This window comes from Aquimarina agarilytica ZC1 (assembly GCF_000255455.1).
GTDB lineage: Bacteria > Bacteroidota > Bacteroidia > Flavobacteriales > Flavobacteriaceae > Aquimarina > Aquimarina agarilytica.
The window spans coordinates 1-43732 of the sequence record NZ_JH621278.1; the positions used below are offsets into that span (position 1 = coordinate 1).

Genomic DNA, 43732 nt, shown 5'->3' on the forward strand with positions numbered 1-43732 from the left:
TACCTCTATGAGTGGCACTGTTTGACCGAAATCACTGGCATGGTCACTCCGAAATAGCCACTTACCTTTTAAAAACAAAATTTCATTTGGAATTAATAAAATAGATGTAAAAAACCATATTCACATAAAAGAAAATGAAAATAATTTAAATGTCCCAGATGGACTAAAGTTGTACAAACTTTCTTTTAAATATGTAGATGTTTTAAAATGGGTTACTTCTGGCAATATAACAAACACCTTATATAGTAAGATAAAATATTTGATCCGTACAGTATAGCATTATACCTTAACTCGCTTTCCTATATACTTATCAATTCCGTTAACACAAAAACTAGATTTTTGAATAGAAACTAAATTTTGTATATCTTCATTTTTTTGCAACCTACTTTTCGATTTTACATTATGCCATATATGAAACACTATACCACTATATCGAATACGTTTGCCTAAACAACCACTATTTAACAAGCGAATAGCTAATTCAGAATCTTCTTTTCCCCAACCTTCAAAATCTTCATTATAACCATTAACTTTTATAAAGTTTTCTCTAAAAAATGACATATTACAACCTCGTAATTTTTTTGAAAGTTGATCACTACCTCTGTAAAATAGGGCAAAATAAGGTATTCTCAAAGCCCTTGTCCTTTTCCTTATCCCCCTAGAAAAAAAATTAAAATTAGTTTTTTCAAGCAAAAATAATTTTTTTAAATATTCTTTTTGGATGTTAACTCTACTCCCAAACAAAAAATGATTTTCTAAAGCTAATTTTTTATGATCTTTAATAAAATCTTTGTGCAAAATACAATCTCCATCTACCTCAATAATATATTGTGCATTAGTCTGGGCTATCGCTTTATTTAAAATCGCTGATTTTCTAAACCCTTTATCTTCTTGCCAAATATGCTTTATAACAAGGTTGGATTTTTCTTTAAACTCATCAATTAAAAATTGAGTTTCCTCAGTAGAACCATCATCCGCTATTAAAATTTCATCCGGAAATTCACTTTGATTTAAAACACTATTTAAAACTAAATTTAATGCTTCAGGCCAGTTGAATGTAGAAATAAGCAACGCTGTTTTCATTATGTATTTAAAATTTGCTGTTCCTGTTTTAATGAATGTTTTAAATGACCACCCTTAATCACAATAAAAAACAACTTAAAGTTTTTAGGACTAAAAATTGATTTAAAAAATAATTTTACTGAGATAATAAACTGTAAAACCTTATACTTTAGATATGAATAATTTTTTCTGTATATGTACAGTCTAGAAATTAGAAACTCTTGTTTAATTCTGAAATTAACTTTTGTACTACCTCCATGCAAATGCAAAAAAGAACTATTAGGAATTAAATAAGACTCATATCCTCTATTATTCAATCTATAACAAATATCCATTTCCTCAAAATAAAGGAATAAATTAGTATCAAAGCCTCCCACTTCATTAAATCTATTTTTCTCAAAAAACATAAAACACCCCTGTATAAAATCTGCTTTTGTTTCCTTTTTGTATGGAAAATGATTTCTTCTTACCCTATCCTTTTCTAAAAATAACTCATAAAAAGAACGACCAAATAATTCTTTTCTTATTCCATGAAAATAATCAATCCCTGATGTTGGTTTTTTTTCAATATTATATTGCTGAGGAGTTGTAACTCCAATATTTTCATTACTCTGCATGAATTCAATTAAGGATGTAAAGCAATCCTCAGTAAAAACAATATCATTATTTATAAATGCCAAATAATTTCCTTGAGCAAATTGATTACCTAACATATTCCCCCCTCCAAAACCAAGATTTATATTACTTCTGTGTAATTTAACAGGAAAATTCAACTTTTTTATTATGGCTTTTAACTCATAATAAGAGCTTTTATTAGATCCATTATCTATTATTACAACTTCATATGTGTATTTTTCAGGAAAGAAGTTATTTAATGACACTAAAAAATCATAAGTTAACTTACTGTTATTGTAGTTTATAGTAATAATTGAAACATCCATATATAATCTTAATCTATATCTTCAAAATTATTAAATCATTCGATAAGCTGACTATTCGAAGATAGTATTTTATAAAATTAAAATCATCAAGCATTTTTCTTATATTGCAACGGGTAAATAATCATAAATATGATTTATAATTATACAATTGAAGAGAATAAAACATTACATAGCTTGTTGTCTACGCCTTTTACTTGGCGTAAAGCCGAAAAATTTTAAAAACACACCTATATTCATTAACAATTTTAATCGTTTGAGTACGACTAAAAAGTTAATTGAAAGCTTAGAAAAAAGAGGGTACACTAATATTCATATTCTTGACAATGATTCAACCTATGCTCCACTTTTAGAATTTTATAAGACAGCCCCATATAAAATACATTTTCTAAAAAAAAATTATGGATATAAAGCTTTTTGGAAAAGTGGTCTTTGGCTAAAATTTGTTCGTAGTAATTATGTATACACAGATTCCGATATTGTCCTAAATGAAAATTGCCCTGATGATTTCTTGGAGTATTTTTACAAACTATTAAAAAAATATCCCAAAGCCCATAAAGTAGGCTTTTCTTTACAAATTGATGACTTACCAGATACTTTTAAGCATAAAGATAAAGTAATTGATTGGGAAAGTAAATTTTTTGAAAAGGAACAAGAACCAAACGTATTTATTGCTCCAATAGACACAACTTTTGCACTATATAGACCTTTTTCAAAAAAAGGACCAAGGGATTATAGCATTCTAGTGCTAAGAACCGGAAAACCTTATCAAGCAAAACATTTACCATGGTACATTAATAGTAATTCTTTAGATGAAGAAGAACAATATTATGTAAACTCTTTAAAAACAAAAACTCATTGGAGCGGATTAAAATAATTAAAAATCTGACTATCAATTTATTTAACTGTAACACATTATTTCGTACATCAAAATCATAATTAGCTTATCATATTAATAAGTATTCAATCTAATATTTATAGTTTAAAACCAAGTTTCACTAAAATGACTACTTCAGAAACTCTATTATAATATTTTTTATTTCAAAAAAAACAGGAGCTTCTCGTGTACAACAAAACTTTTTTTTAGCGTTTAATTAGTTAATCATTTTAAAAATGAAGAACTCAATTTTACACAAATAACAAATATTATAAAAAGTTTAAATCACATCAATAAACACTAACAAAATAGTATTTATATTTGCTGTCATTAACTAAAGTATTTTATGATCAATATAACTTTACCAGACGGATCGGTAAGAAATTACGAAAGTGGAATTTCCGCTATGGATGTAGCCAAAGATATTAGTGAAGGTTTTGCTAGAAATGTGCTTTCGGCAAACTTTAATGGAACCACTATTGAAACGAGCACCCAGTTAACCACCGATGGTAATCTTACACTTTACACTTGGAATGACGATGAGGGAAAAACAGCATTCAGGCATTCATCAGCTCACGTATTAGCTCAAGCCTTAGAGCAGTTATATCCTGGTGTTAAATTAAGTATTGGACCTGCAATTGATAATGGATTTTATTATGATGTTGATTTGGGTGACAAATCAATCTCTGATAAAGATTTTGCTAGCATTGAAAAACGCATGCTCGAAATTGCCCGTGGAAAGCACACATTTGAATTGACTTCGGTCTCAAAAGATGAAGCTTTAAAAAAATATAAAGAACAAGGAAATGAGTACAAAGTAGAGTTAATTGAAAACCTAGAAGATGGCACAATTACTTTTGTACAACATGATACATTTACAGATTTATGCCGTGGTGGACATCTACCGCATACAGGTTATATAAAAGCTGTAAAATTAATGAGCATTGCTGGTGCATATTGGCGTGGTGATGAAAATAACAAGCAATTAACTCGTGTTTACGGTACTTCTTTCCCTAAACAAAAAGATTTAAAAGCTCATTTAGAATTACTAGAAGAAGCCAAACGAAGAGATCACAGAAAACTAGGAAAAGAATTAGAATTATTTACCTTTTCACAACGCGTAGGTCAAGGTTTGCCATTATGGTTACCAAAGGGTGCCGCTTTACGCGAAAGATTAGAGAACTTTTTGAAAAAGGCTCAGAAAAAAGCTGGATATGAAATGGTGGTTACTCCTCATATCGGTCAAAAAGAATTATACGAAACTAGTGGACACTATGCTAAATATGGCGAAGATAGTTTCCAACCTATTACTACACCTGCTGATGGTGAAGAGTTCCTATTAAAACCCATGAATTGCCCACACCACTGTGAAATTTACAAAAGTGGTCCATGGTCCTACCGTGATTTACCAAAACGTTTTGCCGAATTTGGAACTGTATATCGGTACGAGCAAAGTGGTGAACTTCATGGTTTGACAAGAGTACGTGGTTTTACACAAGATGATGCACATATTTTTTGTACACCTGATCAATTAGATGATGAATTCAAAAAAGTTATTGATCTTGTATTATATGTATTTGGATCATTAGGTTTTGAGAACTTTACTGCTCAAGTTTCGGTAAGAGATCTAGAAAAACCTGAAAAATATATAGGTAGTGTTGAGAATTGGGAAAAAGCTGAAAATGCTATTATAAATGCAGCAAAAGAAAAAGGCTTAGATTATGTTGTTGAAACTGGAGAAGCCGCTTTTTACGGTCCTAAACTTGACTTTATGGTAAAAGACGCTTTAGGACGTAGTTGGCAACTTGGAACCATCCAGGTAGATTACAACCTACCTGAGCGTTTTGAATTAACCTATAAAGGTTCCGACAACGAATTGCACCAGCCTGTAATGATTCATAGAGCTCCTTTCGGAAGTATGGAACGTTTTATTGCTATACTACTTGAACATACAGGCGGAAATTTCCCACTTTGGCTTATGCCAGAACAAGCTATTATATTGTCTTTGAGTGAGAAATATGAAAAATATGCTGAAAAAGTTTTAAATGTACTAGAAAATCACGAAATTCGCGCACTTGTAGACAACAGAAACGAAACTATTGGGAAGAAAATCCGTGAAGCAGAAATGAATAAATATCCATTTATGCTTATCATTGGAGAGAATGAAGAAAAAGAAGGAACCGTTTCAGTACGTCAACATGGAAGTAAAGATGATCTTGGAAGCATGAGTATTGAAGCTTTTGCTCAAGTCATAAAAAAAGAAATAGAAAAAACATTAACCGTTTTTAACGGATAAAAGTAATATTAATTAAAAACATTTTTAGCCATAGCAATTCGAAGAAAAAGATCTAAAAGACCTGTTAGGGAGATAAAGGAAGATCCACATAAGATCAACCGATATATTAGAGCAGAGGAAGTTCGCCTTGTTGGTGATAACGTAGAAATTGGTGTATATGATACACGTAAGGCTTTACGTTTAGCCGAAGAACAAGAGCTTGACCTTGTTGAAATTTCACCTAACGCTGTGCCTCCTGTTTGTAAAATAATGGACTATAAAAAGTTCTTGTACGAACAGAAGAAAAGAGACAAAGCCTTAAAATCAAAAGCAACTAAAGTTGTTGTTAAGGAAATTAGATTTGGACCCAATACGGATGAGCATGACTACGCATTTAAAAAGAAGCATGCTGAAAAATTCCTCCAAGAAGGTGCAAAACTAAAAGCTTATGTATTTTTTAAAGGACGTTCGATCATTTATAAAGATCAAGGACAAATCCTTTTATTAAAGTTAGCACAAGAGCTAGAAGAATTAGGTAAAGTTGAACAAATGCCTAAACTGGAAGGTAAACGTATGATTATGTTTATAGCTCCAAAAAAATCAAAATAATTCTTTTATTAATAAAGAATTTTAAAAATATACTTCGAAATAGTAAAACTACTTCGAAGTATATTATATATAGATATAGCGAGATTTTTATATAAAAAAAGGATATTATGCCTAAAATGAAGACAAAATCTAGTGCTAAAAAGCGTTTTAAGCTTACAGGTACTGGAAAAATCAAAAGAAAGCACGCGTTTAAAAGTCACATCTTAACAAAGAAGTCTAAAAAACGTAAGCTTGCATTAACTCATGATGGATTAGTGCACAAAAATGATGAAGCTAATATTTTAACGCAATTACGCTTAAAGTAATCACGTTTTTAGTTAGCCTATTCGGTTAAAATTATTATAAACCCAGGAGTTGGGCGATTTTATAACTAATATATTAAAATCATAAAGTGTCAATTTTTGACCGCCTGCTACTAAAAAATTTAAATTATGCCTAGATCAGTAAATTCTGTAGCCAAAAGAGCTCGTAGAAAAAAGGTGCTTAAACAAGCAAAAGGATACTTCGGACGTCGTAAAAACGTTTGGACAGTAGCTAAAAACGCGGTGGACAAAGCAATGTCTTATGCTTATAGAGACCGTAGAAATAAGAAAAGAACTTTCCGTGCTTTATGGATAACTCGTATAAATGCAGGAGCAAGACAAGAAGGATTGTCTTACTCTCAATTTATGGGAAAATTAAAAGCCAATAATATTGAGCTTAACCGTAAAGTATTAGCAGATTTAGCAATGAACAACCCAGCGGCGTTCAAAGCTATTGTTGCACAAGTAAAATAATTTATTTCTAAACTTTAGAAATCTCGATATATTAAAAAGACTACCGAAAAGGTGGTCTTTTTTTTGTTTAATTTAACTCACTTTTTAGTTTACCTTCTACTCCATTATTATCTTTACAATACAAAAAGAATAGTATTAATTTTTTATCAGGAGAATAACTTTGTTTTTTAACGACAAAATACTAATTTAAACAGATAAAAAACAATAATTAATATTTACTTTACAACACTCTGTAATATTCGTATTACTTTTATAAATCTATAAAACAGATAAACAATAATGAGCAAAGGATTTTTAATTGATATGGACGGGGTTATATATAGCGGTAATAATGCTATCCCTGGAGCTAAAGAATTCATTACAAAATTACAGGAAGAAAAGATTCCTTTTCTTTTTATGACAAATAATAGCCAAAGAGCAGCCATAGATGTAGTTAATAAACTCAAACCTATGGATATTCACGTTAAAGAAGAAAACGTATACACAAGCGCAATGGCTACAGCTTGGTTTTTATCTTTTATGAAGCCTAATGGTACTGCCTACGTACTAGGCGAAGGAGGTTTGATTTCCAGTTTACACGAAAATGGATACTCTATGGTTACCCAAAATCCAGACTATGTTGTTATTGGAGAGGGACGCAATTTCACATTAGAAATGGCTAATAAAGCCGTAGATATGATTCTTTCCGGAGCCAAATTAGTAGCCACAAATTTAGACCCTTCTCCAAAGAAAAAAGGTTGGGATAACTTAGGTATAACTGCCATAGTAAGAATGATCGAAGAAGCTACTGGGAGAACCGCTTTTTCTGTTGGTAAGCCAAGTCCTGTAATGATGAGAGCTGCCAGAAAAAAGTTAGGCTTATCAACTGATGAAACTATTGTTATTGGCGACACTATGGATACCGATATTTTAGGTTCTATCCAAATGGGCTATAAAACGATATTGACGCTTTCGGGAATAACAAAAAAGGAGTCTTTAATAAAATATGCTTTTGAACCTGATATAGTAGTAAATTCATTAGCTGATGTTGATTTAAATGAACTATTAAAAGAATAGTTACTTTCCCCCTACTCTGATCAGAATAAATTATACAATACCCTAACTTATATTTAAGTTGGGGTATTTTTTTTAAGCATTTTTAACACAACATATATAGCCTCATTACAGAAGCTATTTATCATTAAAAATTACCTAACCTTACACTTTAACCTTATTAGTTACACTTTATAGAATTAAAATGATGATTTAATTAAAAAACACTGTTTGAATGGTTTTTTCTGAGTAAATTTAAATATCTAAATATCAAATAGTTATAAATTATGGAGAAAATTACATCAACACTAAATGAAACATTTGCGCTGGTCGGGCTTGGAAAAATTTCAAACCTAGTAGCCGCAATTCTAATTCTAATTATAGGTCTTATTGTCGCTAAAGTTATAAGAAACGTAATTCGTAAAGTGCTAAAAAAATCAAAATGGGATAACAAACTTTTAGGCGACAAAATTGGAGGCACAAGTATCAATGTTTTTATAGCCAACTTATTTTACTATGTGATATTGATTTTTGTATTGTTATTAGTACTAAGTAAACTAGGATTAGATAGCGTATTAGATCCTATAAAAAATATGCTAAACGAAATACTTGCATTTTTACCAAATTTAATTGCCGCAGGGGTTATTGGTTTTGTAGGATACATAATTGCTAAAGTAGTATCTAATTTAATTGGTATGGGCTCAACTATTTTGAGCAATTTAGCTAGTAAATTAAAAATTACAGATACCGCTAAGTTTGTTAATGTACTTCAAAAGATTGTTTTTGCAGTTATTATAATCCCCTTTATTATTCAATCATTAAATGCATTAAATATTAATGCAATAAGTGAACCTGCAAACGGTATTCTAAATACTGTATTAGGACTTCTTCCTAAATTGATTGCTTCATTTATTATCATAGCACTATTTATAATTGGTGGTAAATATTTAACTGACTTTGTTGCCGATCTTTTAAAAAGCTTAGGAATAGACAGTCTAGCAGAAAAGCTACAATTAAGTACCGTAATTGGTAAAGAACAATCTGTAGCAAAAATAGTAAGTGGCTTATTATATTTCTTTATCGTATTTTTTGGAATAATTACAGGAATTGAAATTCTTGAACTAACTCAGCTAAATGATATATTAAGAACAATTCTTGACTTGTCTGGGCAAATTTTATTCGGACTTCTTATACTAATCATAGGTAACTACATAGCAACATTGTTTTATACTATTTTATCAAAATCAGAAAACAATACCTTTATTGCTTCAATAGCTAGAGGTGCAATTATCGCTTTATTTTTAGCCATTTCTTTACGTACCATGGGGATTGCTAATAGTATTGTAGAACTTGCTTTTGGTTTAGTACTTGGAGCTGTGGCAGTAGCTGTAGCATTATCATATGGCCTTGGAGGTCGTGAAGCTGCAGGTGAACATATGAAAGAAATCCTGGATAAGTTCAGAAAAAAATAATAACTTTTCAATCAGTTTTTAAAACCGTCTAATTACTTTTTAGACGGTTTTATTTTTATGTTATATATTTTTTTATATATTTGAAATACATATGAATACACACATTTCTTTAAATATAATGAAAAGCACTATGAAACGTACATTCCTCGAATGAGTTACGGATGATTAGTATTGCATAAAATCTAAACAAACCTCGTAGCTCAGCTACGAGGTTTTTTTGTACCTAATTTTAATTTTTACACAATGGATATCAAAATTTCAACTTCAAAAAAAATTGACTTAACACAAATTATTAATTTGTATGAAGCTAATAAATGGAGTGCTGCCAAAAAACCTGAAATTTTACAAAAGGCATTAATGAATTCACATTCAGTAGTATCAGCATGGGATAATGATAAACTAATAGGTTTAGGAAATGCTATTTCAGATAATTATTTAGTTGTTTATTATCCTCACCTACTAGTTTTACCCAAATACCAAAATATGGGTATTGGAAAACTACTCATGAAAAAATTACAAAAAAAGTACATGCAATTTCATATGCAAATGTTAACCGCCGATGAAAATGCTATTCCATTTTACAAAAAAATGAAATTTGAAACCGCAGGAAATACTACTCCAATGTGGATTTATAATGGAACAGAACACGAATAACAATAATAGATACTAACAAACAAGTTGCTTTTAGCAACCTATAAATACCTTTGATAAGGAACTATAATTATGATTTTAGAAAACGAAAGAGTCAGACTTATTCCCTTCAATATATATACAGCCAAAGGCTTAAATGAAATTATTTTTGATGATACCATTTGGGAATTCATGGGTCATTATATTAGAAACAAAAAAGATTTAGATAACTACATCAACAGTACCTTACAAGCAAAAAATAACCACACTGCTATTCCATTTTTAGTAGTAGATAAAGACTATGGAGCTTTAGCTGGCTGTACACGCTTTGGAAAAATTGACACCAATAACAAAAGAGCCGAAATTGGATGGACTTGGTATGGAACTCGCTTTTGGGGAACAGGATTAAACACCGCTACAAAAGCATTACTATTGGATTTTGGTTTTACTAATTTACGCTTAAACCGTATTCAATTTGGTGCAGATACTCGAAATATACGTTCGCAAAAAGCTATTGAAAAACTTGGTGCAACAAAAGAAGGTATTCGTCGTAATCATTATATAGATAATGAAGGGATAAGTAGACATGATGTTTATTACGCCATAACCAAAGAAGATTGGCAAAATAAACAACAGTTATTAGCAAGCCCAAAAGAATATGTTTCTGAAAAAGTATTATGTTTTTAAGTTAATTAGTAAAGAATTACCTTTTTAATTATAAGAGGTAATTCTTTAGTTATTTCTAACAATAATAGCACTTACTACTAGTTATGAAATTAAATTATTTTGCTTTAACCCTCATTATGTATTAGAACTTTGTTAAGAGAATTAAAAGTTCAATAAAATCAAGTATTTTCTTGGTTTAAGCACAGCACTGTTATGGTGAAATCAAAAATAGTAACCAAAAAAAACTCACAATGTGTTATTAAAACCCACAATGTGGATTTAAATAAATAAATTTGTAAAAAATAGCGTATTGAAACAATTCCATTATAAAATAGTATTACTAGTACTTATGTTGACTGGTAATTTATTGGCGCAAGACTCAAAAGTTATTGATGTAATATCTGATCGATTAGAAATTGATGAAAAAAAATACCCTGGCGCCACCCTACTCAGCAAAGTGGAAAATCAAGTCTATTTAAAACACAAAGGAATTGAAATTTGGTGCGATCAAGCTGTACATTACGGTCAGGATCGTTTTGTAAAGGCTTATGGTAATGTACAAATGAAACAAGGTGATACCTTAACTATGAACAGCAAGTATGCTGAATATAATGGTAATACTGAGTTTGCTTACGCCAGTACAAATGTGGTATTAGAAACCGAACAAAATACTTTAAAAACAGACACTTTATTTTTTGACAGACTTCGACAACAAGCCTATTATCGTAGTGGCGGAACCGTAATTGATTCTAGCATGACTTTAACTAGTCGTATTGGAAGGTATTATATGGATCGTAAATTTTCAACATTTACTAATGATGTTGTAGTAGTAAACAATGAAAATACTTTAAATTCAGATCGCTTAGACTACTTTAACGAAACTGGAAAAGTATATTTATATGGCCCATCAACTGTTCAAAGCCCCGAAAGTACACTCTATTGTGAACGTGGATTTTATGATACTAAGACCGATATTGGTTATGCCATAAAAAATGCGCGTATTGACTATGATAACCGACGTGTACTAGGTGATAGTATTTATGTAAATAACAATATAAATTTTGCTTCAGCTACCAATAATATAAGAGTTATTGATACGGCTAATCATAGTTTAATAAAAGGACATTATGCCGAGGTTTTTAAAAATAAAGACTCTGTATTTATTACCAAACGTGCATTAGCAATTTCTAAACAAGAAAATGACTCCATTTTTATACATAGTGACACCATAATGGTTACGGGTAAACCGGACAAGCGTTTATTGCGTGGTTTTTACGATGTTCGTATTTTTAAAACAGACATGAGCGGAAAATGTGACTCTATTAGTGTTGATCAAGTTACAGGATTTACAAAAATGATAAGAAAACCTATACTATGGTCTGCAAAAAACCAAATGACAGGTGATACCATTCAATTAATTTCCAATCAAAAAACAAATCAGTTAGATTCATTAAAAGTGTATAACAATAGTTTTTTAGTACAACAGGATACTTTAAAAGAAGGCTTTAATCAAGTTAAAGGAGCTATTTTGTATGGTCTTTTTAAAGAAAATCAATTATACCAAGTAGATATTGATAAAAACACTGAAACTATTTATTTCCAACGCGATGACAAACAGGAAATGATCGGAATTAACAAAGTTGCTTGTAGTAACATTCGTATTTTATTTGAAGAGCAAGAAATGACGGATATCTATTATTACGACAATGTCGAAGGTACTTTGTATATGGAAGATGAATTACCACCTAATGCCAGAGAATTACAAGGTTTACTTTGGCGTGGAGATGAACTTATTTCCAGTAAAAAAGACTTATTTAGAGATGAAGCTCCTTTTCAATTAACAAAAATTAAAGGTTTGCCCCTTCCGGAGGAAGAAAAAGACTTTTTTGATGAAGAAACTTTAAAACGAATAAACGATCAACGTTCGGAATATTCTCGCTTTAAAGATGTAAAACTTAAAGAAGAATCTGGTAATTAGTTGTGAGTTGTCTGTTTTAGGTAGTATCCTACCAAATGTGTAAAGTTTAAAATATCGGGGGTCATGATTGTAGCACAGTAAGACACGATGATCACATTCACATCCAATTGAAATAAGCTTAGAATTAAATTGTGATTAAAAAAACCCCAAACTATTATAGTCTGAGATTTTTTTATTAGCGTCCTTTTAAAAAAATAAAAAGTTCTAAGCTTTATAAAAATTAGCATCTTTACGTAATTGAGCCATTTTTATGGCTGCAATTGCCGCTTCAGTTCCTTTATTTCCGTGTTTCCCACCAGAACGATCTATGGATTGTTGTTGATTATTATCTGTTAACACACAAAAAATAACTGGGATATCCTGCTGGATATTCAAATCTTTTATTCCTTGTGTTACCCCCTCGCAAACAAAATCAAAGTGTTTTGTTTCTCCTTGAATCACACAACCTATAGAGATAATAGCATCCAACATATCATAAGTTTCTAGCATTTTTTTACTTCCGTAAATTAACTCAAAACTCCCTGGTACATTCCAGCGCACTATATTTTCTTTTAATACACCACAATCTATTAATGCGTCAAATGCTCCTTGAAACAAACCATTGGTAACAGTGTCATTCCATTCTGAAACAACAATCCCAAACCGAAAATTTTTCGCGTTTGGGATTGTTGCTTTATCATATTCCGATAAATTTTTATTTGCTGTTGCCATAATTTACATAGCTTTTGCTTTCGCTAATAATGTTTCAACCTCTGGATATTCATTACTTTTTGGATAATCAGAAGCTATAGTTTCTAAATTTTTAATAGCAGTTGAAGTGTCACCAGTAGCAATTGCCATTTTAGCAGCCTTCAATAAAAATTTAGGTGTTGTAAAATTATTTGCATCTAAATTAGCTGCTTTATTGTAATAATCCAAAGCTTCAGCACTAACTCCTCCTTTTTCAAGTTGAGCGAAAGAATCTCCTAAAGCCCCATATGCTAATGCCTGTAAAATATAATCTTTACTCTTAAATTTATCTAAGTAAGTGATTGCATTCTTATAATCTTTAGTATTTAAATATGAAATACCCGCATAATAATTAGCTATGTTTCCTGTCTTTGTACTTCCGTACTGATCAATAACATCCAACAAACCTAACTTACCTTCACCTCCATTTAGTGCTAAACCGTACAAAGAATCCTTTTGAGTACTACTAGCCTCCTGAGCTTGTGTAAAGTACTTTTGAGCTTGAAAAATCTCATTAGCTGCTTCTACCTCTTTTGGCTCTTTTACAAAACGATCAAAAGCAATATAAGCTAAGGCTACTAATGCTAGAGCCCCTACAATACCAAAAATATACTTTTGATTTGCTGCTACCCACTCTTCTGTTTTGTTTGCTGTTTCGTCAAGTGTATTAAAAACCTCTGCTGTGGTAGACTCTATATCTTCCGCTGCAATAGTATCTTCAATTTCATTTTCAACAGTTTCTTTTACTGCTTTTGGTTTATAACCTCTTTTTTTATATGTAGCCATTTATATTATTTTTAATCAGATGAGCAAAAATATAATTTTTATTCAATTTTAAAAGAGAATTAAATTCTATTTTTAGAAATGAAATTCTTACAGATGATTTACTTTTGCATTTATTCAGAAAATTTTAATGAATTTAAAAGCCCTTTCTTTAGTAAATTATAAAAATATTGAGTCAAAACATTTAGAGTTTGACCCAAAAATAAACTGTTTTGTCGGTAAAAATGGTGTTGGTAAAACTAATATACTTGATGCTATTTATCATCTTTCATTTGGAAAAAGTTATTTTAACCCAATAACTTCACAAAATATTAGGCATTCAACTGATTTTTTTATGGTTGAAGGTTTATACCACAGAGATCATCGAGAAGAAAAAGTTGTTGTTAGCGTTAAAAAAGGTCAAAAAAAAATTATTAAACGCAATGGAAAAAACTATGATAAATTAAGTGATCATATTGGTTTTTTACCCTTGGTTATTATTTCACCAGCAGACAATGATCTTATTATTGAGGGAAGTACCACCCGAAGAAAATTTATGGACGGTGTGCTTTCTCAAACCGATTCAAATTACCTTAGTTTATTACTCAATTACAACAAAACACTAGCCCAGCGTAATGCGTTACTGAAATATTTTGCGGCTAATCATACGTTTGACAATGCTAACTTGAGTATTTACAATGAACAGTTACACCAATTAGGTACAGAAATTTACAACAAACGTAAAAGTTTTATTAATAGCTTTATACCAATTTTTAAAGAACGTTACCAGCATATTGCAGCAAACAAAGAGCAAATTAACTTAACATACCAATCCAAAATACATGATACGACTATACTAAATTTATTAACTCAAAATCTGCCAAAAGATCGCGTACTACAACATACTAGCGTGGGTATACATAAGGATGATTTAGATTTTAGTATTGAAGGCTATCCCATAAAAAAGTTTGGAAGTCAAGGCCAACAAAAATCATTTTTGATCGCTTTAAAATTGGCTCAATTTGATTTTATTTTACAACAAAGTGATGACACCCCCATTCTATTATTAGATGATATTTTTGATAAATTAGATGAAAGCCGTGTAGAACAATTAATGAAATTAGTTGATGATAATCATTTTGGCCAATTATTTGTGAGTGACACTCATACGGAACGTACCGAAGCTATTGTAAAAAAGATTTCACAATCCTATAAAATTTTTGAACTCACATGATTCGATTAATATCATCTCTTATTATTTTTTTTAGCATACTTAGCTGTACACAACAACCTCAAATTGATTTAGTTCATTTAAATGGTTATTGGGAAATTAATCATGTAATTACAGCTAATGAGAACCAAAAAAAGTATAATTTCAATCCAACCATTGATTATTTTAAAACAGAAGACAGTATTGGATTTAGAACTAAATTACAGCCTAATTTTATTGGCACATATAAAGGTTCCAAACAAAAATTAAATTATACAATAGCCCACAAAGCTGGAAAATATATCATAACTTATAAAACAATATCCGATACTTGGAATGATATACTCATAGAGGCATCCCCCGATCAACTTTGTATTGAAAATAAAGAAGGAACACGTTACTTTTATCGAAAATTTACACCTATTCAATTAAATGAAAAAAAATAACCGCAGACATACCGAACACCAATCCATTAGTGATGTACTTAAAAACTTTGTAGTTACAAATAAATTACAAAAAGGAATTGATCAAGTAGAAATGGAAACCGTATGGCAACGTGTTATGGGACCGGGAATTGTAAATTACACCACACAAATAAAACTCCAAAATAACACACTTTATGTACAATTAAGTTCCTCGGTGTTAAGAGAACAATTAAGTTATGGAGCTTCAAAAATTATTAAAAATATCAATGAGGAATTTGGTCGAGAAATTATTCAAAAACTAATATTACGCTAGAAATCAATATAAAAGAGATTATTTTCACTCTATGCTTTTAAAAAGTAATCAAAACTGTTCCCTTCTAGAAAAATGAAAGCCCGCTTCAATACGTGCATTATCATTACTATCACTACCATGAACCGCGTTTCTGGACTTTGATTCAGCATATTTTTTTCTTAATGTTCCTTCGGCAGCTTCCTCTGGATCTGTACTTCCAATTAGGGTTCTAAAATCTTCAACAGCATTTTCTTTTTCTAAAATAGCAGCTACTATGGGACCACTAGTCATAAATCCACACAAGTCTTCGTAAAAAGGTTTATTAGCATGTACATCATAAAACTTTTTAGCATCATCAAGTGTTAACTGTGTCATTTTTAAAGCAACAATTCTAAAACCTGAAGCTGCAATTTTTTCTAAAATAGCACCCACATGTCCGCTTTTAACAGCATTGGGTTTAATCATTGTGAGTGTTCTATTTGTTGCCATATAACTAATAATGTTTAACCGTTAAATTATAAATTAAAATTACCTTAAATAAAGTTATTTAAAAACCTCATTATTACTTTTTATTTATAAAGCAACTCTAACAAATGTAATTAAATAGATGTTGCAGTCAAAAAACTAACACATTATTTATTATGAATAACTGTTAGTACAATAAACTTTATTAATTTTATGAGTCCCCGCTTAATTTGAAGAAAATAAGAAACTATCCTTTTTTTTTCTTGATTCAAATTTCTATAACAAGTATATTCGCTCACGTTATGAAAATGAAAAATATTACCGAACTTAAAGCCGCTATGGCTTTAGCCCAAAACATAGTGATCATACCTCACAAAAATCCTGATGGCGATGCTATGGGATCAACCCTAGCATTACACAGTTATTTAGTTAAAAAACAAAAAAATGCCACTGTCATTACTCCTAATGACTATCCTAGCTTTTTAAAATGGTTACCATACAATGATGACGTTGTAGTATACGAAAACAACAATCAACAGGCCAAAAAGCTCATTTCCAATGCAGATCTAATTTTTACACTCGATTTTAATCATTTAGGGCGTTGCGGAGACTTACAAGAGCCTTTAATAGCAAATACAAAAGCAGATTTTGTTATGATTGATCATCACCAACAGCCCGATGATTACGCTACCTATATGTATAGTGACTCTAGCATGTGCTCAACCTGTGAAATGGTATATCATTTTATAGAACAAATGGGTGATTTAGAATTGTTAACTAAAGAAATTGCAACTTGCTTGTATACAGGTATCATGACAGATACTGGATCGTTTAGATATCGTTCTACAACAAGCACTACGCATCGTGTTATTGCTCATTTAATTGATGCAGGAGCAAACAACACACAAATTCACGAACAAATATACGATACCAACACCTTTAGTAAACTTCAACTAAAAGGAGTCGCCCTTAAAAACTTGCGTTTGTTTCCCGAATACCGAACGGCTTATATTAGCCTTTCACAAAAGGAGCTAAACGATCACAATTTCAAAAAAGGAGATACAGAGGGATTTGTAAATATTGGTTTATCTATTGACAATATTATATTTGCTGTTATTTTTATAGAAAATGAAAATGAAGAAATTATTAAAATGTCATTTAGGTCTAAAGGTGATTTTTCTGTAAATCAGTTTGCTCGGAATCATTTTGAAGGTGGCGGTCATGATAATGCTGCTGGTGGAAAGAGTGATTTAAACATGAGTGAAACTATTGAAAAATTTATGACTATATTACCTCAATATAAAAAGGAGTTATTAGATTCATGAAACATGTAGTTTTTTTATTCGCCACATTTTTAATTTTTACATGCTGTAATAAGCCTGTGGCACGTAAGCCTGTATCTATTAAATCTGGTTCATTTATTTCAGAATCAATTATTTTAAATAAAAAAATAAAATCTCGGGAAGAAGCTACAATAAATACCATTATTAAAAACGATACGTTACATACATATCTTAATTCTGGTAATGGATTTTGGTATCACTACACAAAAAAAGATAGTATAGTAAGCCTAAAACCTCAGTTTGGAGATATCGTTAATTTTGATTTTAACTTAAAACAAATAAATGGTTCGTTAATTTATTCAAAAAAAGAACTAGGAAATCGCGACTACAGAATTGATAAAGAAGAGTTATTTTACGGTCTTAGAGAAGCTTTAAAACTATTACAAACTGGTGAAAGCGCAACTTTTCTAATACCATCACACTTAGCTTATGGATATTATGGTGACACTAAAAAAATTAAGGCCAATACACCAATAATTACAGAAGTTACCGTAAATTCGATTTCCAAAATTGAAAAGTAATTAAAAACAACAACTAAAATTAAATCAATACTAATTTAAATTAAAAATGAAGAAGTTAAATTATTTATTTATTGCACTTATAGCAGCTGTGTTTACAAGCTGTAACGAGAAATACCCAGATTTAGAAGATGGATTGTATGCAGAATTTAATACAAATAAAGGAACTACAGTAGCTAGCCTACATTTTGAAGATACTCCTATGACAGTAGCAAATTTTGTTGCCTTAGCAGAAGGTAAACAAGAAGCTGTAGATAGTGCATATGCAGGAAAGAAATTTTATGATGGGTTAATTTTTCACCGTATTATTAAAGATTTTATGATCCAAGGTGGTGACCCATTAGGAACTGGTGTTGGTAATCCGGGATACAAATTCCCTGATGAAATTGTAGATTCATTAAGTCACGATAAAAAAGGAATTTTATCAATGGCAAATTCTGGACCTGGAACAAACGGAAGTCAGTTTTTTATAACATTAAAAGAGACTCCATGGTTAAATGGACGTCATACTGTTTTTGGAGAAATTGTTGTTGGACAAGAAATTATTGACAGCATAGGAAATGTTGAAACTGCACCTGGTGATAAGCCAAAAGATACTATTGTTTTAAATACATTAAACATTATTAGAAAAGGTAGTTCTGCAAAAGCATTTGATGCGCCAACTGTTTACAAAGCCGAACTTGAAAAAATTGAAGCAGAAAAGCTTAAAAAAGAACAAGAAGAAATAGCTTTAGCTAAAGGAAATAAAGAAAAGAATGATGCATTAAAGCCTAAAGCTATAAAAACAGATTCTGGCTTAGGTATTGTTACTATTCAAGAAGGAACTGGTAAAAAAATAAAGCAAGAAGAAAAAGTAGGTATTTACTACGTAGGTTACCTTGAAGATGGTCGTATTTTTGACACTAACATTGAGTCTGTTGCTAGAGCTAACAATAAATTTGACCAAGTAAGATTAGATAGAGGTTTATACAAGCCAATGCCTGTTCCTTACTCAAGTAAAGCACAAATGATCCCTGGATTTAAAGAAGGATTATTAGCTATGGACCAAATTGGTGACAAGTCTACTATTTTTATCCCTGCTGCTTTAGGATATGGTGAGCGTGGTGCTGGTGGAGTTATTCCTCCTAATGCAAACCTAATTTTTGATATTGAATTTGCTGAATTAGAGGCTCCTGCTGCTCCTAAAAAGTAATTAAAAGTATTATTACATAAAAAAATCCCGAGTTTTTATAAAACTCGGGATTTTTTTATGTTCAATAGGCATTATACTACGGTAACCATTTCTTCTCAAAATCTGGTTTTCTTTTTTCTAAAAATGCATCTCGACCTTCTTTAGCCTCATCTGTCATATAAGCTAAACGGGTAGCCTCACCTGCAAATACTTGTTGTCCAACCATACCATCATCGGTTAAATTCATGGCAAATTTTAACATTTTTATTGATGTTGGTGATTTGGCTAAAATTTCTTGAGCCCATTCATATGCTGTATCTTCAAGTTCATCGTGCGGAATTACAGCATTTACCATTCCCATTTCAAAGGCCTCTTGAGCTGAATAATTTCTTCCTAAAAAGAAAATTTCTCTCGCTTTCTTTTGACCAACCATTTTGGCTAAATAAGCAGAGCCATATCCACCATCAAAACTAGTTACATCGGCATCCGTTTGTTTAAAAATTGCATGTTCCTTACTCGCTAATGTCATATCACAAACTACATGCAAACTATGTCCCCCACCAACAGCCCAACCTGGAACTACACAAATTACTGCTTTTGGCATAAAACGAATTAATCGCTGTACATCCAATATATTTAGCCTATGATATCCATCCTCACCAACATATCCTTGGTGCCCTCTAGCCTTTTGATCTCCTCCACTACAAAAACTATAAATTCCATCTTTTGGCGACGGTCCTTCGGCACTTAACAATACTACACCAATGCTGGTATCCTCTTGTGCATCATGAAAAGCTTCTAATAACTCACTTGTAGTTTTTGGTCTAAAAGCATTTCTAATTTCGGGTCTGTTAAATGCAATTCTGGCTACTCCATCACATTTCTTATAGGTAATATCTTCAAACTCTTTGACAGTTTTCCAATTAATTGAACTCATAAATATTATTTTTAATCAAAAATAACTTAAATAATAGCATTGCCCAATAATTTTATCAGCTACAACTAAGCTTCTTATTTAAAATAACATTATAAGAACAAAAAAAATTATATCCCTAAAATTTTCAATAAAAACAAACTAGTAAAATTTTGGAATGCATTACCTTTGCTTTATAAGCATAATATGCTTTTTGTAACCACTAACAAAATATTAACTAATTAACTCTATCAATTTTGGAAAGTAAAAAAGCCCAAAAACTTATTACTAAGATTTTATCGGAACTGGATCACGCTGGCATTATCATTAATACTGTTACTGATGATTTAAAGGAATTAAGACCTTACGCATTAGAAGAGCAAAATCCTTTACTTGTAAAAGTAATTAGACTTACATACGAACATATTGAGGCTTACCAAACATTTGCTATAGCTATTCCCGATGATGAACCTATAGAGGTAGAAGAAGGCGAAGAAGTTATGGTTTCGGATATTGATGAAAATCAGGATCCTAAAGAAAGTTTAGCTTACTTAGTTTCTCTTTTCAAAGACCTAAATAACAAAATGAATATACTTGACCTTAAAGCCTATAGAGATGCTTTAAACGAGTATACCAATGACTAAATTTAGTTATTTATACATTTAAAAAATAAAACCGATATAATAATATCGGTTTTATTTTTTTGAGTGTTACTTTAAAGTGAAAAAGAAGCCAACTGAGGCTCATTTTGAATCAAACGGCTTATAAAAATTTTTAATTCCTCAATCTCATGAGGTAATAAACGTTTGAATGCTTTTTCTACTTCTTTCGAAAATAGATTAACGTCAAAGCTGACTTTTTCTAACACTGTTTTAGTGTAGTCAAACATAGCTCTTGCCATACATTTTTTTTTAATTGCAGCTAAATACTTAGTCGTATTTTACCTACATAACTAGACAATTATACTTAAAAAAACTTCATTTTGCAATTAGTTGTTGCAAAAAGTAAGTATAAACCTACTTTTTTAACTTAATTGTCCATTCAAATTCAAAATTTGACACTACTACTCCACTTCCATTAACTCCCTGGGATTCAAGCCAAAAAGTTTGTCCTTCGCCAGTTGCAATAGTATTTTTTATAGCTTCTAAAATTTTTTTATCATCATTACATGAAAAAGTAATTTTACCAGTTGCTTTTTTACTAAAACTCGCTTTATTTTGAGCTACAAGCATCGAAATTTTTTCTTCACTTTCCTTAATTCCCTTCATTACTAATGCTCCTGTGCTTAATTCTGCAGCCATAGCCTGTACGGCAAAATACATTGATCTAAAAGGATTTTGATTGATCCATTTATGTGTTACAGTAACTTCACATATACTTTGCGTAATCTTTTTAACTCTCACACCACACCACCAAGCTGAGGGTAACTTAAAAAATAAGAAACGATTTAAATTTTTTTGAGTAATTTCCATGTAATGAATTTTGTATTTGAAAGGTATAAATAAATACGTCTTAAACCTAAGCCTTAAATTCATAAATAAGTATTAATTTATTATAATAATTAGTAACAAATTCTATAAAAAAATAGCTTTCAGTTGATAATTATAAATAAACTCAAAAAATCAATTGTATTAGATTTTGTATGTTTGTCTGCAAATGAATATCAAAATTTTTTATAAAATTCTGTGGAATTCAACTTTTAAACTTAATTTTTTATCTTTTCATCGTTCAACATTTTGTTTGTTAAACAATGAAAAATTATATATTTCAAAAATTAAATAAATCACACGATAAATTCATAAAAATCAAGTCTTGAAAAAACTAATTCTATTTACTTTTTTAATTTTAATAAGTAATCTTAGTAATGCTCAAAGTGTTACCAAAATAAAAGGAAATAAAATCCCTGATACTAAAAGCTTAGATATCTCTGATTTTAGAATCTTAGAAATTGGAGAAAAGTTTGAAGTTATTTTAGTTCCTAAGTCTAATCCAAGTGTTTATATTGAAGCTGATAGTAATCTACTTGAGTTTATTGACGTAAAAGTAGATGCTGAAAAATTGACAGTTAAAAGTACACGTACTATTACACGATTTAAAAAGTTAAGTATTGAAATTGGTTATACCCCAAGCTTATCCAAAATAATAACTACCGGACGCACCACAATTGCATCGGAAGGAACAATTGAGGTTGAACGTTTAGCTATTGAAGCTTATGAAAGCTCAAATTTAACAATAAGTACTAAAGCAGATCGCGTTGATATTCTAGGAAAAAATAATGCCCGTATTGTTTGTGAAATTTCGGCAAGCTCTATAGGCATTCATAATAATGATTCTTCAAAAATTAGTGCCAATATTGTTTCCGAAAATTTAAATATTGCTCAAAATCAACAAAGTAAAATTGAAATTCAAGGTACCTCAACCAAAAATACCCTATTCCTATTAGATTCTTGTAATTTTTATGGCTCCGATCTTATCACTACAAATACTTCACTTAGTATTGAAGGTGCAAGTTATGCTTATTTAAATGTTACTGACAAACTAGAATTAAAAGTCTCGGGAAAAAGTGAAGTTTCACTATTATCAAATCCAATCATTGATTTATTAAAGTTTCAGGATGAAGCTGTTTTAAAAAAAATCAAAAAGGCGCCAAGTACCTTTAAACGTTTGTTTGAGTAATCCTTTTTACACCAGAAAACTTTAGAAAAAGGCTCTCTCGATCAAAAAAAAGTCTTCATCATTTTTTAAATGATAACTGCGGAATTATAAACACAAAAAATAAATGTAGATGTCGTAAAAAAGTGGATTATTCTATAAAAAATGGAGTTATACAACCGAAAAGTCTACTTTTTACTCAAAATTTAAAAAATAAGACACTTATTGATTCTATACAAGATATCCAAAATGAAGTATCCTTATATCAAACAAATCCTAAATATAACACCCCCGAATCATTAGTACTAGAAGTAAAAAAGAATAATCACCACACCCAACGATTAACATATATTAGATAATACTATTTTATGTTAGTTTTTATAATCATTAAACTAAATTTACAATTTTAAAGTTGGCAAAAACCAACATTAATTTATTTGAATAATATTTTGTATATTTGATGGTATTTACCAACTTTAAGTATCCTAATTGATTTTATGATGGCAAAAACACACAATAATTGGATTGCAATGACCGATGATGCTATTGTGGCTGAATTAGGTAATTTCATTAAAAAGAATAGAATTGCAAAAAATAAAACACAAGCTGAAACAGCAACTGCAGCAGGAATAAATAGATGGACTATTAGCCAAATTGAAAATGGTGAAGCCATTAGCTTAAACTCTTTAATTCAAATTCTACGTGCATTAGATATACTCTATGTATTTAATAGTTTTATATTCCAAGAGCAAATAAGCCCATTAGAAGCTGTAAAATTGAAGAAGAAAGAACGAAAAAGAGTTCGAAGCGCTTCTAAAAATAACCCAACTACAAAAAGTGACTGGTAATGATAAATAGTGCGATAGTTAAAATTTGGGGTATCACGGCTGGTGCAGTACTTTGGAATGAAGATACACAGCTAGCAAGCTTTGAATACACTCCCGATTTTGCTTTAAAAGGCTATGATTTAGCGCCTTTAAAAATGCCTTTACGTGCTGGTACTATTTATAATTTTCCAGAATTAAGTTCAAAGAATGAAACTTTAGAAAGTACGTTTCATGGGTTACCTGGTTTACTTGCCGATGTACTTCCTGATCGTTATGGAAATCGACTATTAAATAGTTGGTTAGCACAACAAGGTCGGCCCGAAAATAGCATGAATCCAATCGAAAAACTTTGCTTTATAGGGTCCAGAGGTATGGGTGCTATTGAATTTGAACCTTCGACCAATAGTAAGCAAAATGCATTTGATGTAGAAATGGAGGGCTTGGTTAATGTAGCCACACATATGTTGAATAAACGTGAAAAATTTACTACCAATATAAAGCAAAACGAACTTAAAGCCATGCAAGATATTTTAACTATTGGTACCTCTGCCGGAGGTGCCAGAGCTAAAGCGATTATTGCATATAATAAAAAAACTGGTGTGGTAAAATCTGGACAAGCAAATGCTCCAGAGGGTTTTGAACACTATTTACTAAAACTTGACGGCGTAGATGATGCGCAATTTGGTACAACAAAAGGTTATGGCCGTGTAGAAATGGCATACTACCTTATGGCAGTAGATTGTGGTATTGAAATGATGCCCTCATTACTACTAGAGGAAAATGATCGTGCACATTTTATGACCAAACGCTTTGATAGAGAAAACGGAAGTACCAAACATCATATACAAACTTTATGTGCCATGCAACACTATAATTTTAATGAGGTAGGTGCATATAGTTATGAGCAGCTATTCCAAACCATGCGTTTACTTAGACTCCCCTACCCGCAAGCCGAACAAATGTTTCGTAGAATGGTATTTAATGTTATTGCTCGGAATTGCGACGACCATACTAAAAATTTTGCTTTTAGACTTAAACAAGACAGTGAATGGGAATTAAGCCCCGCTTATGATATCTGTCATGCCTACCGCCCTGATAGTATTTGGGTAAGTAAACATGCGCTTTCCGTTAATGGAAAACGAGAAGGAATTACTAAACAAGATTTACTTACTGTAGCCAAATCCATGAATATTAAAAAATCGGAATTAATTATAAAAGAAATTAACGCTTGCGTTCAAAAATGGAAATTTTATGCCCAAAAAGTGAATGTTAATGAACGCTTGACAACAAAAATTAATGAGAGTATTTTGAATATTTCGTAAAATAATTTATAAAAAATGACAGTATAAATACCACATTCATACCATCATTTTCAAACAAAAAAACTAATTTTCAACTATTGTGGGCGTGCCCCAAGGGTCGGGCTTTACATTTCAATTCCTCGCACTTCCTTTGGTCAGGCTGTGGGATTTCCATTGCAATACCTCACGCAAAAAAATGGTTTCACCTCATCAATCAACTACAACTCATCATTAATTATAGCTTAATTAGTATCAATACGTGTAATAGTGGTTTCTCCCAAATTAAGTCCTTTTTCAATTTTTGGATTCCCTGTATATCTAATAGTAGCTTCCCCAAAGGAAGACACCTTTAATTCATCAGATACATTTAAATTAAATTTTGCCTCGCCATAAGCCATTATTTTAGATCTTTTGTTACTTACCTTTTCACTATTAACATTAGCTGCTCCATAGGCAGTAAATTTTTGATAATCAACACGCCCTTTTTCTATAGTTAATTGAGCTTCGCCATACATAACTGCTTTAAAATTATCCAGCTCTAATTCATTAAAACGGATGGATGATGCCCCATAAACATACATATCTAATTCATCCGATTTGAAAGCATTTTTTAGAGTAAAATCCTCTTCTCCTTTTAGGGACAAGTCTTCTAAGTACTTAAAAGTTATAGTTGCCTTTACTATAGTCCCTTTATAAATCGGTTTTCTATGCTTATCCCAATCTTTTTTTTCTTTTTTTGTAAAAATCTTAGCCCCTTCTAAATATAATTGTAGCGTATTATTTTCAACCTCAACTGTCAGTTTTTCTTCGGGAACACTAATAGAATTTATAACTACCTCATTTGTATCACCATGAATAAAATCTACTTGAATATGCGGATGGATACTTATTTTATTAAAATTTTCAACTTTAAATGTTTGTGATTGTAAAAAATTAAAGCTTAAGATAAACACCCAAAACAAACTAGCGAGTCCAATCTTTTTTAAATTTGCATGATTTTGTATCATAATATTATAATTTAGTATCTATTAAAATGAACTTACACTACCTGAGCCACTAGTTTTTGAATCCACATGTGCTGGGCTTCCTGTATATTTAATATCTCCCGATCCACTCACTTTTGTTTTCAAACTTTTTAACGCGACCACCTTGGCATCACCAGAGCCAGAAATAATCACATCGGTATCTTGAGCCTGTAAACCTTCGCTATTAAAATCCCCACTACCCGTAATACTCACTTTGAGTAAATTGGTACTCCCTGTTAACAACATATTTCCCGATCCCGTAATATGACCTTTAATTTCAGAGGCTTCAACGCTCAGTTCTAAATTTCCTGAACCTGTAATAGTCGCTTTAAAATCAGCTGATTTTAAGGTAGTATTCGCATTAACATCACCAGAACCTGTTATGGAAACAGCTGAAAGATCTACAAAAGGCACATAAATATGAATCCCTTTTCTAGGTCTTAAATTTACACCACTTTTAATGGATAAAACCAAATCATTCCCCTTCACTGTTACCTCAACATATTCCTGTATATTATCATCTGTGCTCACCCGTATTTTCCCTTCGGTTCCTTGTTCCAAATGCACATCCATACCTCCCTGTAATCTAATAGTATCATAATCATTAGTAGTTACTATTCTAGTCGTATTGTTTCCGCTACCCGTTATTTTTTTACCTCCCCACCATTGGGCTTCTAATTGAGTACAACATAACACGAATGTTAAAACCAGTATTATTTTAATTCCTATTGTTTTCATCGTTTCTATTATTTTAAATTAGACTTGTATTATTATTAATTTTATTCTGTTTTTAAACTTTTAATTGGATTTGCTGTTGCTGCTTTTATGGCATGATAACTAACCGTAAAAATGGCTAGCATAAACGCTGTTAAAATGCCAATGATAAAATACCAATGATTAATTAGTATTCTCATTTTAAAGTAACTTAACCAATGGGTTCCTAACATAAAAGCTAAAGGGATAGATAGTAGACTGGCTACAAGAACAAGCAATAAAAAATCTTTTGATAATATTTGCCAAATTTTAAAAACAGAAGCTCCAATTGATTTTCTAATACCAATTTCCTTAGTACGTTGTTCTGCTATAAATGAGGTTAAACCAAACAGTCCCAAACAACTAATAAATATGGCCAAACTTGTAAAAATTCCTATTAGACCAACTAAGCGTTCATTTTCTTTAAATTTTTCAGCATAATTTTGATCTACAAAATCATAATCAAAAGGAAAATTAGGAGCTATGTTATTCCATATTTTTTTAATCTGTTTTAAATTTGATTCTAAGGAATGCTTAGGGTTTAATCTTAATTGATAAAATCCTATCCCGTCTTCATTATTTTCATTTATTGAAAATAGGGTTTGCTTAATTGGTGTATAAGGGTCACCCATCACCATATTGTCGACAACTCCAATAATCTTTAATGAAGTGTTTCCTTCAAAATCTTTATTTGTAATTAATTTACCTATGGGATCCTCTAATCCCATATATTTCAAAGCTGCCTTGTTTATTAATACTGCATTAGAATCAGAAGCAAAATCTTTGGAAAAATTTCTGCCCTGTACAACATTTATTTTTAATGTTTTTATATAATCATGAGAAATAGTAACCCATGCAAAATCATCAATAAAACCATCTGGCTTGCCTTCCCAAACAAAAGAAGATTGGTTAGAATGTATATCGTTCAGTGGACTCGACGATGCCGATATCGCAGTTACTGCTCCCGATTTTAATAATTTTTCTCTTATTAATTCATATTTACCTTTAAAAGGAGTATACCAGGCATATATTTCAATTAAGGCATCCATATCATAGCCACGAGATTGATTTTTTACAAAATCCATCTGCCTATTAATTATAATAGTAATAATGATTAATGAAATAGATAAAACAAATTGAAAAACAACCAATGCTTTTCGCAATCCTCCCGAAAATTTGCTTTTAACAAAAGTCCCTTTTAATACTTGAGTTGGATTAAATTGAGATAGATATAGTGCCGGATAACTCCCTGACAACAATGCTGTAAAACATAAAATAATCAAAGCTAATCCCCAAGCTACTCCACTTGACCAAGGGAATGTAATTTGTTTGTCTGATAATTCATTAAAAGGCGTTAAAAATAGGAAAGCTATGCACACTGCCAAAATAAATGCTATGCAAGTAATTATAAATGATTCACTATAAAATTGATTAATTAAATGGCCTCTATTAGCTCCTAATGTTTTTTTAACTCCAACCTCTTTTGCTCTTTTTTCTGAACGTGCCGTAGCTACATTCATAAAATTAATACAAGCCAATAATAATACCACTACCCCTATACTTGCAAATAAAAAAACATATTCAATACGCCCTCCTACTTGTTTTCCTTCTTCAAAATTATTGTGTAATTTCCAATCTTGCATAGGAAGCACATGCAATTCTGGGTTTATAGTTCCGTAATCGGTATTCTCCTTTTTAGCCCATTTTATAGCCTCTTCAACCGTTTTAAAACTAGTATTATCTGCTATTTGAATAAATAATTGCCAAGAATTATTACCCCATTCTTTTTCTGAATTTTTTACCCATGTATGCTTAGAAACATAGTAATCCCAAGTGATAAAGTAGTCCACATCATTAAATGATGAATTATATGAAAAATCCTTGTAAACACCTGTCACTTTTAAATCATCATTAAAGTCAAAGTTGATATTTTCACCTATTGGATTTTTATCTCCAAAAAGCTTTTTTGCTGTGGAGGCTGATATCATAATTGATTTTACATCCTCTAAACCATTTAACGCTCCTCCTACTATTTCTAAACTGAACATTTTAGAAGCGTCTGGCTGTACTGCATTACCTTCTATTTTTATACTATTCTCTCCATATTTTAAAATACTTTCATCTGTCCAGGATGACATGGAAATATATTTAAAATACTCCCCGTATTTTTCACGCAATACCTTTTCTAAGGGTCTTGGTATTGGTGGCCCCGTAGCTCTTTCGGTACTAAAGCTTTGAGATTGATAAATCTGTGCTAATCTGTTATAATTTTTAAAATTCTTATTATGATCAAATTCATCATATACCCATAGAGCAATAAGCATGGCAACCCCCATTCCTAAGGCTAATCCTAAAATATTCATTAATGAATAGCCTTTATTTCCTATAATATTACGCCAAGCGATTTTTAATTGTGTTGTAAACATGATTATTCTGTTTTTAAACTTTTAATAGGGTTTGCCGTAGCTGCTTTTATAGCGTGGTAACTTACTGTAAGTATTGCCAGTACAAATGCCGAACTAATACCTATTAAAAAATACCATGACCTTATAGGAACTCTAATTTTAAAATAACTTAACCAATGCACTATTAATGTGTAGGCAATAGGTATTGCGATCAAACTAGAAAGTACTACCAACCATAAAAAATTCTTTGAAAGTATCTGCCATATTTGGAATACGGAAGCACCTATGGATTTTCGAATACCAATTTCCTTGGTACGTTGCTCTGCAATAAATGAGGTCAAACCAAACAGTCCCAAACAACTAATAAATATGGCTATTAGTGTAAAAATCCCTACTAGATTGATCATCCGCTCATCTTCATCAAACTTTTTAGCGTAATCATTATCTACAAAATTGTATTCAAAAGGTACATCTGGACCTAATATTTCCCATTGAGAATCAATTAATGCTAAATTTTGCTTAATGGAATTTACTGGGTTTAAACGCAACTGATAAAAGCCTATGTTATCTTTGTCTAAATGAAAAATTGTTTGCTTTGGAGGAATATTTTGGTCTCCCATCACAATATCTTCCACTACGCCAACTATTTCCATTGGAGGCTGATCTTTATCATAGGAATTCCTTACCAATTTCCCAATGGGCTTTTCTAATCCCATGTAGCTTTGAGCTGTTTTGTTAATTAATATATAGTGAATACTATCTGAATCTTTATTTTTTGGAAAATCTTTTCCTTCGATAATATTCATTTTTAATGCATCTACATAATCTTCTGAAACATTCACCCATGCAAAATCATCTTGGAAGCCTTCTGGCTTTCCGTCCCATACAAAAAAAGACCGATTAGACTGAATGTCTGTCACCGGACTTGAAGATGCCGATACCTCAGTTACTGCTCCAGAATTAATTAAGGACTCTTTTATCAATTTATATTTTCCATAGAATGGTTTTTGCCAGCCATTAAGTTCAATTAAGGCGTTCATATCATAACCCTTTGAGCCACTTTTAACAAAATCCATCTGCCTATTAATTACTACCGTTACTATGATAAGTGCAATGGATAGTACAAATTGAAATACAACTAATACTTTACGAGGCAATCCAGAAAATTTACTATTTATAAAAGTACTTTTCAATACAGTTATGGGCTTAAAACGAGAAAGGTAAATAGCAGGATAACTTCCTGAAATTAATGCCGTAAATACTAATATAATCATAGCAATTCCCCATGAAGTCAAGTCGAACCAAGGAAGTTCCATTTTTTTATTAGAAAGTATATTAAAGCCATCAAGGCTTAACTGAACCAAAAGAAGAGCAATTACAAAAGCTACACATACTACAACAAAAGATTCAGCATAAAACTGTGATATCAAATGATAACGCTCGGCTCCAATAGTTTTTTTAACTCCCACTTCCTTTGCTCGTTTTTCGGAACGAGCGGTAGCTAAATTCATAAAATTAATGCAAGCTAATAACAACACTATAAAACCTATAGAGGCAAATAAAATTAGGTATTCTATTCTTCCTCCTACTTGTTTTCCATCTTCAAAATTATCATGCAATTTCCATTTGCGCATTGGGTGTACATGCAATTCTGGATTAAAACCATGCGCATCGTTAGTAACTGTCTTTTTCACCCATCTAATCACATCTTCAACAGCTTCATAAGTCGTATTATCGGCTATTTGAACAAATAATTGAAAGGAATTATTATCCCACACATCCTCAGAACTCCTTACCCATTCATTTTTAGCTATATATAAATCCCAGGGAGCTAAGTAATCTATTTTGTGAAAATTTGATTTATATGGGAAATCCTTATAAATCCCAGTTACTTTTAACTCATTTTCTAAATCAAATTTTATTATTTTTCCAATTGGATTTATGTCTCCAAAAAGTTTTTCTGCTACGGAAGATGATATAAGTATCGAATGTAAATCCTTTAAACCATTTCTAGTCCCTGCTATCATGTCTAAACTAAACATGTCAGGAGCATCTTGTTGAATATAAAAACCTTCAAAATACATATTCTTATCATCATGATTTAGTATTATTTCATTAGACCAAGAACACATTGTTAGATACTTAAAATACTGATTATAATTTGTACGTAATTCTTTTTCTATTGGTCTTGGTATAGCTTCTCCGGTACCTCTCCCTAAATTATTCCCTTGTGACTGATAGATTTGAGCGATTTTATCATAATTTTTAAAATTTTTGTTATAATCAAATTCATCATCCACCCACAAGGCTATTAACATAGCCACTGACATTCCTATGGCTAAACCAAGAATATTCATCATTGTATAGCCCTTATTATTAATAAGGTTCCGCCAAGCGATTTTAAATTGAGTTAATAGCATTGTAATAGATTTTTAGTTAAGCGTACTGATTACTCACTTCTGTTACAATTTGTCCATCAAACAGGTTAATCACTCTATGTGCATAATTGGCATCGCGATCAGAATGCGTTACCATTACTATAGTTGTTCCTTCTTGATTTAGTTCTGTTAACAAATTCATTACTTCAATTCCATTTTTAGAATCTAAGTTTCCTGTAGGTTCATCCGCTAAAATCAATTTTGGATTAGTAATTACAGCTCTTGCAATAGCAACACGCTGTTGTTGTCCGCCAGAAAGTTGATTGGGGAAATGACTATCCCTATGCGCTATTTTCATACGCTCTAATACCGCAGCAACCTTTGCTTTTCGTTCTTTTTTAGATACTTTTAAGTAAATTAAGGGTAATTCCACATTTTCAAATACGGTTAATTCATCAATCAGATTAAAACTTTGAAACACAAATCCGATATTTCCTTTCCTAATTTTGGTGCGTTCACTTTCTTTACTTTTACCAACTTCGCTTCCGTTAAATTGATAACTTCCTTGGGTAGGACTGTCCAATAAACCAATAATATTTAATAACGTAGATTTTCCACATCCGGATGGTCCCATAATGGCTGCAAATTCACCTTCCTTTACATGTAAATCAATATTATTTAAGGCTAGTGTTTCTACCTCTTCTGTTCTAAAACTTTTTGTTACTTGCTTTATTTGTATCATCTTTATTTTGTTTTTCGTTGTTGGTTGTTAGTTGTTGGTTGTTGGTTGTTGGTTGTTGGTTAACTTTAGTTTTTATTAACTAAGATTAAAGCAATTATTAGATATTTTTTTTCTTAATCAATATACATAAGCCTTCAATCTTCAAGCCTTTACCTTTAACCTCTTTTATCATTTAAAAACTAAATCATTAAGATTAAAGTAATCATTAGATAAATTTCACATAATCAATATATAAGCCTACAATCTTCAATCCTTTACCTCTAACCATTTTTTTATCATTTAAAAACTAAATCATTAAGATTAAAGTAATCATTAGATAAATTCAACATAATCAATATATAAGCCTTCAACCTTCAACCCCTTACCTTTAACCTCTTTTATCATTTAAACACTATTCGTTCTACTCTTTCATAAGCATCATAATTGGAAATAATTGTTTTTTCACCCGGAGACAAACCTTCTAATACTTCAAAATATTTTGAATTCTGTCTTCCTAGTTTTATTTCCTTTTTATAAGCTTCAGTTCCTTTTTCATTCAATACAAAAATATTACGCCCCCCAGTGCTTTGAAAAAAGCTTCCTCGTGGTACTAATACAGCAGCATTAGACGCTCCTAATTGCAAACGCATCGTATAATTTTGTCCAGCTCTAATGGTTTCAGGCTTTTGACCTTCAAAAACTAAATCAATTTTAAATCGTCCATTCCTTACCTCTGGATATACTTTTCGTACACGTAAGGGATATTTTTTATCTTTTCTTTCAATTGTTGCATTTAAATCACGTCGAACACGTTCAATGTAATGTTCATCAACTTCAGCTTCTATTTTAAAATTAGACAAATCATTTATTTGACCTATACGCTGCCCTTGTTGAATGCTTTGTCCAATTTCTGCATCTAAAAAACCCAATTGCCCATTAAAAGGTGCTCTTACATTTAAATGGTCTAAACGCTCATAGACCATTCCCAACGTTTTTTTCATTCGTTGTAAATCTTTATCTAAATCTTTTAACGAAGTTCCTTTTAAAACCGAATCCTGTGTCACTTGTTCAGTGACTAAACTATGCCTTTTTTCGGCGGCTTGATAATCTTCTTGGGCAACTAAAAAAAGTTCTTTTGCTATTAAACCATCGGCAAACAAGGCTTGTTGTTGTTTAAAATTTCGCTCCTTTTTTTGTAGTTCATATTTGGCGCTAATCAATTCTTTTCTTCCATTAATTTCCCTGCTATCATAAGCTAATTTGGTGGATCGCAAATCATTTTGTTTTAAAGCCAAATTATTTTCACTTGCTAAAATTTGCTCATATAAATTTCTATTTTCTAATGTTAAAATAACATCTCCTTTTTTTACAAAAGCTCCTTCTTCAATACGTTTCTCCTTAACCCTTCCACCTTCATAGGCGTCCATATATATAGTTCGAATTGGCGCTACATGCCCTGTTACTGTTATAAAATCCTGAAATTCTCCATGAATAACTTCTCCAATTGATAAACGCTCTTTTTGAATGGAATAGGTACGTTTATAATCTGTAGAAAAAATCTTCCAACATAAAAACAATGTTGCCAATACTGTCCCTGCAATGATTACATGTTTAGGTCGAATTCCTTTCTTTTTTTCAATTTTTATATCCATTATTATTGTGACTACATATTAATATTACTACCAATCAATTGACTCTACATTCCTATTAAAATTGATACAGCTTAGTAAACTTTCCTGTATACAAATCCATCATTTTTTGATTCATTTGCAATTGTTGTTGCACTCGTATATTTTCAACTTTTGATTTAAATAATTCGTTTTTTACTTGTAATACATCCAAAAGTGCTATTAAACCATGTTGAAATTTTTTTTCGGAAGTTTTATAAGAAAGCATTACAGCTTTTTGTTTTTTAGTGCTCCAATTGAATTCATTCCTCAAAGCTTTATCTTCTTGCTCTAATTGCAACATAAATTGATACAATTCTTGTTCATTCTGTTTTATAACTAATTCCCGTTGTTCTAAATCTAGACGTTGTTGTTTAATTTTTGAACGTGTATTCCACTGATTAAACACCGAAATTTGTAATGAAACTCCAACATATTGAGAAGCATTATCCTGAATTTGTTTTTGAAATCCGATAGTATTCCCTGTAACTTGGTCAATATTCGTTTCAAAATATCCCGTACTATAACCTCCAAATACACTTACCAACGGGTATAATTCACTTTGACTAGCGTGTAATTGTTTTTGAAAAGCATTCTTAGAAAAAGACAATTGTTTCAGTATTGGAGATACTTCTTTTGCTTTTACATACCTAGATTTCCTCTCATTCTGTGTGACGATGTTTGAAATACCTTTTGTTTCAAAATCATTTATGAATGTTATAGATGTTTTTTCGATATTCATTAATTGCTTAAGGTTTAGGCTTACTTTTTCCAATGCATTTTTTGCTTTAACTACATTTAGGTGTGCCGCTTGTACATCTGCTTCCACATCAAAAACGGCTGCTTGAGATTGCTGTCCCAATTCAAATTTTTTATTGGTTACTTTAAATAACTTTTCTGCAATAACCAATTCTTCTTCTGTCAGCTTTAATAAATCTTGTGTATACAATACTTCATAAAAAACAGGAAGTAGCTGCTGAATTAAAGAAAACTTTTGTTGTTCCCCTTCTGCTAAAGCAGACAACTTATTCCATTTAGCAGCACTAATTTGATATTGTTTTAAAAAACCCTGAAATACTACTAATGAGGCATCAATGGAATAATTATTAGAAAAAAAATCAGTATTTGATATTGTATTCGTATTAGGGTCAACAGAACGCCCATATCGAATACTATAATTTGTACCTGCTCCAATAGTTGGTAATAAATTGCGATAACGCTGTTTTAATCTTTCCTTTACCAATTTTGTATTTACATTGTTTAATTGCATATCAATATTAGTTGCCAATGCTTGCCTAATGCATTGTTCCAATGTGTATGATTTTTGACTATATACGCTGCTTAACACCATAATCATAATTAGTAATAACACGCCTTTTTTAAACATCTACTATTGTTTTACATCTTATAAATGATTTCAATATGAAATAATTCAAATCTGTATAATTGTTAGCTATGCCCGTGCCAAAAAACAAAACCCCTGTAAACAAAGGGTTCGTAAGTTTTTTTGTCCCTTTTTTTAATTTAAGGTGTAAAATTTATTGACAACTGTATGTAAAATTTATTGACAACTAATTAAACTTTTCAACTTAAAATCCTCGTCCAGTATTCATCATTAATCCTTATGCTACTCATAGGGTTCCTAAAAAATAAAAATGAGTCCCTAGTAAATCTATAATGATTAATAGACTAAAATTTTAATGAGGTATTTAAAAATAAGTATTCCATTAAGGCTCTTATAAATACTGTAAAAAAAATAGACAGTATTGTTATTTTTTCATGAGTAGATTTGTAGATTTACCTGTAACCAACTAAGTTATGCTACACGGAAAAGTACTTATTATAGATGATAGTCCTAATGTACTAAGCGCTTTAGAAATTTTACTTTCGAGCGAATACAAAACTGTAAAAACATTAACGGACCCTAATCAAATTAAAACCTATGCCCAATTAGACTCTTTTGATCTTATTTTACTGGACATGAATTTTTCTGCCTCGGTTAAGTCTGGAAACGAAGGAATTTTTTGGCTTACCGAAATAAAAAAAATAGCTCCAAAAGCACAAGTGATTATGATTACTGCTTATGGAGCTATTGATTTAGCAGTAAAAGCTATTAAAAACGGAGCCACAGATTTCGTACTTAAACCTTGGAAAAATGAACACCTAATTTCTACTTTAAAAGCAGCTTATTTATTAAAAAAATCACAAGCCAAATTACCTAAGCAATCCACAAATACTTTGCTTACTAATAGACCTAACATTATTGGGGATTCTAAAGCATTACAACAAGTATTACTAATTATTGAAAAAGTAGCCAAAACCGATGTAAACGTACTTATAACTGGTGAAAATGGTACCGGAAAAGAATTATTTGCACGTGAGTTACATTATAATTCGCAAAGAAATAATGCTGTATTTGTAAATGTTGATATGGGTTCAATTTCCGAAAACTTATTTGAAAGTGAATTATTTGGACACGTAAAAGGCTCTTTTACTGATGCCAAGGAAGACCGTATCGGTAAATTTGAAGCCGCTCATGGAGGCACCTTATTTTTAGATGAAATTGGAAATTTATCACTCCCAATGCAAGCTAAATTATTATCTGCAATTCAAAATCGAAGTATTGTACGTGTAGGCTCAAACAAAGAAATCCCTATTGATATTCGGTTAGTTTGCGCTACCAATAGCAATTTAGAACAATGCGTACGCGCTGGAACTTTTAGAGAGGATTTACTTTATAGAATTAATACGATTCACGTTGAAGTCCCTGCACTTAGACACAGGGAAAGAGATATTGTTCAGATTGCTGATTTTTATTTAAAAAGTTTTACAGAAAAATATCAAAAAAAAGACGTTTCACTTCATGTTAATACCAAAAACAAATTACTTCAATACGCTTGGCCTGGAAATATTCGCGAACTTAAACATTGTATGGAACGGGCTGTCATTTTAAATTCAGGCACTACGCTAAACGCTAATGATTTTAATTTACATCAAAACAATACTTTTTCTGCTCAAAATCCAATTCGATTGGACGAAATGGAATTAATTATGATTGAAAAAGCGTTACATGAACACGATGGAAACTATAGTGCAGCTGCAAGTCAATTAGGTATTACAAGACAAACGCTATATAATAAACTTAAAAAAGCGCATAATGATAAGTAAAAACTTCTATTACATACTTATTGTTAGGGTAAGCCTCATATGCATATGTGCTTTAGCAATGGGGTATTATTTTAATGAAAAAAATTATTTCGTACTTATACTCATTGGAATTTTTATTGTAATCCAAGCAAGTCTTCTTATTCGTTTTTTTAATACAACAAACCTAAAAATTGCCTATTTTTTCAAGGCTTTACTTAATGAAGATTTTACATTAAGTTTTTCAGAAAACCAAAGCTTAACTTCCTTAAAGGAATTAAACATTAATTTAAACAAACTGAATAACAAATTCCAAAGTACACATTTACATAATCAAACTCAAGAAAGATATTATCAAGAACTTATAAAACAGGCTGAAATTGGTGTACTAACAATAAATACGAAAGGGCATATTTTATTTGCTAACCCTAGAGCAGAAAAATTGTTAAATCACAGCCCCTTAACTCATGTAAAACAACTTAATAAAATCAGTGCTGATCTTTATGAATTACTTTTAAATACATTAAATTTTAATCGAAAATTAATTCAAATAAATAATGAAAGAGAAAGTATTCAATTAGCAATAAAAGCAACTACCATACAATTAAATGGAAATCAATTAAAACTAATCACACTTCAAGATATTAACTCCGAATTAGATACAAAAGAAACGGACTCATGGATAAAATTAATACGAGTCCTAACCCATGAAATGATGAATAGTATTGCTCCAATTACATCAATATCGGAGTCCCTTTTAAAACATCATCAAAATAATAAAAATACCACTGATGTAACCATAATAGACACTGAAACTACAGATATCATGGATAAAGGCTTACAAATTATAAAAAGCCAAGGAGATGATCTTATCCGATTTGTGCAATCATACCGAAGCTTTTTAAATGTTCCTAAACCCGAAAAAAAACTCGTTAATACAACTACACTATTTGAAAAACTTGAATTACTATTTGAAAAGCAATTAATTCATAAAAATATCAACTTCAAAATATCAACTCCTCCTAATCTAGATTTGTATGTTGATGAACAACAATTTACTCAAGTATTAATAAACTTAGTCAAAAACGCTATACAATCATTAAACGAAATAACAGATCCTAAAATTGAACTAATTGCTAAAGTAACTGAAGATTCTCAAAAAATGATAGTAGTAAAAGACAATGGTATTGGTATTACCTCCGAAGAAATGGAACGTATATTTATTCCATTTTACACTACAAAAACAAATGGTACCGGTGTTGGACTAAGTATTTCCAAACAAATTATACAATTACATGGAGGAAATTTAAAAGTACAATCAACTAAGGCTATGGGTACTGTTTTCAGTATTATTTTGTAATACAAAATATTAAAACAAAAAATGGGTTGATTTCTAATATCAACCCATTTTTTATAAATCTTAAAAAGACAATTTCAGTTAAAACAACCACCTCAAAGCAATTAAATCTTCGGGGGTTAGCTCTTTAATTGGTGGATTTAAATCTTTACTACAAGCCATCATTACAGAACGCACAGGAGAATCAAAATTAGAATCTGTACCAGGGATATGTACTGAAAAAGTATTTGCTGGAGCAGGATCTCTCAAACCTTGATCAAAAGGACCTCCAACTACACCGGCTTCAATACACGAATTAATCCCTCCAAAGTCAGAATGTCTAAGTCCTAAACTATGACCAAGCTCATGAGTTAATAAAGCCTCAATTCTATTAATATTAAACCTGTTAGACCCGTTAGATATTTCCATCCATCGACCAGGGTTTCCGTTTGCTGGACTGGTAGCTATAGCTGAAAGACTATTATTCTCAATCTGATATAATATAATGTCCTCATTAGTAAATCCATTTCCAAAAGTAACTTGAAATTTAATTTTTAAACCTGCATTATTATAATTTGCTATAGCTCTTCGAAGACCTTCTTGAATATTTGGAAGTAGACTAATCCCTCGTATTCTCAAAGTTCGTTGACCTTGATTGGGTACATTCACTCTATTAAAAACTCGGTATAGTTTCCCATTATCTGGATTTTCTTGTACTTGTACATTAGCACTATTACTCTCAAGTTGAGCATCGGTAATAAATACATCTTCTATTTTCCAACCTTCAGAAACTTTTCCTTCAGGTGTTTCAAATGAGTATCGCTCAGCATAATTAGGGTTTAATGACAAATTCCATAATTTTGTCACCATACTATTTGACAATCTTGCTGTTTCATCTTTTTCACTCGCATTAAGCGTCTCTTTTTCGTCGCTTTGACATGACATACATAATAATGCCATTGCTATTGTCCCAATTGTGATTGATTTTAATTTTTTCATAATGATGATGTGTTAGTATTAATTATTTCAAAATTTCAATTAATAATTTTAATTTAATAATTAGTAGGATTAAAAAACTGTTATGATTGTATAATCAAAAAAATAACACCTATTTTGATACTAAATATTTAAAAAAAAATGTAATAAAGAAATCATAAAATTTTAAAATTATTTCAAAATTACAACATAAAACAATTTAAAAATTGGTTTTCGGTGTTTTCGTACAGCTTAATAAATACCTATAGACCTATCTTTGTAATATTATTATTGTTTAAATACTACTCACTTATTATGAGCGTTCTTTATTAAAAACAAACTCATGAAAACATTTTTATATCATCTGATTTATGTTGGAATAATTTGCTCATTTACTACATTAAAAGCACAGATCACCTTTGAACCTGCTTTTCCAAATGTTAGCTTTAATTTCCCTGTGGAAATTGCTAACCCTGGTGATGGTACAGATCGCTTATTTGTTGTTGAGCAATCAGGAAAAATTAAAGTGTTTCCTAGAAAAAAAAGTTTACAGCCTAATGAAGTTAGCACTTTTATAGATTTAAGTTCTGATATTTTTTTCCGTTCTGGTCTTGAATTAGGCTTATTAGGTCTTGCATTTCACCCTAACTATAAAAATAACGGTTACTTTTATATTTATTACACAGACGCTGCCCAAGGCCGAAACCCTCGCATGGTCGTATCTCGATTTACGGTTTCGAATAGTAATCCAAATTTAGCCGATCCCAATAGTGAATTTATTATTTTTCAATTTGATAAAAATCAAAGTAATAGCAATCATAATGGTGGAAAAATAGCCTTTGGCCCAGATGGATACTTATATATCTCCATAGGTGATGGTGGTGGTGGAAATGACCCTCAGCGTAATGCTCAAAATATAAATAATGTATTTGGCAGCATATGTCGTATTGATGTTGATATGGATGGAAATAATGCTATTGAAACAAATAGTGCTTTACCAAATGGCAGATATGAAATCCCTGCTGATAATCCTTTTGCAAACTCTAATGGATTAGATGAAATTTATGTTTACGGAATACGAAATACATGGAAATTTTCATTCGACGCACCTACAGGTCGCTTATGGGGAGCCGATGTGGGGCAATCTGCATTTGAAGAAATTAACTTAATTCAAAATGGAAAAAATTATGGTTGGAATCGTTTCGAAGCTCAAGACTTTGCTAATAATACGCCACTTAATGGATCAGTAAAAGAAGACCCTGTACTATTTTATGACCATTTGAATGGTGATGTTTCTATTACTGGTGGATACGTGTATAGAGGAACACAAATAAAAAGTACTACACCAGATATTAATTCAAAATATATTTTTGGTGATTATGTAAGTGGTCGTGTTTGGGCAATGGATTATGACCCTTCAATTAATAGAGCTACTAAAACGCTTTTATTTAAAACTAATGGTCAATTCATTTCTTCATTTGGAGTAGACAAAAATGGAGAGCTATACTTTTCTAGTTATGGAAATGAAGCTCAGCTATTTCAACTAGTTGATGGTGCCGCTGCTCCTATTGGAAATCAATTAAGCGGCGAAGGAGATTGGTCTAATTTAGGTAATGGAATACCTAATGGAGAAGTAAACACTATAGTAGAAACTTCTAATGGAGATATTTTCCATGGAGGAAATTTTACATTGGCAGGAAATATTACTGCGAATAATTTAGCTGTTTATAATGAAAATACTGGTTGGAAAACTTTTGGTACTGGTGCAAATGGAACAATTAACGATATAAAAGTAGATAGTAATGGCTTAGTATATGTAGCTGGTACTTTTACCGATATAAACGGTTTACCTGCTAATGCTATAGCTGTTTGGGATGGAATTGAATGGAAAACTTTAGGTAATGGAAATGAAATTGAAGGAATAATTCAAGCTATAACTATTGATGCAACTAACCAAATTTATGTTGGGGGTGTTTTTGAAAATGTATCTGGTAATTTAGCTCAAAACATAGCAAAATGGGACGGTAGTACTTGGAATATCCTAACCGACAATACGACTAATGAGTCTGGCACCAATAATGAAATTAGATCATTAGCTACAGACCCAGTAACTAATAATATATATGTAGGTGGTAATTTTGATGTAGCTGGAGGGGTATCGGCTAACAGAATTGCTGTTTGGAACGATACTACTAAAAAATGGAGTAATCTTGGTACAGGTACAAGTGGTTTTGTTGAGGCAATTGAAGTAACAACTACTGATGTGTTTGCTGGAGGTAATTTTGCTATTGCAGGTGGACAAACAGTTAATCGATTAACACGTTGGAACAAAGCTAACAATACCTGGAATGCGCTAGATAGTGGTGTTGATAATCTAGTTAAAAGTTTAAAATACGATGGTAGTGATTTATATGTAGGAGGAGCTTTTAGATTGGCGGCATTTACCAAGAATAATTTTATTGTTAATGGAATAGCAAAATGGAACAGCGCTAATGGTTGGCAAAGCTTAGGTCAAGGTAATAATGTTGGAGTTAACAATAAAGTGAATAGTATAGCCCTTGATAAAAATAGCATTGGAAAAATATATACTGCAGGAAATTTTTCAGTTGCTGGAAATAATAATGCCAATAATACGGCTACATGGAGTAGCGACTCCGTATTAAGTCTTAATGATATAAATACTTCAATTGAAAAAACGTTTATTGTAAAAAATCCTATTAATAAAGTTATCTCTATAAAGGAAGCTGCTCCATGGAAATTATATGATAGTATCGGTAAATTTTTAACTGCAGGTTATAGCAAAACTATAAATTTAGGTACATATCCATCAGGCTTATACTTTCTTATTTTGAATAATGACAAGACATTAAAAATAATTAAGCAGTAAACATATTAATTTAGATACCATAAATCTTACCTAATTTTTTAAGTTAAGCATAGCAATAATAGATATGCTTAACTTAAAAAGTTTAACCAAACTTAGTTGCTTAACATATTGGCGTACATAAATGAATAGCTTATTTTTGCAGATTAAATAAATTCTTTAAAGGAAAAATATATTCATTTTAAATATGAAATTATCAAAACTTACTTTTTTTAGTATTCTCTTTTTATTTTATTCTTTATTTTCTGGACACGCTCAAAGTAACCGTAAAGTAAGTAACCCAAATCTTTGGCAAGATTTTACTTATGATATGGGAAATGTTTTTGCTGGTGGTGGATTTGCTTATACTAGACCTTTACATTGGCAAAAGAAAGATTTTTTAATATTTGGAGGAGTTGCTGGCTCAACCTTATTATTGCATACAGTTGATGATGAGATTAGACAAGAATTGAGAGGACACAGAAATAAAGTCCCCCAGCTAGTTCTAGATTATGGTTGGTATTCAGGAAGTCCTCAAAATAACTTTGCATTAACTAGTGGTGTATACCTAACGGGGCTTTTTACTAAAAATGAAAAACTTCGTAGAACTGGTGTTTTGCTAATTTCTTCTGCCGCCGCCACTGGTTTTGCGCAACAAGTTGCCAAATCCGTTACAGGAAGAGCAAGACCTATAGGTAACCTAGGGAGTAATCATTTTAAACCTTTTGGAGGAGAAGTAACTTACCGCTCCTTCCCTTCTGGACATGCCGTACTTACTTTTACAAATGCACACGTAATTGCTAAACAATTTAAGAATCCATGGGTAAAATCTGGTATTTACGCCATAGGACTTGTACCTGGTATTACTCGTATTTATGAAGACGCACATTGGGCCTCTGATGTTTTTTTAAGCTGGGCAATGAGTTATTTTATGGTTGAAGCTATAGATATTTACCTAAACCGAAAATATGACAAGAAATATAATAGTAATACTAATGGTAAAAAAGACTCACTAGGTTTAAGCTTCGGAGCTGGAGGAATTGGTGTTACTTATAATTTTTAAAATAACCTTCTAACAATTTTAATCCTCTATAATTCTCCATGGAGGATTTAATCTATTTTCACCCCCATAAAATAAAATTAATTGATTTCCATCAAGGTCTTTTAATCTAGCTTCCCTCCATAACCATGTTTTATCATTTGGAAATTCTTCAAATTGAATACCCTCTTTTTTTAGTTTTCCAACAATATTATCTAAATCTTCACATTCAAAATAAACATATATTCCATGTCCATGGGGTAATTTTTCGACCTTATGTATTGAAAAAGTTGAATTTCCATTAGGACATTCAAATCGGGCATAATTAGTAGCAGAATGTACAATTAATTTTAATCCCAATTTTTGATAAAATGAAATCGCTTTTTCTACATCTAGAGATGGTACTGTAACTTGATTTAAATTCATACTTAAAATGAAATATTAATTATACGATTTTAATTTAATATTTTCGCATAAAAGCATTAATATAATGGTGATTGCTA

General features: G+C 31.0%; 41 protein-coding genes. 24 read left to right on the forward strand and 17 right to left on the reverse strand.

Annotation, left to right across the window (positions count from 1 at the left end; translation table 11 throughout):
- Positions 1-279: 279 nt before the first annotated feature.
- Both KQA_RS0214450 and KQA_RS0214455 read right to left on the reverse strand, forming a co-directional pair.
- Positions 280-1083, reverse strand: coding sequence for a glycosyltransferase family 2 protein (locus KQA_RS0214450; protein WP_010182155.1), 804 nt, complete (start codon positions 1081-1083; stop codon positions 280-282).
- Complete coding sequence (locus KQA_RS0214455) at positions 1083-2003, reverse strand: glycosyltransferase family 2 protein (protein WP_010182157.1); 921 nt, start codon at positions 2001-2003, stop codon at positions 1083-1085. Before KQA_RS0214455 ends, KQA_RS0214450 begins: the two co-directional genes overlap by 1 nt.
- A 253-nt stretch (positions 2004-2256) precedes the next feature.
- Between KQA_RS0214455 and KQA_RS19025 the strand changes: the two genes are divergently transcribed.
- From KQA_RS19025 to KQA_RS0214505, 10 genes are all read left to right on the forward strand, one after another.
- On the forward strand, positions 2257-2877 hold the full coding sequence (locus tag KQA_RS19025; RefSeq protein WP_010182159.1) for a hypothetical protein: 621 nt from the start codon (positions 2257-2259) through the stop codon (positions 2875-2877).
- A gap of 346 nt (positions 2878-3223) precedes the next feature.
- The gene (gene thrS, locus KQA_RS0214465) at positions 3224-5173 is read left to right on the forward strand and encodes a threonine--tRNA ligase (RefSeq protein ID WP_010182160.1); all 1950 of its coding nucleotides are present in this window, start codon (positions 3224-3226) and stop codon (positions 5171-5173) included.
- A 72-nt stretch (positions 5174-5245) separates the two neighbouring features.
- On the forward strand, positions 5246-5761 hold the full coding sequence (infC, locus tag KQA_RS0214470) for a translation initiation factor IF-3 (RefSeq protein WP_262482166.1): 516 nt from the start codon (positions 5246-5248) through the stop codon (positions 5759-5761).
- A gap of 107 nt (positions 5762-5868) precedes the next feature.
- Positions 5869-6066: a 50S ribosomal protein L35 gene (rpmI, locus tag KQA_RS0214475; protein WP_010182162.1), complete on the forward strand. Its 198-nt coding sequence runs from the start codon at positions 5869-5871 to the stop codon at positions 6064-6066.
- Positions 6067-6192: 126 nt separating this feature from the next.
- Positions 6193-6537 (forward strand): 50S ribosomal protein L20, encoded by a 345-nt coding sequence (gene rplT, locus KQA_RS0214480; protein ID WP_010182163.1) that lies wholly within the window; start codon positions 6193-6195, stop codon positions 6535-6537.
- 279 nt (positions 6538-6816) lie between these two features.
- Positions 6817-7593, forward strand: a complete 777-nt coding sequence (locus tag KQA_RS0214485) for an HAD-IIA family hydrolase (RefSeq protein WP_010182164.1) — start codon at positions 6817-6819, stop codon at positions 7591-7593.
- A gap of 263 nt (positions 7594-7856) precedes the next feature.
- The gene (locus KQA_RS0214490; protein WP_010182165.1) at positions 7857-9041 is read left to right on the forward strand and encodes a mechanosensitive ion channel; all 1185 of its coding nucleotides are present in this window, start codon (positions 7857-7859) and stop codon (positions 9039-9041) included.
- Between the two features lie 243 nt (positions 9042-9284).
- Positions 9285-9695 carry a GNAT family N-acetyltransferase gene (locus KQA_RS0214495; protein WP_010182166.1) on the forward strand — a complete coding sequence of 137 codons (411 nt, stop codon included), beginning with the start codon at positions 9285-9287 and terminating at the stop codon, positions 9693-9695.
- A 69-nt stretch (positions 9696-9764) separates the two neighbouring features.
- On the forward strand, positions 9765-10358 hold the full coding sequence (locus tag KQA_RS19030) for a GNAT family N-acetyltransferase (protein ID WP_010182167.1): 594 nt from the start codon (positions 9765-9767) through the stop codon (positions 10356-10358).
- Between the two features lie 289 nt (positions 10359-10647).
- Complete coding sequence (locus KQA_RS0214505; RefSeq protein ID WP_029209611.1) at positions 10648-12315, forward strand: OstA-like protein; 1668 nt, start codon at positions 10648-10650, stop codon at positions 12313-12315.
- Positions 12316-12519: 204 nt separating this feature from the next.
- Here the strand turns inward: KQA_RS0214505 and ribH are convergent, their stop codons facing one another.
- Both ribH and KQA_RS0214515 read right to left on the reverse strand, forming a co-directional pair.
- Positions 12520-13026 carry a 6,7-dimethyl-8-ribityllumazine synthase gene (ribH, locus tag KQA_RS0214510; protein WP_010182169.1) on the reverse strand — a complete coding sequence of 169 codons (507 nt, stop codon included), beginning with the start codon at positions 13024-13026 and terminating at the stop codon, positions 12520-12522.
- 3 nt (positions 13027-13029) lie between these two features.
- Entirely contained in the window at positions 13030-13830 is an 801-nt protein-coding gene (locus KQA_RS0214515; protein WP_010182170.1) for a tetratricopeptide repeat protein, read from the reverse strand.
- Between the two features lie 127 nt (positions 13831-13957).
- On the opposite strand from KQA_RS0214515, the gene recF reads away from it, so the two are divergent.
- The 3 genes from recF to KQA_RS0214530 are packed head-to-tail and all read left to right on the forward strand — an operon-like array spanning position 13958 to position 15754.
- A complete protein-coding gene (gene recF / locus KQA_RS0214520; protein ID WP_010182172.1) occupies positions 13958-15040 on the forward strand; it encodes a DNA replication/repair protein RecF in 1083 nt (360 codons plus the stop codon).
- Complete coding sequence (locus KQA_RS0214525) at positions 15037-15462, forward strand: hypothetical protein (protein WP_010182173.1); 426 nt, start codon at positions 15037-15039, stop codon at positions 15460-15462. Before recF ends, KQA_RS0214525 begins: the two co-directional genes overlap by 4 nt.
- Positions 15449-15754, forward strand: coding sequence for a DUF721 domain-containing protein (locus KQA_RS0214530; RefSeq protein WP_010182174.1), 306 nt, complete (start codon positions 15449-15451; stop codon positions 15752-15754). The genes KQA_RS0214525 and KQA_RS0214530 overlap by 14 nt, the downstream gene beginning before the upstream one ends.
- A gap of 48 nt (positions 15755-15802) precedes the next feature.
- Here KQA_RS0214530 and KQA_RS0214535 read toward each other — a convergent pair whose 3' ends face one another.
- Positions 15803-16222: a nucleoside-diphosphate kinase gene (locus KQA_RS0214535; protein ID WP_010182175.1), complete on the reverse strand. Its 420-nt coding sequence runs from the start codon at positions 16220-16222 to the stop codon at positions 15803-15805.
- Between the two features lie 278 nt (positions 16223-16500).
- Here KQA_RS0214535 and KQA_RS0214540 point away from each other — a divergent pair, with 278 nt between their 5' ends.
- The 3 genes from KQA_RS0214540 to KQA_RS0214550 are packed head-to-tail and all read left to right on the forward strand — an operon-like array spanning position 16501 to position 19251.
- Positions 16501-17523 carry a DHH family phosphoesterase gene (locus KQA_RS0214540; protein ID WP_010182176.1) on the forward strand — a complete coding sequence of 341 codons (1023 nt, stop codon included), beginning with the start codon at positions 16501-16503 and terminating at the stop codon, positions 17521-17523.
- A complete protein-coding gene (gldI, locus tag KQA_RS0214545) occupies positions 17520-18062 on the forward strand; it encodes a gliding motility-associated peptidyl-prolyl isomerase GldI (protein WP_010182177.1) in 543 nt (180 codons plus the stop codon). Before KQA_RS0214540 ends, gldI begins: the two co-directional genes overlap by 4 nt.
- Before the next feature lie 46 nt (positions 18063-18108).
- Positions 18109-19251 carry a peptidylprolyl isomerase gene (locus KQA_RS0214550; RefSeq protein ID WP_010182178.1) on the forward strand — a complete coding sequence of 381 codons (1143 nt, stop codon included), beginning with the start codon at positions 18109-18111 and terminating at the stop codon, positions 19249-19251.
- A 76-nt stretch (positions 19252-19327) separates the two neighbouring features.
- On the opposite strand, the gene KQA_RS0214555 is transcribed toward KQA_RS0214550, so the two are convergent.
- Entirely contained in the window at positions 19328-20167 is an 840-nt protein-coding gene (locus KQA_RS0214555) for a 1,4-dihydroxy-2-naphthoyl-CoA synthase (RefSeq protein ID WP_010182179.1), read from the reverse strand.
- A gap of 233 nt (positions 20168-20400) precedes the next feature.
- Between KQA_RS0214555 and KQA_RS0214560 the strand changes: the two genes are divergently transcribed.
- Positions 20401-20787: a hypothetical protein gene (locus tag KQA_RS0214560; RefSeq protein ID WP_010182180.1), complete on the forward strand. Its 387-nt coding sequence runs from the start codon at positions 20401-20403 to the stop codon at positions 20785-20787.
- Positions 20788-20858: 71 nt separating this feature from the next.
- Here the strand turns inward: KQA_RS0214560 and KQA_RS0214565 are convergent, their stop codons facing one another.
- On the reverse strand, positions 20859-21044 hold the full coding sequence (locus KQA_RS0214565; protein ID WP_010182181.1) for a hypothetical protein: 186 nt from the start codon (positions 21042-21044) through the stop codon (positions 20859-20861).
- A gap of 115 nt (positions 21045-21159) precedes the next feature.
- Positions 21160-21615, reverse strand: coding sequence for a DUF4442 domain-containing protein (locus tag KQA_RS0214570; RefSeq protein ID WP_010182182.1), 456 nt, complete (start codon positions 21613-21615; stop codon positions 21160-21162).
- Between the two features lie 340 nt (positions 21616-21955).
- Here KQA_RS0214570 and KQA_RS0214575 point away from each other — a divergent pair, with 340 nt between their 5' ends.
- From KQA_RS0214575 to KQA_RS0214590, 3 genes are all read left to right on the forward strand, one after another.
- Positions 21956-22819 (forward strand): GIN domain-containing protein, encoded by an 864-nt coding sequence (locus KQA_RS0214575; protein ID WP_010182184.1) that lies wholly within the window; start codon positions 21956-21958, stop codon positions 22817-22819.
- A 473-nt stretch (positions 22820-23292) separates the two neighbouring features.
- Positions 23293-23643: a helix-turn-helix domain-containing protein gene (locus tag KQA_RS0214585; RefSeq protein ID WP_029209612.1), complete on the forward strand. Its 351-nt coding sequence runs from the start codon at positions 23293-23295 to the stop codon at positions 23641-23643.
- Entirely contained in the window at positions 23643-24944 is a 1302-nt protein-coding gene (locus KQA_RS0214590) for a type II toxin-antitoxin system HipA family toxin (protein WP_010182188.1), read from the forward strand. Before KQA_RS0214585 ends, KQA_RS0214590 begins: the two co-directional genes overlap by 1 nt.
- Positions 24945-25165: 221 nt before the next feature.
- Here KQA_RS0214590 and KQA_RS0214595 read toward each other — a convergent pair whose 3' ends face one another.
- The 7 genes from KQA_RS0214595 to KQA_RS0214625 all read right to left on the reverse strand — a co-directional run bounded on the left by KQA_RS0214595 (position 25166) and on the right by KQA_RS0214625 (position 35259).
- Positions 25166-25930: a head GIN domain-containing protein gene (locus KQA_RS0214595; protein ID WP_010182189.1), complete on the reverse strand. Its 765-nt coding sequence runs from the start codon at positions 25928-25930 to the stop codon at positions 25166-25168.
- Between the two features lie 21 nt (positions 25931-25951).
- Positions 25952-26686 (reverse strand): head GIN domain-containing protein, encoded by a 735-nt coding sequence (locus tag KQA_RS0214600; RefSeq protein WP_010182190.1) that lies wholly within the window; start codon positions 26684-26686, stop codon positions 25952-25954.
- A gap of 41 nt (positions 26687-26727) precedes the next feature.
- Positions 26728-29127: an ABC transporter permease gene (locus KQA_RS0214605; protein WP_010182191.1), complete on the reverse strand. Its 2400-nt coding sequence runs from the start codon at positions 29125-29127 to the stop codon at positions 26728-26730.
- A gap of 2 nt (positions 29128-29129) precedes the next feature.
- Positions 29130-31526, reverse strand: coding sequence for an ABC transporter permease (locus tag KQA_RS0214610; RefSeq protein ID WP_010182192.1), 2397 nt, complete (start codon positions 31524-31526; stop codon positions 29130-29132).
- Between the two features lie 16 nt (positions 31527-31542).
- On the reverse strand, positions 31543-32226 hold the full coding sequence (locus KQA_RS0214615; RefSeq protein ID WP_010182193.1) for an ABC transporter ATP-binding protein: 684 nt from the start codon (positions 32224-32226) through the stop codon (positions 31543-31545).
- A gap of 380 nt (positions 32227-32606) precedes the next feature.
- Positions 32607-33857 (reverse strand): efflux RND transporter periplasmic adaptor subunit, encoded by a 1251-nt coding sequence (locus KQA_RS0214620; protein WP_010182194.1) that lies wholly within the window; start codon positions 33855-33857, stop codon positions 32607-32609.
- Positions 33858-33912: 55 nt separating this feature from the next.
- Positions 33913-35259, reverse strand: a complete 1347-nt coding sequence (locus KQA_RS0214625) for a TolC family protein (protein ID WP_010182195.1) — start codon at positions 35257-35259, stop codon at positions 33913-33915.
- Positions 35260-35690: 431 nt separating this feature from the next.
- Here KQA_RS0214625 and KQA_RS0214630 point away from each other — a divergent pair, with 431 nt between their 5' ends.
- Together KQA_RS0214630 and KQA_RS0214635 are read left to right on the forward strand one after the other, a co-directional pair.
- The gene (locus KQA_RS0214630; RefSeq protein WP_010182196.1) at positions 35691-37040 is read left to right on the forward strand and encodes a sigma-54-dependent transcriptional regulator; all 1350 of its coding nucleotides are present in this window, start codon (positions 35691-35693) and stop codon (positions 37038-37040) included.
- Positions 37030-38376 carry a sensor histidine kinase gene (locus KQA_RS0214635; RefSeq protein ID WP_010182197.1) on the forward strand — a complete coding sequence of 449 codons (1347 nt, stop codon included), beginning with the start codon at positions 37030-37032 and terminating at the stop codon, positions 38374-38376. The genes KQA_RS0214630 and KQA_RS0214635 overlap by 11 nt, the downstream gene beginning before the upstream one ends.
- 78 nt (positions 38377-38454) lie before the next feature.
- Here KQA_RS0214635 and KQA_RS0214640 read toward each other — a convergent pair whose 3' ends face one another.
- Entirely contained in the window at positions 38455-39351 is an 897-nt protein-coding gene (locus tag KQA_RS0214640; protein ID WP_010182199.1) for a M57 family metalloprotease, read from the reverse strand.
- 319 nt (positions 39352-39670) lie between these two features.
- Here KQA_RS0214640 and KQA_RS19035 point away from each other — a divergent pair, with 319 nt between their 5' ends.
- Both KQA_RS19035 and KQA_RS0214650 read left to right on the forward strand, forming a co-directional pair.
- The gene (locus KQA_RS19035; RefSeq protein WP_010182200.1) at positions 39671-42214 is read left to right on the forward strand and encodes a PQQ-dependent sugar dehydrogenase; all 2544 of its coding nucleotides are present in this window, start codon (positions 39671-39673) and stop codon (positions 42212-42214) included.
- Positions 42215-42398: 184 nt separating this feature from the next.
- Positions 42399-43253 carry a phosphatase PAP2 family protein gene (locus tag KQA_RS0214650; RefSeq protein WP_010182201.1) on the forward strand — a complete coding sequence of 285 codons (855 nt, stop codon included), beginning with the start codon at positions 42399-42401 and terminating at the stop codon, positions 43251-43253.
- An 18-nt stretch (positions 43254-43271) separates the two neighbouring features.
- Here the strand turns inward: KQA_RS0214650 and KQA_RS0214655 are convergent, their stop codons facing one another.
- Positions 43272-43655, reverse strand: a complete 384-nt coding sequence (locus tag KQA_RS0214655) for a VOC family protein (RefSeq protein ID WP_010182202.1) — start codon at positions 43653-43655, stop codon at positions 43272-43274.
- Positions 43656-43732 lie beyond the last annotated feature (77 nt).

Coding starts and splice junctions, on each gene's coding strand:
- KQA_RS0214600 (WP_010182190.1), bottom strand. CDS start 26,686: ATGAAAACAATAGGAATTAAAATAATACTGGTTTTAACATTCGTGTTA.
- KQA_RS0214565 (WP_010182181.1), bottom strand. CDS start 21,044: ATGGCAAGAGCTATGTTTGACTACACTAAAACAGTGTTAGAAAAAGTC.
- KQA_RS0214635 (WP_010182197.1), top strand. CDS start 37,030: ATGATAAGTAAAAACTTCTATTACATACTTATTGTTAGGGTAAGCCTC.
- KQA_RS0214490 (WP_010182165.1), top strand. CDS start 7,857: ATGGAGAAAATTACATCAACACTAAATGAAACATTTGCGCTGGTCGGG.
- KQA_RS0214495 (WP_010182166.1), top strand. CDS start 9,285: ATGGATATCAAAATTTCAACTTCAAAAAAAATTGACTTAACACAAATT.
- KQA_RS0214525 (WP_010182173.1), top strand. CDS start 15,037: ATGATTCGATTAATATCATCTCTTATTATTTTTTTTAGCATACTTAGC.
- KQA_RS0214625 (WP_010182195.1), bottom strand. CDS start 35,259: ATGTTTAAAAAAGGCGTGTTATTACTAATTATGATTATGGTGTTAAGC.
- KQA_RS0214630 (WP_010182196.1), top strand. CDS start 35,691: ATGCTACACGGAAAAGTACTTATTATAGATGATAGTCCTAATGTACTA.
- KQA_RS0214620 (WP_010182194.1), bottom strand. CDS start 33,857: ATGGATATAAAAATTGAAAAAAAGAAAGGAATTCGACCTAAACATGTA.
- KQA_RS0214455 (WP_010182157.1), bottom strand. CDS start 2,003: ATGGATGTTTCAATTATTACTATAAACTACAATAACAGTAAGTTAACT.
- KQA_RS0214530 (WP_010182174.1), top strand. CDS start 15,449: ATGAAAAAAAATAACCGCAGACATACCGAACACCAATCCATTAGTGAT.
- KQA_RS0214585 (WP_029209612.1), top strand. CDS start 23,293: ATGATGGCAAAAACACACAATAATTGGATTGCAATGACCGATGATGCT.
- KQA_RS0214570 (WP_010182182.1), bottom strand. CDS start 21,615: ATGGAAATTACTCAAAAAAATTTAAATCGTTTCTTATTTTTTAAGTTA.
- KQA_RS19035 (WP_010182200.1), top strand. CDS start 39,671: ATGAAAACATTTTTATATCATCTGATTTATGTTGGAATAATTTGCTCA.
- thrS (WP_010182160.1), top strand. CDS start 3,224: ATGATCAATATAACTTTACCAGACGGATCGGTAAGAAATTACGAAAGT.
- KQA_RS0214590 (WP_010182188.1), top strand. CDS start 23,643: ATGATAAATAGTGCGATAGTTAAAATTTGGGGTATCACGGCTGGTGCA.
- KQA_RS0214650 (WP_010182201.1), top strand. CDS start 42,399: ATGAAATTATCAAAACTTACTTTTTTTAGTATTCTCTTTTTATTTTAT.
- ribH (WP_010182169.1), bottom strand. CDS start 13,026: ATGGCAACAGCAAATAAAAATTTATCGGAATATGATAAAGCAACAATC.
- KQA_RS0214540 (WP_010182176.1), top strand. CDS start 16,501: ATGAAAATGAAAAATATTACCGAACTTAAAGCCGCTATGGCTTTAGCC.
- KQA_RS0214610 (WP_010182192.1), bottom strand. CDS start 31,526: ATGCTATTAACTCAATTTAAAATCGCTTGGCGGAACCTTATTAATAAT.
- KQA_RS0214605 (WP_010182191.1), bottom strand. CDS start 29,127: ATGTTTACAACACAATTAAAAATCGCTTGGCGTAATATTATAGGAAAT.
- rpmI (WP_010182162.1), top strand. CDS start 5,869: ATGCCTAAAATGAAGACAAAATCTAGTGCTAAAAAGCGTTTTAAGCTT.
- rplT (WP_010182163.1), top strand. CDS start 6,193: ATGCCTAGATCAGTAAATTCTGTAGCCAAAAGAGCTCGTAGAAAAAAG.
- KQA_RS0214595 (WP_010182189.1), bottom strand. CDS start 25,930: ATGATACAAAATCATGCAAATTTAAAAAAGATTGGACTCGCTAGTTTG.
- KQA_RS0214640 (WP_010182199.1), bottom strand. CDS start 39,351: ATGAAAAAATTAAAATCAATCACAATTGGGACAATAGCAATGGCATTA.
- KQA_RS19030 (WP_010182167.1), top strand. CDS start 9,765: ATGATTTTAGAAAACGAAAGAGTCAGACTTATTCCCTTCAATATATAT.
- KQA_RS0214615 (WP_010182193.1), bottom strand. CDS start 32,226: ATGATACAAATAAAGCAAGTAACAAAAAGTTTTAGAACAGAAGAGGTA.
- KQA_RS0214515 (WP_010182170.1), bottom strand. CDS start 13,830: ATGGCTACATATAAAAAAAGAGGTTATAAACCAAAAGCAGTAAAAGAA.
- KQA_RS0214535 (WP_010182175.1), bottom strand. CDS start 16,222: ATGGCAACAAATAGAACACTCACAATGATTAAACCCAATGCTGTTAAA.
- KQA_RS0214555 (WP_010182179.1), bottom strand. CDS start 20,167: ATGAGTTCAATTAATTGGAAAACTGTCAAAGAGTTTGAAGATATTACC.
- recF (WP_010182172.1), top strand. CDS start 13,958: ATGAATTTAAAAGCCCTTTCTTTAGTAAATTATAAAAATATTGAGTCA.
- KQA_RS0214550 (WP_010182178.1), top strand. CDS start 18,109: ATGAAGAAGTTAAATTATTTATTTATTGCACTTATAGCAGCTGTGTTT.
- gldI (WP_010182177.1), top strand. CDS start 17,520: ATGAAACATGTAGTTTTTTTATTCGCCACATTTTTAATTTTTACATGC.
- KQA_RS0214655 (WP_010182202.1), bottom strand. CDS start 43,655: ATGAATTTAAATCAAGTTACAGTACCATCTCTAGATGTAGAAAAAGCG.
- KQA_RS0214485 (WP_010182164.1), top strand. CDS start 6,817: ATGAGCAAAGGATTTTTAATTGATATGGACGGGGTTATATATAGCGGT.
- KQA_RS0214450 (WP_010182155.1), bottom strand. CDS start 1,083: ATGAAAACAGCGTTGCTTATTTCTACATTCAACTGGCCTGAAGCATTA.